The 57,671-nt window shown below is 72.8% G+C and carries 44 protein-coding genes; 11 read left to right on the forward strand and 33 right to left on the reverse strand.

Annotated elements, in window-relative coordinates:
* Positions 1 to 463: 463 nt before the first annotated feature.
* The 3 genes from IE207_RS26210 to thyX form a co-directional block, all read right to left on the reverse strand.
* Entirely contained in the window at positions 464 to 2,149 is a 1,686-nt protein-coding gene (locus IE207_RS26210; protein ID WP_190186788.1) for a ribonuclease J, read from the reverse strand.
* Positions 2,150 to 2,293: 144 nt separating this feature from the next.
* The gene (dapA, locus tag IE207_RS26215; RefSeq protein ID WP_190186789.1) at positions 2,294 to 3,193 is read right to left on the reverse strand and encodes a 4-hydroxy-tetrahydrodipicolinate synthase; all 900 of its coding nucleotides are present in this window, start codon (positions 3,191 to 3,193) and stop codon (positions 2,294 to 2,296) included.
* 264 nt (positions 3,194 to 3,457) lie between these two features.
* Complete coding sequence (thyX, locus tag IE207_RS26220) at positions 3,458 to 4,216, reverse strand: FAD-dependent thymidylate synthase (RefSeq protein WP_373304772.1); 759 nt, start codon at positions 4,214 to 4,216, stop codon at positions 3,458 to 3,460.
* Between the two features lie 196 nt (positions 4,217 to 4,412).
* Between thyX and IE207_RS26225 the strand changes: the two genes are divergently transcribed.
* Together IE207_RS26225 and IE207_RS26230 are read left to right on the forward strand one after the other, a co-directional pair.
* Entirely contained in the window at positions 4,413 to 4,652 is a 240-nt protein-coding gene (locus IE207_RS26225) for a hypothetical protein (protein WP_190186791.1), read from the forward strand.
* Between the two features lie 48 nt (positions 4,653 to 4,700).
* Positions 4,701 to 5,261, forward strand: coding sequence for an SCO5741 family PH domain-containing membrane protein (locus IE207_RS26230; RefSeq protein ID WP_190186792.1), 561 nt, complete (start codon positions 4,701 to 4,703; stop codon positions 5,259 to 5,261).
* A 60-nt stretch (positions 5,262 to 5,321) separates the two neighbouring features.
* On the opposite strand, the gene IE207_RS26235 is transcribed toward IE207_RS26230, so the two are convergent.
* From IE207_RS26235 to eccD, 6 genes are all read right to left on the reverse strand, one after another.
* Positions 5,322 to 5,774 (reverse strand): hypothetical protein, encoded by a 453-nt coding sequence (locus IE207_RS26235; RefSeq protein WP_190186793.1) that lies wholly within the window; start codon positions 5,772 to 5,774, stop codon positions 5,322 to 5,324.
* A 19-nt stretch (positions 5,775 to 5,793) separates the two neighbouring features.
* Complete coding sequence (gene dapB / locus IE207_RS26240) at positions 5,794 to 6,546, reverse strand: 4-hydroxy-tetrahydrodipicolinate reductase (protein WP_190186794.1); 753 nt, start codon at positions 6,544 to 6,546, stop codon at positions 5,794 to 5,796.
* A 50-nt stretch (positions 6,547 to 6,596) separates the two neighbouring features.
* On the reverse strand, positions 6,597 to 7,976 hold the full coding sequence (locus IE207_RS26245; RefSeq protein WP_190186795.1) for a M16 family metallopeptidase: 1,380 nt from the start codon (positions 7,974 to 7,976) through the stop codon (positions 6,597 to 6,599).
* Entirely contained in the window at positions 7,973 to 10,192 is a 2,220-nt protein-coding gene (locus tag IE207_RS26250; protein ID WP_190186908.1) for a polyribonucleotide nucleotidyltransferase, read from the reverse strand. Before IE207_RS26250 ends, IE207_RS26245 begins: the two co-directional genes overlap by 4 nt.
* 283 nt (positions 10,193 to 10,475) lie before the next feature.
* Complete coding sequence (rpsO, locus tag IE207_RS26255) at positions 10,476 to 10,763, reverse strand: 30S ribosomal protein S15 (RefSeq protein WP_136213493.1); 288 nt, start codon at positions 10,761 to 10,763, stop codon at positions 10,476 to 10,478.
* Positions 10,764 to 10,936: 173 nt separating this feature from the next.
* Entirely contained in the window at positions 10,937 to 12,451 is a 1,515-nt protein-coding gene (eccD, locus tag IE207_RS26260; protein WP_190186796.1) for a type VII secretion integral membrane protein EccD, read from the reverse strand.
* A 192-nt stretch (positions 12,452 to 12,643) separates the two neighbouring features.
* Between eccD and eccCa the strand changes: the two genes are divergently transcribed.
* Positions 12,644 to 16,603, forward strand: coding sequence for a type VII secretion protein EccCa (gene eccCa / locus IE207_RS26265; RefSeq protein ID WP_190186797.1), 3,960 nt, complete (start codon positions 12,644 to 12,646; stop codon positions 16,601 to 16,603).
* A gap of 90 nt (positions 16,604 to 16,693) precedes the next feature.
* Positions 16,694 to 16,927, forward strand: a complete 234-nt coding sequence (locus IE207_RS26270) for a DUF397 domain-containing protein (protein WP_136213490.1) — start codon at positions 16,694 to 16,696, stop codon at positions 16,925 to 16,927.
* 76 nt (positions 16,928 to 17,003) lie between these two features.
* Here IE207_RS26270 and IE207_RS26275 read toward each other — a convergent pair whose 3' ends face one another.
* The 4 genes from IE207_RS26275 to eccB all read right to left on the reverse strand — a co-directional run bounded on the left by IE207_RS26275 (position 17,004) and on the right by eccB (position 20,719).
* Entirely contained in the window at positions 17,004 to 17,312 is a 309-nt protein-coding gene (locus tag IE207_RS26275) for a WXG100 family type VII secretion target (RefSeq protein ID WP_190186798.1), read from the reverse strand.
* 45 nt (positions 17,313 to 17,357) lie between these two features.
* Complete coding sequence (locus IE207_RS26280; protein ID WP_190186799.1) at positions 17,358 to 17,678, reverse strand: WXG100 family type VII secretion target; 321 nt, start codon at positions 17,676 to 17,678, stop codon at positions 17,358 to 17,360.
* A 213-nt stretch (positions 17,679 to 17,891) separates the two neighbouring features.
* Positions 17,892 to 19,130 (reverse strand): type VII secretion-associated serine protease mycosin, encoded by a 1,239-nt coding sequence (mycP, locus tag IE207_RS26285; protein WP_190186800.1) that lies wholly within the window; start codon positions 19,128 to 19,130, stop codon positions 17,892 to 17,894.
* Positions 19,131 to 19,141: 11 nt separating this feature from the next.
* The gene (gene eccB / locus IE207_RS26290; RefSeq protein WP_190186801.1) at positions 19,142 to 20,719 is read right to left on the reverse strand and encodes a type VII secretion protein EccB; all 1,578 of its coding nucleotides are present in this window, start codon (positions 20,717 to 20,719) and stop codon (positions 19,142 to 19,144) included.
* A gap of 254 nt (positions 20,720 to 20,973) precedes the next feature.
* Here eccB and eccE point away from each other — a divergent pair, with 254 nt between their 5' ends.
* The 3 genes from eccE (at position 20,974) to IE207_RS26305 (ending at position 25,415) form a co-directional block, all read left to right on the forward strand.
* Positions 20,974 to 22,260 (forward strand): type VII secretion protein EccE, encoded by a 1,287-nt coding sequence (eccE, locus tag IE207_RS26295; protein ID WP_190186802.1) that lies wholly within the window; start codon positions 20,974 to 20,976, stop codon positions 22,258 to 22,260.
* On the forward strand, positions 22,257 to 22,955 hold the full coding sequence (locus tag IE207_RS26300) for a hypothetical protein (protein ID WP_190186803.1): 699 nt from the start codon (positions 22,257 to 22,259) through the stop codon (positions 22,953 to 22,955). Before eccE ends, IE207_RS26300 begins: the two co-directional genes overlap by 4 nt.
* Before the next feature lie 135 nt (positions 22,956 to 23,090).
* The gene (locus IE207_RS26305) at positions 23,091 to 25,415 is read left to right on the forward strand and encodes an SCO5717 family growth-regulating ATPase (protein WP_190186804.1); all 2,325 of its coding nucleotides are present in this window, start codon (positions 23,091 to 23,093) and stop codon (positions 25,413 to 25,415) included.
* Between the two features lie 84 nt (positions 25,416 to 25,499).
* On the opposite strand, the gene IE207_RS26310 is transcribed toward IE207_RS26305, so the two are convergent.
* The 9 genes from IE207_RS26310 to rimP form a co-directional block, all read right to left on the reverse strand.
* The gene (locus IE207_RS26310) at positions 25,500 to 26,456 is read right to left on the reverse strand and encodes a bifunctional riboflavin kinase/FAD synthetase (protein WP_190186805.1); all 957 of its coding nucleotides are present in this window, start codon (positions 26,454 to 26,456) and stop codon (positions 25,500 to 25,502) included.
* A gap of 121 nt (positions 26,457 to 26,577) precedes the next feature.
* Positions 26,578 to 30,150 (reverse strand): S1 family serine peptidase, encoded by a 3,573-nt coding sequence (locus IE207_RS26315; RefSeq protein ID WP_229874020.1) that lies wholly within the window; start codon positions 30,148 to 30,150, stop codon positions 26,578 to 26,580.
* A 291-nt stretch (positions 30,151 to 30,441) separates the two neighbouring features.
* Positions 30,442 to 31,350 carry a tRNA pseudouridine(55) synthase TruB gene (gene truB / locus IE207_RS26320; protein WP_190186807.1) on the reverse strand — a complete coding sequence of 303 codons (909 nt, stop codon included), beginning with the start codon at positions 31,348 to 31,350 and terminating at the stop codon, positions 30,442 to 30,444.
* Complete coding sequence (rbfA, locus tag IE207_RS26325; RefSeq protein ID WP_190186808.1) at positions 31,347 to 31,796, reverse strand: 30S ribosome-binding factor RbfA; 450 nt, start codon at positions 31,794 to 31,796, stop codon at positions 31,347 to 31,349. The genes truB and rbfA overlap by 4 nt, the downstream gene beginning before the upstream one ends.
* Positions 31,797 to 31,830: 34 nt before the next feature.
* Positions 31,831 to 32,124, reverse strand: coding sequence for a DUF503 domain-containing protein (locus IE207_RS26330; RefSeq protein WP_136213480.1), 294 nt, complete (start codon positions 32,122 to 32,124; stop codon positions 31,831 to 31,833).
* 184 nt (positions 32,125 to 32,308) lie between these two features.
* Entirely contained in the window at positions 32,309 to 35,458 is a 3,150-nt protein-coding gene (gene infB / locus IE207_RS26335; protein WP_190186809.1) for a translation initiation factor IF-2, read from the reverse strand.
* A gap of 151 nt (positions 35,459 to 35,609) precedes the next feature.
* Positions 35,610 to 35,897 carry a YlxR family protein gene (locus IE207_RS26340; RefSeq protein ID WP_190186810.1) on the reverse strand — a complete coding sequence of 96 codons (288 nt, stop codon included), beginning with the start codon at positions 35,895 to 35,897 and terminating at the stop codon, positions 35,610 to 35,612.
* Positions 35,898 to 36,066: 169 nt separating this feature from the next.
* Positions 36,067 to 37,128 carry a transcription termination factor NusA gene (nusA, locus tag IE207_RS26345; RefSeq protein ID WP_190186811.1) on the reverse strand — a complete coding sequence of 354 codons (1,062 nt, stop codon included), beginning with the start codon at positions 37,126 to 37,128 and terminating at the stop codon, positions 36,067 to 36,069.
* A gap of 2 nt (positions 37,129 to 37,130) precedes the next feature.
* A complete protein-coding gene (gene rimP, locus IE207_RS26350) occupies positions 37,131 to 37,628 on the reverse strand; it encodes a ribosome maturation factor RimP (protein WP_190186812.1) in 498 nt (165 codons plus the stop codon).
* Positions 37,629 to 37,808: 180 nt separating this feature from the next.
* On the opposite strand from rimP, the gene IE207_RS26355 reads away from it, so the two are divergent.
* Genes IE207_RS26355 through IE207_RS26370 form a run of 4 tightly spaced genes read left to right on the forward strand, consistent with a single transcriptional unit; the run spans position 37,809 to position 40,763 of the window.
* The gene (locus IE207_RS26355) at positions 37,809 to 38,366 is read left to right on the forward strand and encodes a hypothetical protein (RefSeq protein WP_229874021.1); all 558 of its coding nucleotides are present in this window, start codon (positions 37,809 to 37,811) and stop codon (positions 38,364 to 38,366) included.
* On the forward strand, positions 38,363 to 38,821 hold the full coding sequence (locus IE207_RS26360; protein ID WP_229874022.1) for a ferritin-like domain-containing protein: 459 nt from the start codon (positions 38,363 to 38,365) through the stop codon (positions 38,819 to 38,821). Before IE207_RS26355 ends, IE207_RS26360 begins: the two co-directional genes overlap by 4 nt.
* A 16-nt stretch (positions 38,822 to 38,837) precedes the next feature.
* Complete coding sequence (locus tag IE207_RS26365; protein WP_190186814.1) at positions 38,838 to 39,740, forward strand: aminoglycoside phosphotransferase family protein; 903 nt, start codon at positions 38,838 to 38,840, stop codon at positions 39,738 to 39,740.
* 42 nt (positions 39,741 to 39,782) lie between these two features.
* Positions 39,783 to 40,763 (forward strand): slipin family protein, encoded by a 981-nt coding sequence (locus tag IE207_RS26370; RefSeq protein WP_190186815.1) that lies wholly within the window; start codon positions 39,783 to 39,785, stop codon positions 40,761 to 40,763.
* A 232-nt stretch (positions 40,764 to 40,995) separates the two neighbouring features.
* On the opposite strand, the gene IE207_RS26375 is transcribed toward IE207_RS26370, so the two are convergent.
* The 11 genes from IE207_RS26375 to IE207_RS26425 form a co-directional block, all read right to left on the reverse strand.
* Positions 40,996 to 42,690, reverse strand: coding sequence for a proline--tRNA ligase (locus IE207_RS26375; RefSeq protein ID WP_190186816.1), 1,695 nt, complete (start codon positions 42,688 to 42,690; stop codon positions 40,996 to 40,998).
* 33 nt (positions 42,691 to 42,723) lie between these two features.
* Positions 42,724 to 43,305 (reverse strand): GNAT family N-acetyltransferase, encoded by a 582-nt coding sequence (locus tag IE207_RS26380; protein WP_190186817.1) that lies wholly within the window; start codon positions 43,303 to 43,305, stop codon positions 42,724 to 42,726.
* A gap of 118 nt (positions 43,306 to 43,423) precedes the next feature.
* Entirely contained in the window at positions 43,424 to 44,266 is an 843-nt protein-coding gene (locus IE207_RS26385; RefSeq protein ID WP_190186910.1) for a GNAT family N-acetyltransferase, read from the reverse strand.
* Positions 44,267 to 44,427: 161 nt separating this feature from the next.
* Positions 44,428 to 45,585: a flavodoxin-dependent (E)-4-hydroxy-3-methylbut-2-enyl-diphosphate synthase gene (ispG, locus tag IE207_RS26390; RefSeq protein WP_190186818.1), complete on the reverse strand. Its 1,158-nt coding sequence runs from the start codon at positions 45,583 to 45,585 to the stop codon at positions 44,428 to 44,430.
* A 176-nt stretch (positions 45,586 to 45,761) separates the two neighbouring features.
* The gene (locus IE207_RS26395; protein ID WP_190186819.1) at positions 45,762 to 47,063 is read right to left on the reverse strand and encodes a M50 family metallopeptidase; all 1,302 of its coding nucleotides are present in this window, start codon (positions 47,061 to 47,063) and stop codon (positions 45,762 to 45,764) included.
* Positions 47,060 to 48,313 (reverse strand): 1-deoxy-D-xylulose-5-phosphate reductoisomerase, encoded by a 1,254-nt coding sequence (gene dxr, locus IE207_RS26400; protein ID WP_190186820.1) that lies wholly within the window; start codon positions 48,311 to 48,313, stop codon positions 47,060 to 47,062. The genes IE207_RS26395 and dxr overlap by 4 nt, the downstream gene beginning before the upstream one ends.
* A gap of 20 nt (positions 48,314 to 48,333) precedes the next feature.
* A complete protein-coding gene (locus tag IE207_RS26405; RefSeq protein ID WP_190186821.1) occupies positions 48,334 to 49,686 on the reverse strand; it encodes a hypothetical protein in 1,353 nt (450 codons plus the stop codon).
* A 91-nt stretch (positions 49,687 to 49,777) separates the two neighbouring features.
* A complete protein-coding gene (locus IE207_RS26410) occupies positions 49,778 to 51,721 on the reverse strand; it encodes an acyl-CoA dehydrogenase family protein (protein WP_190186822.1) in 1,944 nt (647 codons plus the stop codon).
* A gap of 194 nt (positions 51,722 to 51,915) precedes the next feature.
* Complete coding sequence (locus tag IE207_RS26415; RefSeq protein WP_190186823.1) at positions 51,916 to 53,361, reverse strand: aldehyde dehydrogenase family protein; 1,446 nt, start codon at positions 53,359 to 53,361, stop codon at positions 51,916 to 51,918.
* Between the two features lie 183 nt (positions 53,362 to 53,544).
* On the reverse strand, positions 53,545 to 55,125 hold the full coding sequence (locus IE207_RS26420; protein ID WP_190186824.1) for a PucR family transcriptional regulator: 1,581 nt from the start codon (positions 55,123 to 55,125) through the stop codon (positions 53,545 to 53,547).
* Positions 55,126 to 55,247: 122 nt separating this feature from the next.
* Positions 55,248 to 57,587, reverse strand: coding sequence for an ATP/GTP-binding protein (locus IE207_RS26425; RefSeq protein ID WP_190186825.1), 2,340 nt, complete (start codon positions 57,585 to 57,587; stop codon positions 55,248 to 55,250).
* Positions 57,588 to 57,671 lie beyond the last annotated feature (84 nt).

The following is a 57,671-nucleotide window of genomic DNA, read 5'->3' on the forward strand; positions in this document are numbered from 1 at the left end:
CGTTGATTTTTGGCACGCTGTTGAGTTCTCAAGGAACGGACGCTTCCTTCGTACTCACCCTCGCGGGCTTTCCTCCGGGCGCTTCCTTTGTTCTTCGTTTTGTTCTTGCGTTTCCGACTCTATCAGACTCTCTCGTGTCCGATTCCCGGTCGAAGCGGGGTTCGCTTTCCAGTTCTCCGCTTTCGCGTTTCCCTTTCCGGCGATTCCAACCTTACCAGACCATTTCCGCGTCGTTTCCGACTCAGGATTTGAATTCTGTGGCCGTTGGAGGCCTTTCCCTTTCGGGTGGATCCAGACTTTATCAGGTCTCCCCGGGTCTGGTTCCCACCCTCCCCGCGGGCGCCGTCCGGGCACACGTGTGTGTCCGGGGGCCGTGCGAGGTGGAGACGTAAACGTACTGGAGCGGGCCCCCTCGGTGCAAATCGAGGGGAGCCCGCTCCAGTTCGGGTCGCTACCGCGAGGATCAGACCTCGACGACGACCGGGAGGATCATCGGGCGGCGGCGGTAGCCGTCCGAGACCCACTTGCCCATCGTGCGGCGGATGAGCTGCTGGATCTGGTGCGGTTCGGCGACGCCGTCGGCGGCGGCGCGCGCGATGGCTTCCTCGATCTTGAGGGTGACCGAGCCGAACGCACCGTCGTCGATGCCCGAGCCGCGGGCCTGGATGTTCGGGCCGCTCACGACCTTGCCCGTGGTGCTGTCGACCACCACGTAGACCGAGATGATGCCCTCGTCACCGAGGATCCGGCGGTCCTTGAGGGACGCCTCCGTGACATCGCCGACCGACAGGCCGTCGACGTACACGTAACCGGCCTGGACCTTGCCGGAGATCCGCGCCTTGCCGTCGATCAGGTCGACGACCACGCCGTCCTCGGCGATCACGATGCGGTCCTTCGGTACACCCGTGAGGGCGCCCAGCTCGGCGTTGGCGCGCAGGTGGCGCCACTCGCCGTGGACCGGCATCAGGTTCCGCGGCTTGCAGATGTTGTAGAAGTACAGCAGCTCGCCCGCGGAGGCGTGGCCGGAGACGTGCACCTTGGCGTTGCCCTTGTGCACGACGTTGGCGCCCCACCGGGTCAGGCCGTTGATCACGCGGTAGACGGCGTTCTCGTTGCCCGGGATCAGGGACGACGCCAGGATCACGGTGTCGCCGGGGACGATCCGGATCTGGTGGTCGCGGTTGGCCATCCGGGACAGGGCCGCCATCGGCTCGCCCTGGGAGCCGGTGCAGACCAGGACGACCTCGTGGGCCGGCAGGTCGTCGAGGGTCTTCACGTCCACGACGAGGCCGGCCGGGACCCGCAGGTAGCCCAGGTCACGGGCGATGCCCATGTTGCGGACCATCGAGCGGCCGACGAAGGCGACTCGGCGGCCGTATTCGTGGGCGGCGTCGAGGATCTGCTGGATGCGGTGCACGTGGCTGGCGAAGCTGGCCACGATGATCCGGCTGTGGGCGTTCGCGAAGACCGTGCGCAGGACGTTGGAGATCTCCCGCTCGGGCGGCACGAAGCCCGGGACCTCGGCGTTCGTCGAGTCGGAGAGCAGGAGGTCGATGCCTTCCTCGCTCAGCCGCGCGAAGGCGTGGAGGTCGGTGAGGCGGCTGTCCAGCGGGAGCTGGTCCATCTTGAAGTCGCCGGTGGCCACGACCAGGCCGGCGGGGGTCCGGATGGCCACGGCCAGGGCGTCCGGGATGGAGTGGTTGACCGCGATGAACTCGCAGTCGAAGGGGCCGAGGGCCTCCCGTTCGCCTTCCTTCACCTCGAGGGTGTAGGGGCGGATCCGGTGCTCCTGGAGCTTCGCCTCGATGAGGGCCAGCGTCAGCTTGGAGCCGATCAGCGGGATGTCCGGCTTCTCCCGGAGGAGGTAGGGGACGGCGCCGATGTGGTCCTCGTGGCCGTGCGTGAGGACGATGCCCTCGATGTCGTCGAGCCGGTCCCTGATGGACGAGAAGTCCGGAAGGATCAGGTCGATGCCGGGCTGTTCCTCTTCGGGGAACAGGACGCCGCAGTCGACGATCAGGAGGCGGCCGTCGAACTCGAAGACGGTCATGTTGCGGCCGATCTCACCGAGACCGCCCAGGGGGGTGACCCGGAGGCCGCCCTTGGGAAGCTTCGGGGGCGGGCCGAGTTCAGGATGCGGATGGCTCAAAAGTCTCTCCTCACCACGCACGCCACGTACCTCGAAGGCACGTGGCGCGCATGTCATTCGTGCACTTGCTTTTGTCAGTTGTGATCTTGCTTGTTCAGTTGTGCCGGTCGTGCCGGTCGTACTTGTTCAGTTGTGAAGTCTGTGTCAGAGCTGTACCCCGCCGGCGGCAAGATCGATCTTGAGCTGTGCCGTCTCTTCGGCGGTCAGCTCGACCAGCGGGAGCCGCAGCGGCCCCGCGGGCAGGCCCTGGAGGTTCAGCGCGCCCTTGGTGGTGATCACACCCTGGGTGCGGAACATGCCGGTGAACACGGGGAGCAGCTTCTGGTGGATCTCGGCCGCCTTCTGGACGTCGCCGCCCAGGTGGGCTTCGAGCAGCGCGCGCAGCTCGGGGGTCACCACGTGGCCGACCACGGAGACGAAGCCGACCGCGCCGACCGACAGGAGCGGCAGGTTCAGCATGTCGTCACCGGAGTACCAGGCCAGGCCGCTCTGCGCGATGGCCCAGCTGGCGCGGCCGAGGTCGCCCTTGGCGTCCTTGTTGGCCACGATACGGGGGTGCTCGGCCAGCCGTACGAGGGTTTCGGTGTTGATCGGGACGCCGCTGCGGCCGGGGATGTCGTAGAGCATGACCGGCAGCTCGGTGGCGTCCGCGATCGCCGTGAAGTGCCGGTAGAGGCCTTCCTGGGGCGGCTTGCTGTAGTACGGGGTGACCGCGAGCAGGCCGTGCGCGCCGGTGCGCTCGGCCTGGCGGGCCAGCTCCAGGGTGTGGCGGGTGTCGTTGGTGCCGATGCCGGCGACCACGTGGGCGCGGTCCCCGACCGCTTCGAGTACGGCTCGTACGAGGTCGTTTTTCTCCGCGTCGGTGGTGGTCGGCGACTCACCGGTGGTGCCGTTGATGACCAGGCCGTCGTTGCCTGCGTCCACCAGGTGGACGGCGAGTCGCTGCGCGCCGTCGAGGTCGAGTGCGCCATCCGCCGTGAACGGCGTGATCATGGCGGTGAGGACCCGCCCGAAGGGGGTCTGCGGAGTCGAGATCGGAGCCATGGGTAACACGCTACTCGCTGCCACGCTCATGGTGTCCCCTCGGGGGACGTCAACGGCGCGCGGGTCCCCCATATGACTGCGGAGTGTGACTGCCGAGTGCGGCCGGCGGTGCGGCCGGGGTTGTTGGAGCCCGGCACTGCCTGCTCGGGGGTTCAAGCAGTGCCGGGTCCGTTTGATCAGCCTAGATGAACTTTCCGAAACGCCGCAATACGGACACTTGGGACTTGCCTTCGGACATCCGTGCGCGACGCGGCGCCACCTGCCCTACGGGGCGACGCGACCGTTCGCGTTGTAGGCGGCGTAGGTGAGCGGCATGAGCCCCGCCCAGTGCTGCTCCATCTTCTCGCCGACCATCTCGATCTCCCGCTGCGGGAAGGACGGGGTGGTCGCCAGCTCGTGCTGCGTGCGCAGGCCGAGGAAGTGCATGAGCGAACGCGCGTTGCAGGTGGCGTACATCGAGGAGAAAAGACCGACCGGCAGGACCGAACGGGCAACCTCGCGGGCCACGCCCGCCACGAGCATCTCCTGGTACGCCTCGTAGGCCCGCAGGTAGGAGTCCTCCATGACGCGGGCGGTCAGCTCCTGCTGCGCCCCGGTGCCCTCGACGAACACGTACTTGCCGGGGCGGCCCTGCTGGACGAGCTTGCGCTCTGCTCCGGGGACGTAGAAGACCGGCTGGAGCTCCCTGTAGCGGCCCGATTCCTCGTTGTACGACCAGCCGACGCGGTGGCGCATGAACTCGCGGAACACGAAGATCGGCGCGCTGATGAAGAACGTCATCGAGTTGTGCTCGAAGGGGCTGCCGTGGCGGTCGCGCATCAGGTAGTTGATCAGACCCTTCGAGCGCTCCGGGTCCTTCTGCAGCTCCTCCAGCGACTGCTCTCCGGCCGTGGAGACACGGGCGGCCCACAGGACGTCCGAGTCGGCGGCGGAGTGCTTCACCAGCTCCACCGTCACATCACTGCGGAAGCTGGGTTTCAGGTCTGAGGCGGCCGTATCGCTCACTGGGGTCCTTCCAAACATGTGCACCTGGGGCGCGCCCACTCTACGGCGCCCGGCGAGGGTCCCCTCGCAGGCCCGGGGGCGGACGGACCGCCCGCGCAGACCTGACGGGCCGCCAAGGAATCGGCCGGATCTCGCGGAATCCGGCACCTATCGGCGCGTTCACGCGTCCTACTGGGAGAAGGCCCAGCCCCCGACCGACAGGAGAGTCGCTTTCATGTTCCTCCGGCGCGAACCCGTCCCGTTCACCTTCGTCGCCGAGGCAGACCGATTCCGCAGTAACGTCACTCCGCCGCCGCGCGAGAGTCTGAGCAAGACTCAGCTCGCCGCCCGTACCCTGGTCGGACTGACCGTGGTGGCCGGGCTCGTCGGCTCGCTGCTCTTCGGCATGCCGGCTCTGCAGCCGCACAAGGCGCCCGAGAAGTCACAGCAGTCGCAGGCCTCCGAGGGGCGGTAGCCTCACGGGCACAGCCCAACCGAACGTGCATGTGAGTGAGGTACAGCCGTGCCCCTGCCCTTCTTGACGGCCGACGGCGTGACCGACGCCGACGAGCACGAGGACGAAGCCCTCCCCCACGAAGACCACGACCGATGGCGCCGGCCCTACCGGCCCGGTCCCTGGCGGGTGGCGATCGCCGCGGTGCTGCTCCTGCTGACCGCCTTCATGCTGCTGGCCACCATGATCATCGCCTTCGCCGGTGCGTGGGGCGGAGCGGTCGGGTGCCTGGCCGCGGCCCTCGCGGTGCTGGGCTCGACGCTGCGCCTCCTGCTGACGGGCGTTTGGGTGAGCCGTACGGGCCTGCGTCACGTGGCGTTCTTCCGGACGCGGTCGATCCCGTGGAGCGCCGTCGGCCGGATCCGTACCGTGCAGCAGCCGGTGCGCTGGCTGGGGCTGCCGAGGACCGTGCAGGGGCAGGCGCTGACCGCCTCCGGTCAGGACGGCACCCGGCTGCCGGTGCTGCTGACCGACCACAACGCCGACTTCCTGACGCGCGCGGAGGCCTTCGAGCGCGCCGCCGACGTGGTCGGGGCCTGGGCCGACGAATACCGGGCCGTACCGGCCTGAGGTGACACGGCGGGGCCGCCTTGTACGGGGCGGCCCCGCCGGAGTCCGTACGGGAGCGGTTCAGGCGGCTACGTGCTCCGCGTCGTGAAGGGCGATCGCCCGCTGCATGGCCTTGCGGGCCCGCGGGGTGTCGCGGGCGTCGTGGTAGGCGACGGCGAGGCGGAACCAGCTGCGCCAGTCGCCCGGCGCGTCCTCGGTCTCGGCCTTGCGGCGCGCGAAGACCTCGTCGGCGGAGTCCCGCAGGATCCTGCCGTACTCGTCCCGCTCCAGCTCGTCCACGGGCAGCGCCCCCTCGGCCTCCAGCTCGGCGGCGAGCCGGTTGGCCCTGGTGACGAACCGCGTGTTCATCCAGAGGAACCAGATCCCGATGACAGGCAGGACCAGGACGGCCACCCCGAAGGTGACGGTCAGCCAGGTGCCCTGCCCGATCAGCATCAGGCCCCGGCTGCCGACCAGGACGAAGTAGACGACCAGGACGGCGGCCGTGAGGAAGTACGTGATCTTCGCGCGCATGGGTACTACTGCCTGCTCATCAGCCGAGGTCGAGGAAGTGTTCCAGGCCGAAGGTGAGGCCCGGGGTCTGCGTCACGCGGCGCGCGCCGAGCAGGATGCCCGGCATGAAGCTGCGGTGGTGCAGGGAGTCGTGACGGATGGTCAGGGTCTCGCCCTCCCCGCCGAGCAGCACCTCCTGGTGGGCCAGCAGGCCGCGCAGGCGGATGGCGTGCACCGGGACGCCGTCCACGTCGGCGCCGCGGGCCCCGTCGAGGCCGGTGGCGGTGGCGTCGGGCTGGGCGCCGAGGCCCGCCTCGGCGCGGGCGGCCGCGATGAGCTGCGCCGTGCGGGTCGCGGTCCCGGAGGGGGCGTCGACCTTGTTCGGATGGTGCAGCTCGACCACCTCGACGGACTCGAAGTAGCGGGCGGCCTGGGCGGCGAACTTCATGGTGAGGACGGCGCCGATGGAGAAGTTCGGGGCGATGAGCACCCCGGTCTGCGGGGAGGCGGCCAGCCAGGTGTCGAGCCGGGCGAGGCGGTCCTCGTTCCAGCCGGTGGTGCCGACCACCGCGTGGATGCCGTGGCCGACGAGGAAGTCGAGGTTTCCCATCACCGAGTCCGGGGTGGTCAGCTCGACGGCGACCTGGGCGCCGGCGTCGACCAGCGTCTCCAGCTCGTCTCCGCGGCCGAGGGCGGCGACCAGCTCCATGTCGTCGGCGGCCTCGACGGCCTTGGCCGCCTCGGAGCCGATGCGGCCCCGGGCGCCGAGGACCGCCACGCGCAGCTTGCTCATGTTCGCTTCCTTAGGTGCGTACGTGCGCACGTCGTGACGTGCGCACGGGACTAGGCGACCGCTTCGTCGAGGCGGGCGGCCTGCTTCTCCTTGAGCGGCCCGATCACCGCGAGGGACGGCCGCTGGGCCAGTACGTCACGGGCGACCTCGCGGACCTCGTCGGGGGTGACGGCGGCGATGCGGCCCAGCATCTCGTCTACCGACATCTGGTCGCCCCAGCACAGCTCGCTCTTGCCGATGCGGTTCATGATCGCGCCGGTGTCCTCCAGGCCGAGGACGGTGGAGCCCGAGAGCTGGCCGACCGCCCGCCTGATCTCCTCGTCCGTGAGCCCGTCCGAGGCGACCTTGTCGAGCTCGTCACGGCAGATGCGCAGCACGTCGTGGACCTGGCTGGGCCGGCAGCCCGCGTAGACGCCGAAGAGGCCGGTGTCGGCGAAGCCGGAGGTGTACGAGTACACGCTGTAGGCCAGGCCCCGCTTCTCGCGGACCTCCTGGAAGAGCCGGGAGGACATGCCGCCGCCGAGGGCGGTGTTCAGCACGCCGAGCGCCCAGCGGCGGTCGTCGGTGCGGGCCAGGCCGGGCATGCCGAGGACCACGTGGGCCTGCTCGGTCTTGCGGCTGACCATGTCGACGCGGCCGGCGGTGCGGATGTGCTTGCTGCCGCCGCGCGGGCCTACCGGTTCGGCGTCGGTGCGGGTGAGCGCCCCGGCCTTCTCGAAGGCCGCGCGGACCTGGCGTACGACCTTGTTGTGGTCGACGTTGCCGGCGGCGGCCACGACCAGGCGGGTCGGGTCGTAGTGCTTCTTGTAGAAGCGGCGGATCCGGTCGGCGCCCAGGGCGTTGATGGTGTCCACGGTGCCGAGGACCGGCCGGCCGAGGGGGGTGTCGCCGTACATGGTGTGCGCGAACAGGTCGTGGACGCAGTCGCCGGGGTCGTCCTCGGTCATCGCGATCTCTTCGAGGATGACGCCGCGCTCGGCGTCGACGTCCTCCTCGCGGATGAGCGAGCCCGTGAGCATGTCGCAGACCACGTCGATGGCCAGGGGCAGGTCGGTGTCGAGCACCCGTGCGTAGTAGCAGGTGTACTCCTTCGCCGTGAAGGCGTTCATCTCGCCGCCGACCGCGTCGATCGCGGAGGAGATGTCGAGGGCGCTGCGCTTGCCGGTGCCCTTGAAGAGGAGGTGCTCCAGGTAGTGCGTGGTGCCGCCCAGTGTGGGCGTCTCGTCACGGGAGCCCACGTTCGCCCAGATGCCGAAGGTGGCCGAGCGGACGGAGGGCAGGGTCTCGGTGACGATGCGCAGGCCACCGGGCAGGACGGTGCGGCGGACGGTGCCGATGCCGTTCTGCCCCTTGAGCAGGGTTTGGGTACGGGCGACGGCCCGCCCCTCGGAAGAGGGGCGGGCCGTCACACGCGAACTACGCGACGTCACTTGTCGGAGTCGTCCTTCTCGGCGTCGGCGGCCTCTTCGCCCTCGACCACGGGGACGAGGGAGAGCTTGCCGCGGGAGTCGATCTCGGCGATCTCGACCTGCACCTTGGTGCCGACCGCGAGCACGTCCTCGACGTTCTCCACGCGCTTGCCACCGGCCAGCTTGCGGATCTGCGAGATGTGCAGCAGGCCGTCCTTGCCGGGCATGAGGGAGACGAAGGCACCGAAGGTGGTGGTCTTGACGACCGTACCCAGGTAGCGCTCGCCGACCTCCGGCATGGTCGGGTTGGCGATCTGGTTGATCGTGGCGCGGGCGGCCTCGGCGGCCGGGCCGTCGGCGGCACCGATGTAGATGGTGCCGTCGTCCTCGATCGTGATCTCGGCGCCGGTGTCCTCCTGGATCTGGTTGATCATCTTGCCCTTGGGGCCGATGACCTCACCGATCTTGTCCACGGGGATCTTGACCGTGATGATCCGCGGGGCGTTGGGGGACATCTCGTCCGGCGTGTCGATCGCTTCCATCATCACGTCGAGGATGTGGAGGCGGGCGTCGCGGGCCTGCTTGAGGGCGGCGGCCAGGACGGAGGCCGGGATGCCGTCGAGCTTGGTGTCCAGCTGGAGCGCGGTGACGAACTCCTTGGTGCCGGCGACCTTGAAGTCCATGTCGCCGAAGGCGTCCTCCGCACCGAGGATGTCGGTGAGGGCGACGTAGTGGGTCTTGCCGTCGATCTCCTGGGAGATCAGGCCCATGGCGATACCGGCGACGGGGGCCTTGAGCGGCACACCGGCGTTCAGCAGCGACATGGTGGAGGCGCAGACCGAGCCCATGGACGTCGAACCGTTGGAGCCGAGGGCCTCGGACACCTGGCGGATCGCGTAGGGGAACTCCTCGCGCGTCGGCAGGACCGGCACGATCGCGCGCTCGGCGAGCGCGCCGTGGCCGATCTCGCGGCGCTTGGGCGAACCCACGCGGCCGGTCTCGCCGACGGAGTACGGCGGGAAGTTGTAGTTGTGCATGTAGCGCTTGCGGGTCACCGGGGAGAGGGTGTCCAGCTGCTGCTCCATGCGGAGCATGTTCAGGGTGGTGACGCCCAGGATCTGGGTCTCGCCACGCTCGAACAGCGCCGAGCCGTGCACGCGCGGGATGGCCTCGACCTCGGCGGCGAGGGTACGGATGTCCGTGATCCCGCGGCCGTCGATGCGGACCTTGTCCTTGATGACGCGCTCGCGCACCAGGGCCTTGGTCAGGCTGCGGTAGGCGGCGGAGATCTCCTTCTCGCGGCCCTCGAAGGCCGGGAGGAGCTTCTCGGCGGCGATGTCCTTGACGCGGTCCAGCTCGGCCTCGCGGTCCTGCTTGCCCGCGATGGTCAGCGCCTGGGAGAGGTCACCCTTGACGGCGGCCGCGAGGGCCTCGTACACGTCGTCCTGGTAGTCCAGGAAGACCGGGAACTCGCCCTCGGGCTTGGCGGCCTTCGCGGCGAGGTCGGCCTGCGCCTTGCACAGGACCTTGATGAACGGCTTCGCGGCGTCCAGACCGGCGGCGACGACCTCCTCGGTCGGCGCCTCGGCGCCGCCCTTGACGAGGGCGATGGTCTTCTCGGTGGCCTCGGCCTCGACCATCATGATCGCGACGTCGCCGTCCTCGAGGGTGCGACCGGCGACGACCATGTCGAAGACGGCGTCCTCGAGCTCGGTGTGCGTCGGGAACGCCACCCACTGGCCGCGGATCAGCGCGACGCGGACGCCGCCGATCGGGCCGGAGAAGGGCAGACCGGCCAGCTGGGTGGACGCGGAGGCGGCGTTGATCGCCACGACGTCGTACAGGTGGTCGGGGTTGAGCGCCATGATCGTGGCGACGACCTGGATCTCGTTGCGCAGGCCCTTCTTGAAGGACGGGCGCAGCGGGCGGTCGATCAGGCGGCAGGTGAGGATCGCGTCCTCGGAGGGGCGGCCCTCGCGGCGGAAGAAGGAGCCGGGGATCTTGCCGGCGGCGTACTGGCGCTCCTCGACGTCCACCGTCAGGGGGAAGAAGTCGAGCTGGTCCTTGGGCTTCTTCGACGCGGTGGTCGCGGAAAGCACCATCGTGTCGTCGTCCAGGTAGGCAACGGCGGAGCCGGCGGCCTGGCGGGCCAGACGGCCCGTTTCGAAGCGGATGGTGCGGGTGCCGAAGGAACCGTTGTCAATGACGGCCTCGGCGTAGTGGGTCTCGTTCTCCACTAGCGTTTTCTCCATTTTCGTCGTCTCCGTCCGCCACCCGTGTGGTGGTGGACGGTTGCGGAGAAGCGCTCCTGGCGTGCGGGCCGGTCTTCGATCGAAGCACCCGGTTCGTAGCCCTCCGGGGCTTTCCGGATGCCACTACCGAGGACCGGCGGCGTAGGGAGGGCGCTCCTCCTCTTCAGTTGTGCACCTGCGACCAGACTACAAAGCGTCCGGTACGTCTCGCACGTACAGCAAAGGGAGCGGCCCCCTCAGTGTGGGAACCGCTCCCTTCACAGCGTCTTTACTTGGCGCCGGCCGCACCGCGGCGGATGCCGAGGCGCTCGACCAGCGTACGGAAGCGCTGGATGTCCTTCTTGGCCAGGTACTGCAGCAGGCGGCGACGCTGGCCGACCAGGATCAGCAGACCACGACGGGAGTGGTGGTCGTGCTTGTGGGTCTTGAGGTGCTCGGTCAGGTCCGAGATGCGCTTCGAGAGCATCGCGACCTGGACCTCGGGGGAGCCGGTGTCGCCCTCCTTGGCACCAAACTCTGCGATGATCTGCTTCTTCGTAGCGGCGTCAAGCGGCACGCGTACTCCTCGTTTAGGTCTTCGTAGCCACCGAGTGCCCCAGGTCGAATTCTCTGGGGATCTTCCGTAACTCGGGAGGCGGGGTCCGCTGAGCGCAGCCTCCAGAGGGTCTCCGGGGGCGCGTACACAAACGGCCGTCACACAGCGTACCAGGCTGCCGGGCCGGGCCCGTCTCAGCTGGTGAGGGCGCGGGCGCGGGAGTAGACGTCCAGCACGGCCAGGGTCAGCGGGACCAGGCTGAGCAGTACCGCCGCCTCGGTGAGGTCGAGCAGCCGTCCCCAGAAGGGTGACAGGCCCTTGCGGGGGATGACAAGCGCAATTCCGGCGAGGAGGGCCGCGCCGGCGGCGACGGCGGCGGAGAGCCAGATGGTGCGCAGGTCCAGGCCGCCGCGGTCGTGGTACTTGACGAGCTCCGCGAGCAGGTCGGCCGGCGGGTGCAGGGCGAGGCCGAGGACCAGCAGGGCGATCGCGCCGAACCCGGCCACCAGGGCGCACGCCACCTGGGAGGTGTAGCGGAAGAGCCGGGCGCGCAGCAGCATCGCGAGGCCGGTGGCCAGGGCCAGCAGTCGGCCCCAGGTGTCGTCGGAGAAACCGAGGACGGCGGCGGAGGCCACGACAACCGCGGCGCAACCGCCGGCCAGGCCCAGGAGCATCTCGTGGCCGCGCCGGGCCTGGGCGGCGATGGCCTGCGCGTCGAGGGAGGCGCCCGGGTCGGGCCGGCCGTCGCCGGCCGGGTCCGCGGGGTCACCGTACGGAGCGGTGTCGGGACCGTCGGGCAGCTCGTAGTCGCTGGTCGAGCTCTGCGGGGCGGCGTAGCCGATGGGCAGCCGGGCGAAGCGGGCGGAGAGGCCGGGGAGGAACGCGACGAGGCCTATCGCGACGGGTGCGCAGACGGCGGCGGTGGCGGTCGCGGAGGCTCCGGTGGCGATGGCCGTGAAGGTGGCCAGGGTGCCGGTGGCGGCGAGGAAGGTGGCCGCGACGAAGGGGGCGTCGCCGTGCGGGGTGAGGGCGACCAGCGCGACGGAGGCGACGAGGGCGCAGACGCAGCCGAGCAGGAACTGCAGGCGGCCGGGTCCGTGGCCTGCGGCGGGGGCGATGATCCCGGAGCCGGCGATCAGCAGGTGCGGGAGTGCGGCGAGGCCGAGGGCGATGGCGGAGCCGCCGTCGCGGTAGACGCGGGCGCGGACCCCGGCCGCGGCGGTGAGCAGGACGCCGACGGCCGCGGCGATGACGCCCGGCAGGCTGTGGGTGTCGTGGCGGACCGGGTCGGCGTACCAGAGGACGAAGCCGAGCAGGACGAGCAGGACGGCGGCGCCGGCCAGGCCCGCGCCGCGCAGCATGTCGTCGCTCCAGCGGTGCCGGTCGCGTACGACGGCGGACGCGACGGCGTCGGAGACGTCGTCGAAGACGGCGGGCGGCAGGGATTCGGCGAAGGGGCGCAGGCTGAGCACCTCGCCGTCGAGCACCTGCTGGGCGGCGAGGGTGCGGGCGCCGTCGAGGACGGTGCCGGAGCGGCGTACGAGGTGGAAGCCGGTGGGTGCGCCGACGGGCTGGGTCTGGCCGGTGAGGCGCAGGAGTTCCGGGTAGACGTCCGCGACGGCTATGTCCTCGGGGAGGGCTACGTCGATACGGCTGTCCGGTGCCACGACGGTGACCCTGCAGAAGCCGGTCGCCTCGGCCGTACTCACCTGTGTGACCCCCTGGTTGCTGTTCCGGCGCCGTGGGGCGCGGGGACGGATCCGTGGATGCGCGGACCGCGCGGGCCACCCTACCGGGCTTATGACGGACTGTAGGCAAGTAGGATCACCTCCCCCGGCCAGGCCCGGGAGTTGAGGGCGCCGGTCGTGACGTCCATCCGTTTTCGAGGGATTGATGCTCCGGTGAGCCAGATCGTCGTGAAACGCCCGCCCAGGTCGCTGCCGCCGGAGGTGCCGACGGACGAGGTGAGGCTGGAGGCTCCGCCCGAACTCCCGCGGGGACAGCAGGAGGGCATGCTGATGCAGCTCCTGCCGATGCTCGGCATGGGCTCCTCCGTCGTCTTCTTCTTCATGCCGGGTGCGGCGCCCTTCATGCGCATCATGGGTGTGCTGATGCTGGTGTCCACGGTGGGCATGGTGATCGCCCAGCTGGTGCGCTACCGGCGCGGTACGCAGGGGCAGATGGCCGACGTGCGCCGGGACTACCTCAAGTACCTGGCGCAGACCCGGCGTCAGGTGCGCCGGACCGCGCGGGCACAGCGTGACGCGCAGCTCTACTTGCACCCGGCTCCGGACCAGTTGTGGTCGGTGGTGGCGGAGGGTTCGCGGCTGTGGGAGCGGCGCGTCGGCGACGAGGACTTCGGGCAGGCCCGGCTGGGGCTGGGCGCGCAGCGCCTGGCGACTCCCCTGGTGGCTCCGGACACGGCGCCCGTCGAGGAGCTGGAGCCGTTGACGGCCGGGGCGATGCAGCGCTTCCTCAAGGTGCATTCCTCGCTGGAGGGGCTGCCGGTGGCGGTGTCGCTCCGGGCGTTCTACCACGTGACGGTGTCCGGGGAGGCGGAGTCGGCGCGCTCCACGGCGCGGGCGCTGGTGGCTCAGCTGGCGACGCTGCACTCCCCCGAGGACCTGATGGTCGCGGTGGTGGCGGCGCCGGGTGCGGTGCCCTCGTGGGACTGGACGAAGTGGCTGCCGCACACGCAGCTGCCGGGGCAGGTCGACGGGGCTGGCACCAAGCGGCTGTTCGGGGACGACCTGGGCGAGCTGGAGGGGCTGCTGGGGTCCCGGCTGGAGGGGCGTCCGCGGTTCAGCCGGGACGTTTCGCCGGTGCTGGACCAGCCGCACCTGGTGGTCGTGCTCGACGGCGGGATGGTGCCGCCGGACTCGGTGTTCGCGGCCGTCGAGGGCTTGCAGGGCGTGACGGTCGTGGAGGTGGTGGCGGGCGAGCTGGACGAGCCGCGCGGCGGGCTCTCGGTCGTGGTGCGGCCGGGCCGGCTGCGGCTGGAGTCGGGCTCGGGCGTGGCGTACGAGGGGGTCCCGGACACGCTGTCGCTCCCCGCGGCGGAGGCCCTGGCTCGGCAGCTGGCGCCGTTGCGGACCGGTGGCGGTGACGACGACGAGCCGCTGCTGGCCAACTTGGACTTCACGGACCTGCTGAACCTGGGCGACGCGGCTCAGGTCGACGTGTCCCGCACCTGGCGGCCGCGGTCGGCCGGTGAGCGGTTGCGCGTGCCGATCGGCGTCGGCGAGGACGGCGCTCCGGTGATGCTGGACCTCAAGGAGGCGGCGCAGGAGGGCATGGGGCCGCACGGCCTGTGCGTGGGCGCGACGGGTTCGGGCAAGTCGGAGCTGCTGCGCACGCTGGTGCTGGGGCTGGCGGTCACGCACACGTCGGAGACGCTGAACTTCGTCCTCGCGGACTTCAAGGGCGGTGCGACGTTCACGGGCATGGGGCAGCTGCCGCACGTGGCGGCCGTGATCACCAACCTGGCGGACGACCTGACGCTCGTGGACCGCATGGGCGACTCGATCCGCGGCGAGTTGCAGCGCCGCCAGGAGCTGCTGCGGTCGGCGGGCAACTACGCGAACATCCACGACTACGAGAAGGCGCGCGCGGCGGGTGCCCCGCTGGAGCCGCTGGCCTCACTGGTGCTGGTCATCGACGAGTTCTCGGAGCTGCTGACGGCGAAGCCCGACTTCATCGACATGTTCATCCAGATCGGCCGGATCGGCCGCTCGCTGGGCGTGCACCTGCTGCTGGCCTCGCAGCGGCTGGAAGAGGGCAAGCTGCGCGGCCTGGACACGTACCTGTCGTACCGGATCGGCCTGCGGACGTTCTCGGCGGCGGAGTCCCGGACGGCGATCGGCGTGCCGGACGCGTACCACCTGCCCTCGGTCCCGGGTTCCGGGTACTTGAAGTTCGGCACCGACGAGATGACCCGCTTCAAGGCGGCGTACGTCTCGGGCACCTACCGCTCGGGCGGCCCGGACCTGGCGGTGGGGCCGTTCCCGGTGGAGCGGCGGCCCGCGCTGTTCACGGCGGCGCCGGTGCCGGTGGTGTACGCGGCGCCCGACCCGGCGTACCTCGCGGCGCAGGCGCCCCGGGGGGACGACGCGCTCGCGGACACGGTGCTGGACGTGATCGTGGGCCGGCTGGAGGGGCAGGGCGTGCCGGCGCACCAGGTGTGGCTGCCGCCGCTCGACCAGGCTCCGCCGCTGGACCAGTTGCTGCCGGCGCTGGCGCCGAGCGGGACGCGGGGCCTGCACGCGCAGGGGTACACGCGGCCCGGCGGGCTCGTCGTACCGCTCGGCCTCATCGACAAGCCGTTCGAGCAGCGGCGCGAGGTGCTGTACCGGGACTTCTCGGGTGCGGCGGGCCACATGATGGTGGTCGGCGGCCCGCAGTCGGGCAAGTCGACGCTGATGCGGACGCTGATCTCCTCGTTCGCGCTGACGCACACCCCGAGCGAGGTGCAGTTCTACGGGCTGGACTTCGGCGGCGGCTCCCTCTCGTCGGTCGCCGGCCTGCCGCACGTGGGCGGGATCGCCTCGCGGCTGGACCCGGAGCGGGTGCGGCGCACGGTCGCGGAGGTGGCGGGGGTGCTCAACCGCCGCGAGGAGTTCTTCCGAGCCAACGGCATCGACTCGATCGGCACCTACCGGCGGCGGCGTGCGGCCGGGGAGCTGCCCGGCGAGGCGTGGGGCGACGTGTTCCTCGTCGTCGACGGCTGGGGTGGTTTCCGCGGCGAGTACGAGGGCCTGGAGCAGGTCGTCACGGACATCGCGTCCCGGGGTCTGGGATACGGCATCCACGTGGTGGTCACGGCTGCGCGGTACATGGAGGTCCGGGCCGCGCTCAAGGACCAGATCCTGAGCCGGCTGGAGCTGCGGCTCGGTGACGTCATGGACTCCGAGTTCGACCGCAGGGTCGCCGCGAACGTCCCGACGGGGATGCCGGGCCGCGGGCAGGTGCCGGAGAAGCTGCACTTCCTGGGCGCGTTGCCGCGCATCGACGGGTCGCACAGCGCGGACGACCTCTCGGAGGGCACGGCCGCGTTCGTGGCGGCCGTCAAGGAGAACTGGTCGGGGCCCTCGGCTCCGGGGGTGCGGCTGCTGCCGCGGCTGCTGCACGCGGACCAGTTGCCCAAGGGCGGCGAGTTCCCCGGTCAGGGGATCTCGATCGGTGTCGACGAGACGGACCTGGAGCCGGTGTTCATCGACTTCGAGACGGACCCGTTCTTCCTGGTCTTCGGTGAGAGCGAGTCGGGCAAGACGAACCTGCTGCGCCTGATCGCGCAGCGGATCGCCGAGCGGTACAGCCCCGACCAGGCCAAGCTGGTCGTCGGCGACTACCGGCGCAGTCTGCTCGGGGCGCTGCCGGAGGAGCACCTGCTGGAGTACGCGCCGATGGCGAATTCCCTCCAGATGCACATGGAGGCGCTGGGCGGGGTGTTCTCCCGCAGGCAGCCGCCGGACGACGTCACACCGCAGCAGCTGCGGGACCGCAGCTGGTGGACGGGCCCGGACGTCTTCATCATCATCGACGACTACGACCTCGTGGCCACCAGCCAGGGCAATCCGCTCACGCAGCTGGTGGAGTTCCTGCCCTTCGCCCGGGACACGGGGGTCCGCTTCATCATCGCGCGCAACTCCGCCGGTGCCTCGCGGGCCCTGTACGAGCCGTTCATGCAGCGGATCAAGGAGCTGGGGGCGCAGGGCGTGGTGCTCTCCGGCGACCCGTCGGAAGGCGACCTGCTGGGCAACGTCAGGCCGCGCCCGCTGCCGCCGGGGCGGGGCTACTCCGTCTCGCGCAGACGCGGTACGTCGCTGGTCCAGATCGGGCGGCTGCCGGTCCCGGGGGCATGAGGAGCGCGAAACGTTGCCCACGACGGCGCCCGGACACCGATAATCGGGGCGGAACGCTGCACCGCAGTCGCACGAAGGGAAGGCCGCGCCATGGGGTCCCAGCAGGAGAAGGACGAGCTGTACGCGCTCGACATCAGCGGCGTCGAGTGGGAGGGCCCGCCCGGGACCAGCCCGGACGAGGAGCGCGTGGAGATCGCGAAGCTGCCCGACGGGGCGGTGGCCATGCGCTCCTCGCTGGACCGGGACACCGTGCTGCGGTACACGGCGGCCGAGTGGGAGGCCTTCGTGCTCGGCGCCCGGGACGGCGAGTTCGACCTGCGCTGATCCGGTCCGGACGGCTTGGAACGCGCGAAGGGGCGCGCCCGGTGCGGGCGCGCCCCTTCGGGGTGTGGCGGGGGACTCAGTAGGCCTCGGTGAACAGGCGCGAGGCCTTGATGTCCGTGGCGTGGTAGTCGCCCTTGCCGCGCTCGATGAGCTGGGCGACCGTCTCCAGCTGCTTGTGCATGTGGTCGGCGGCGGCCTTGTACTTCTTCTGGAGGGCGACGTACTCGCGGTGTGCCTCACCGTCCCAGGTGTCCGTCACCACCTTGACGGCGGTGTCCATCTCGTCCAGGTCCTTGAGGATGTTCTGCGACACCACGCGGATGCGGTCCGCCATCTGCTGGACGGTTTCGTACCTGACCTTGGTGTGGCCGTCGTTACCGGACATGGTCTTCTCCTTCGCGCTGGGGCGTTGTGGGCAACGGGCCCTTGATCAGAGGCTGTTGAGGCCGGATTTATTGGCGGCGGCGAAGGCCTGACGCACGTCCTCGTCCTGGGCGTTGCTCAGGTTCTTGGTCTCCGACACCGCGTGGTGCAGGACGCCGAGCAGCCGGCGGATCTTGTCGTGGTCGGTGTTGATGTCCTCCTGCGCCTTGACGAACCCTCCGGCGCCCACGCCGGTCCAGCCCGCGCTCACCGTGGCGATGATGTCGGCCAGTTCACGGGACTGCCGCGACACGGCCTCGGCCGTCTCGGAGATCCTGTTGGCCGCCTTGACGACCGGATCGTCCGCAAGTCCGAAATTGCTCGTCATCCGAAGCTCCTCACTTCTCAATTCGCCGGCCGAACCGGCGGACTGCGTGGCGGAGCAGGTGCTCCCGGCGCGGAATCGAGCACACGCCGCCGGAATTCCCCCTCCGCTCCACGCCATCCCCCGATCACAGTCGTGAAGCCTGCCGTCACTCTAGCCAGTTCACCTAGGTGGCCCAACACCGGTACGGGGCAGCGGGGGTGAGCCGGTGCGCGGTCACGGCGTACGGCGTCGGCGCGCGCGGGCGTCGCGCACGACGGTGGCGGTACCCGCGATGACGGCGATGAGCACGACGGCGGTTCCCAGGGCGTACGTACCGAACCGCTCCTCCCGCTCCTGCACGGTCTCGGTGAGGTGCAGCTCCGCGGCCCGGGGTGCGGCCGCCGGCGGCGGGCCCGGGTCCGGGACGGGGGCCTTGGGGGGTTCGCGGTCCTGGGTCAGGGCCCGTACCGGGTCGACGACGCCCCAGCCGACGTAGTCGTCGTGGCCGTTCACGGAGCGTTCGGCGGTGTTCTCGATCTGCCAGACGATCTGCTGCACGCTCCAGTCCGGGTGCGCGGCGCGCAGCAGGGCGGCGACTCCGGCGACGTAGGGGGCGGAGAAGCTCGTGCCGTTGTCGAGGCACTGGCCGAAGCCCGGGACGGTGGAGACCATGTCGACCCCGGGGGCCGCGACGCCGATGAAGTCGCCCGGCTGGGAGAAGGCGGCCCGCTCGTTGTTGCGGTCGGAGGCGGCGACGGCGAGGACGCCGTGGAAGGCCGCCGGGTAGGTCTTGCGCTTCTGCCCGGTGAGGCCGTCGTTGCCGGCCGAGGCGACGACCACGGCCTTCGCGTCGATGGCCCGCTGGACGGCCTTGGCAAGCTCGGAGTCCGCGCTCAGCGGGACGTCGGTGTCCTGGGAGATGTTGATGACCTGCGCGCCCTTGGACACCGCGTGGTCGATCGCCTGGGCCAGGGTGGCGGCGTTGCCGTTGCCCTGCCCGTCGTTCTGCCGGATCGGGATGACGGTGGCCTCCGGGGCGAGACCGACGAAGCCGGTGCCGGCCTGGGGCCGGGCGGCGATGAGGCCGGCGACCCTGGTGCCGTGACCGACGGTGTCGTTGGTGCCGTCACCGCCCTTGGGGTCGACGAAGTCCTTGCCCGCGCCGGTGTCGAGGGCGCCGCCGAGCTGCGGGTTGACGCGGTCCACGCCGGTGTCGATGACGGCGACGCGGACGCCCTTGCCACGGGTCCGGGCCCACAGGGCGTCCAGGAGCAGCCGTTGCAGCGCCCAGGGCCGGTCGGCGATCTGCTGCTTCATCGGGAAGGTGCACTCGCCCGCGCCGGCGAGCGTGAGGGCGGCCGCCGGCCTCGGCGCGGCGGGGCCCGTACCGCAGGCCGCGACGAGGGTGAGGACGGCGCTCAGGAGCAGGCCCCGGACAGCAGCGGCGCGGCGTCCGGACGGTTGCTGGGGCATCGGCGGCATCCTCACGACCCCTGGGGCTGACGGGCGGAGTTGGTGTCCAGGCGCGGCCCCTTGGAGAGGAACTCCGACCAGGCGATGGGCACCATGGCCGGGGTGACGGCGCCGTAGCCGAGCCGGATCTGCGCCTGGCTCGCCTCGGGACGGCCGTCGCCCGTGCCCGGCTGCTTGGGGCCGCCCGCGCCGATCCCGGACTGTTCGGCGTCGCTGTCGCCGTTGGCCTGGACGGCGTACCGCAGGCCCGTGTCGGTGACCAGGAACGTGGAGCCGCCCGCGGTGGTCTGCCGGCCCTGGACCTGGGTGTAGAGCAGTCCCGAGCCCGGGGTGACGTACGCGCCGGTGCCGCTCGCGGCGATGTCGACGGGGAAGCCGGTACCGGCCCAGGTGCTCAACGTCGGGTTGCCCTGGCCGTCGACGGAGCGCAGCACCGCGCAGACCGTGTCGCGCAGCGCTGCGCCCGCCGCCGAGCCGGGGGCCGCGGTGACCCGGTTGACCTGGGCCGCCTTGCGCTGGGGCCACTTGGCGTCGCTCTTGAACGGGGTGGCGTCCGGGTTGAGGGACTGCAGGTCGACCTCGTGGGCCCTGCCGTGCATGTCGAGGCCGTCGGCGGCGGGCGCCGAGATCAGCAGCCAGGCCGTGAACTCCGAGACGGGCGCGACCCGGTCGGGCAGGACGACGTAGTACTGGGTGCCGGAGCCGGTCTGGGCGGTCAGCACCATGCCGACCTTGCCGTCGGCGGTGCCGAGGCCCTGCACGGCGGCCTTCTCGCCCGCCTTGCCGGGCAGTTGCGGGAAGGCCAGGTCGTCGCCGGGGGTGAGGGTGGCCAGCCACTGTTCGGTGACCGGCTGGGGGGTGGCGCCGGTACCGACCAGGGCCGTGGTGATCGTCGCCGCGTCGGCGGTGCCCTCGGGGAACCGGTACTTGGTACCGGCCGCGTCGACCAGGTAACGCTCCTTGGCGCCGCCGGTGTTCTGCACGTACAGCACCTGCGTGTCGGTGGTCTTGCGGCCGTCGTCCATCAGCCGCGCCTCCCGGTCGGCCAGGACGAACGCGGCGGTCTGCACGGCCTTGCCGTTGCCGCCGGGTTGCTGGCAGACGGCCCAGCGCTTGGCCTTGCCGGCGTCGGCCGGGGCGGGCAGCCGGTCGGGGGCGTAGGGGATGCCTATGATCGGGCCGCGCGGCGGCTTGCCCGCGTCCAGGATCTTGTCGTCGATCTGCACGACCTTGAACTTCGCGGGATCCAGCAGCAGTCGCGCGGACGCCAGATTCAGCACGGGGTGCAGCCTGGTCTGGTCCTTGCCGTTGACCTTGGTGGTCAGGACCACGTACCGGGTGGTCGACTGCTTGCCCACGATGACCTGCGTACCGGGCTCGTCCCAGCCCTTGGGCGCCTGCGGTTTGAACATGCCCCAGGCGCCGAAACCCGCGACCACGAGAGCGCCGACCACCAGGCCGGGGACCACGGCTCGCAGCGGGCGGGGCGCGCCTTCCTCGGTGCCGGTGGCGGAGGGCTGGAGGAACGCCGCCACCGTGCGCCGCTTCGCGAAGGTGTACGCGTTGAGTTCATCACGCCGTGATGCCATGACCGCCTGCTTCTCGCCGCACGGCCCGGTAGCGGACTCCCGTGCCCCGGGCCTCGATGATCGGACCGGGGACCTACTATGCCTCTTGACGGACGGTATGCACGGGCCGGGTAGGCTCAGGCGGCCGCCGGGCGGCCTGCGGACCGGCGCGGCCGGGGCCCGTCGGGGCGGATTCCGGCAGACTTCGAGAGTGCGGCGGCGATCCGCCGGACCGCAGCGTACGGGGCCCGCCCCCGGGATGGGGAGGTGCGCGAGTGACGGCCACCGCGACGCAGCCACGGACGGCCCCGGCAAGCCCGGCGACGCCGGCGCGCGGCGGGGTGACACCCCATCCACGGTCCAGCCCGGGCCGGTTCGGGCCGTTCCGGCTGCAACAGCTGGTGCTCCTCCAACTCGCGGCCGCCGCCCTGCTGGTGGCCTGGGTCGTGGAACCGCTGCTGCTGGTGCCCGCCGGTGTGCTGGCCCTGGTCCTGGTGCCGCTCGCGCTCGTACGCCGTCACCAGCGCTCCCTGCCCGAGTGGATCGGCGGCGCGCTCGCGCTGCGCGCCCGGCGCCGCCGCGCCGCGGGGCGTCCCGTACCGGCCGGCGTCGAGCCGGGGCTGGCCCCGCTGGTCGAGGCCGAACGCGCCCTGCGGACACTGACGTTCAGCGACCGCGACCGGCGGCCGGTCGGCATGGTCGGCGACGGCACGTTCTTGACGGCCGTCGTCCAGGTGGACATGGACGCCACCGCCCTGCGGCCCGACCGCGGGACGCGCCCGCTTCCGCTGGGGCTCGTACGGGACGTCCTCGAAGTGGACGGCATCCGGCTGGAGTCCGCCCAGTTGGTGCAGCACACGCAGCCCGCGCCCGCACCGCACCTGCCGGCCCAGGCGATGGCCACCCGCAACTACGCCCCGCTCCAGGCCAGTACGGGCACGCCGGCGGTGCGGCTGACGTGGATCGCGCTCAAGCTGGACCCGGAACTGTGCCCGGAGGCGGTCACCGCGCGCGGTGGCGGGCTGGGCGGCGCCCAGCGGTGCCTGGTGCGGATCGCGGACCAGCTGGCGAGCCGGCTGACCGGCGCCGGGTTCCGCGCCGTGGTGCTGACCGAGCAGGAGCTGACGGGCGCGCTGGCCACCTCCTCCTGCGCGAACCCGATGGCCATCACCCAGGCCGGCCGGTCCTCGGGCACCGGCCGCCGCACGGAGGAGACGGCGCGCACGTGGCGCTGCGACGACCGACGGCACACGACGTACTGGATAGGCCGCTGGCCGCAGTTGGGCGGCCCGGGCGCGGCGGCGCTGCCGCAGTTCGTGGCGCTGCTCACCTCACTGCCCGCGCTCGCGACGAACTTCAGCCTGACGATCGCCCCCGCCGAACGGCAGGGCGTGACGCTGACCGGGCACGTACGGGTGACGGGCCGCAGCGACGAGGAACTGGTGGCCGCCCGCCGCGAGCTGGAGCGGACGGCGCGGGGCGTGAAGACCGGACTCGTCCGGCTGGACCGCGAACAGGTACCGGGGCTGCTGGCCTCGCTGCCGCTGGGAGGAGCGCGATGAGGGGCGGTTTCGGGCTGATCGGGCCGCGCCGCGAACGGCACGTGGTCCCGGCGGCCGACCTGGACGTGCTGGCTCTGCCCGTCGCCGACGACGGCGTGGTCATCGGCGTCGACGCCGAGGGCCGTCCGGCGGTGCTGGGCGTCAACCGGCCCACGCCGTACGAGGTCACGCTGATCGGTGGGCTGTGGACGGCGCAGGTACTGGCGCTGCGCGCGGCGGCCACGGGAGCCCGGGTCGCGGTGGAGACCGGGCGCGGGCAGGTGTGGTCGGGGCTGGCCCAGGCCGCGGGCGGCGGCCAGCAGTGCGTGACCCTGCACGACGTGGGGCGGGTGCCGCCCCAGGGCGCGTCGGCCGGCAGCCCGGTGCTGGTGGTCCGGGACTGCGGGATGCGGCCGCCGCGCGGGCGGGTCGTGGCCGGGCCGTGGCAGTCGGTGCTGACCCTGCTGCCGTACCTGAGCCCGGCGGCGCCGCGGCTGATGCGCAACGCTTCGCTGGTGGGGGTGCAGCGGGTGTCCCCCGACGAGGCGGCACAGATCGGCGGCCTGATGCACCTTCCCCGGGCGGCGGTGGAGTCGCTGCCGACGCTGGGGGACGGGGTGACGCTGTGGTGCACGCCGCGGGACCGGAAGTTCGTCATGACGCAGGGCACGGACACCGAGACGGGCCTGCTGGGCGCGGCGCGGCGGATCGACTGACGGGCCGGCGGCGGGGCCGTGGGGGCGTGAGCCCGGACACGGGGTCGGGCGGGGCGGCGCGGCGCGATTAGGCTGAGCGTGGGCGCGGCGTCGAGGTGGGCGCCTGACCGGTGTTCGACAGATCAGGAGGACTCAGTGAGCGGCGATCGGAACGAGAGGCGCGGCGGGACGTGGGACGTCCCGACGGACGATCAGTCCGACGCGGAGCCCGAGGTGACGGGCGAGTTCACCATCGACTACACCCCTCCGGCCTGGTACACGCAGGGCGCGGCGCAGGCTCCTGCCGCGTCCGTGCCGGGGCTGCCGGAGGGCAGCGGCTTCGAACCGCACCGCCCGTCGGACGTGACCTCGCCGCCGACGATGCGGATCGCTCCGTCGGCGCCGCGTACGCCGTCGGCCGACGCCGTGGTCCCGCCGCAGGTGTTCACGACCGCTCCCCCGGCGACCCCGGCCCCGGTCGGGCCCGCGCCGGTCGCCGCCCCGGAGCCGGACCCCGCGCCCGTGCCCGTTCCGGCGCCCTTGACCGCTCCGGACCCGGCCCCGCCCGTGACCGCTCCGGCGCCGGCGCCCGTGCCGGAGCCGGGCCCCGCACCCGTGACCGTGCCGGAGCCGGGTCCGGTGGTCGCTCCGGCGCCCGTCGCCGCCGCAGACCGGGAGCCCGCCCCGCACACGCCCCCGGCCGACGCCGTGGTCCCGCCGCAGGCGTTCACCACCGCTCCCCCGGCAACCCCGGCACCGGCCGACGCGGCTCCGGGCCCGGCCTTCACCACCGCTCCCGCTCCGGCTCCGGCACCGGCCGACGCGGCGCCGGCGTTCCCGACCGCTCCCCCGGTGCCCCCGGCCGACGCGGCTCCGGCGCCCGTCGCCGCCGCGGACCGGGAGCCCGCCCCGCACACGCCCCCGGCCGACGCCGAGGTCCCGCCGCAGGCGTTCACCACCGCTCCCCCGGCAACCCCGGCACCGGCCGACGGGACTCCGGGCCCGGCGTTCACCACGGCTCCCGCTCCGGTGGAGGCTCCGCCGCAGGTGGCGGCCTCCGCTCCGGCCGATGCCGTGCCGCCCGTACAGCCGTACCGGACCGCCACGCCGCCCGAGGGCACGCCCGTACCCCCCGCCGCCTACGCCCCGGCCCCGCCCGGGCCCTACGCCGCGCCCCCCGTCACCCCCGCGGAGTCGGCCGCACCCGCCGCTGAGCTGCCCGCGCTGCCGCCCACGTACCAGGCCCCGGACGGCTACGGGTTCCCGCCGCCTGCCCCCGCCCCGGCGCAGCCCGCGCCCCCGCACGACCCCCGCTCCGGCGGCCAGTGGCCCCAGCCCCCGTACCAGGCCGGCCCGGCCACCGGCGGCGCGCCGCTCGGCTACACCGCCGCCGTCGAGCTGTCCTCCGACCGCCTGCTGCGCGCCAAGCAGAAGCCCAAGCCCACCCGCTCCGGCTTCCGCTTCGGCGGCAAGGCCGCCGAGGCCGAGCGCCTGCGCAAGCTCGAACTCATCCGTACCCCCGTCATGTCCTGCTACCGCATCGCCGTGATCAGCCTCAAGGGCGGCGTCGGCAAGACCACCACGACCACCGCGCTCGGCGCGACCCTCGCCAGCGAGCGCCAGGACAAGATCCTGGCCATCGACGCCAACCCCGACGCCGGAACCCTCGGCCGCCGGGTCCGCCGCGAGACCGGTGCCACCATCCGCGACCTCGTCCAGGCGATCCCGTACCTCAACTCGTACATGGACATCCGGCGGTTCACCTCGCAGGCGCCCTCGGGCCTGGAGATCATCGCCAACGACGTGGACCCGGCCGTCTCGACCACGTTCAACGACGAGGACTACCGCCGCGCCATCGAGACCCTGGGCCGCCAGTACCCGATCATCCTCACCGACTCCGGCACGGGTCTGCTCTACTCCGCCATGCGCGGCGTCCTGGACCTGGCCGATCAGCTGATCATCATCTCGACCCCCTCCGTGGACGGTGCGAGCAGCGCCAGCACCACCCTCGACTGGCTGTCCGCGCACGGGTACGGCGACCTCGTCTCCCGGTCCCTCACCGTCATCTCGGGGGTCCGCGAGACCAGCAAGATGATCAAGATCGAGGACATCGTGCAGCACTTCGAGACCCGCTGCCGCGGTGTCGTCGTGGTGCCGTTCGACGAGCACCTCGCGGCGGGCGCCGAAGTGGACCTCGACCTGATGCGGCCCAAGACCCGCGAGGCGTACTTCAACCTCTCCGCGCTGGTCGCCGAGGACTTCATCCGCGCCCAGCAGCAGGCTCCGCAGGGCCACTGGGGAGCGCCCCAGCCCGCGGCCCAGCCACAGCAACCGCAGCACGCGCAGTCCTCCTACCAGCAGCCGCAGGCGCCCCAGCCCTACGGCCAGCAGTACCCGCCGCCCGGCCAGCCCTGGCAGCAGCCGCAGCAACAGCAGCCGCAGCAGCCCGGTCAGCCGCCGCGCGACCCCCGGCTCGGCTGACCGCCCCGCCAGCGCCCACGACGCGGAAGGGCCCGCACCTCCCGAGAGGGGGGTGCGGGCCCTTCCGCGTCGTCCGGCCGCCGCTCAGCGCTGCGCGTCGTAGCCTTCGGTCAGCACCCGAGCGCGCTTCACGTCGTCCGCGATGGCCTCCAGCAGGCCGTCCAGCGACTCGAACTTCGCCATCCCCCGCACGTAGGCGAGGAAGTCGACGGCCACGTGCATCCCGTACAGGTCGAGCCCGACGCGGTCGATCGCGTACGCCTCCACGGTCCGCTCGGTGGCGTCGAACTGCACGTTCGTACCGACCGAGATGGCCGCGGGCATCCGCTCGCCGTCCGCCGTCAGCCAGCCCGCGTACACCCCGTCAGCCGGGATCGCGGTGTGCGGCTGCGTCTCGACGTTGGCCGTCGGGTAGCCGAGCTCTCGGCCGCGCTGCGCCCCGCGCACCACGACGCCTTCGACCCGGTGCGGGCGGCCGAGGACCTCGGCGACGCCCTCCATGTCGCCTTCGGCGACGAGCCTGCGCGCGAGCGTCGACGAGAACGGCACCCCGCCGCCCGCCTCGCCCCGCACCACCAGGTCCACGACCTCGACCTCGTAGTCGTACGTGGCGCCCAGCTCGCGAAGGAAGTCGACGTTCCCGGCGGCCTTGTGGCCGAAGCGGAAGTTCGGGCCTTCGATGACGGCGCGCGCGTGCAGCTTGTCGACCAGCACCTTCACGATGAAGTCGGCCGGGGACAGCTGCGAGAACTCCGCCGTGAACGGCAGGATCAGCAGCGCGTCGACGCCCAGGTCCGCCATCAGCTCGGCCCGGCGCTCGTAGGTGGCCAGGATCGGCGGGTGGCTGCCGGGGCGCACGACCTCGCTCGGGTGCGGGCTGAACGTCACGACGACCGACGGCACGCCGAGTTCGCGAGCCCGGGCCACGGCCCGTCCGATGATCAGCTGATGGCCGCGGTGCACTCCGTCGTAGGATCCGATGGTGACGACGCTGCGTCCCCAGTCATCGGGGATGTCCTCCAAGCCACGCCAGCGCTGCACTGTGACCGCTCCTCGCCCGAACCCGTGGGTAGACCCTGTACTGATTGCCGATTGCAGGTCTAAGACTGCCATGCCGCCCGCCGCGGCCCCGCATCGGCGTCGGACTGGGCGCCTTCCCGGCTCAGGTGATGTCCGGGGCGCCCCGGCCCAGCGTCTCGACGGTGCGCCGGGCGCCGGGCCCGAGCAGTGCGGCGGCCTCCGCCGTCGCCTCCCCGAGCCAGCGTGCGGTCACCGCGCCGAACGCCGGGTCGGTCCGTGACAGCTCCACGGTCCGCTGCTCGAACAGCGCGGGTCCGCCGGGGAGACGGAGCAGCTGCCGGCCGGTTCGTCTGAGCAGGTCCCGGGTGCGCTGGTGCGGACGGCCGCCGGCCCCGGCCGCGACGGCGCCCAGGAACGCGTCGAGGACCGCCGGATCGCTCTCCTCGCGCAGCAGTACGTCGGCCAGCTCGCCACGCAGGGGGTACGAGGGCTCCCCGCCGGGCGCGGCCAGCACCGCGGCCAGCGCGGCCCGGACCGACGTCGGCGCGGACCGCAACAGCTCCATGACGAGGGGGCGCAGGACGGGGGCGGCCGCCGGGCCCTGCTCCAGGCGCCGGTCCACGAAGGCGGCGGCGTGCGGGGCGTCCGCCGGGCACCGCGCCAGGTGGTCCCGTACGAGGTCACCGGCTCGCCGGGCCAGTCCCGGAGTGGTGAGCGCGGCCAGGGCGCGCAGCACCTCCCCGTCGGCCCGGGCGCGCAGGGCTGCGAACACCGCGTCCGGCTCGGGCAGTACCGGCAGGGCGGCCACCAGGGCCTCGGCGGGGAGCCGGGCGCCGCACTCCGGGCTCCGGAAGCAGGCCAGGGCCTCGGGCAGGTATCGGGCGCGCACCTGGGGGTCGCGGAGCAGCGTGGCGAGGGCGCCGCCGTGCAGGGTGGAGTCGCCGGGGCGCGCGAGCAGCGCCTGGGCGGCCTGGCGCAGCAGCTCCCGGTCGGCCGGGGTGCGCACGTGCGGGGCGGTGACCGGGCCGTAGGCGGCGGCCGCGACCCGGCGGCCGGGCCGCTCGTCGTGGGCCCAGCGGTGGACGGCCCGGCACAGGGCGGAGGGCTCGTCTTCGGCGAGTACGGCGAGCAGTTCGTCGGCGCGGGGGTGCGCGGCGGCGACGAGGGCCTCGGCGAGGTCGTCCACGGCGAGGCCGCGGTGGGTGTGCAGCAGGGCCTGGGCGGCGGTGGCCACGGTCGCGCCGGGACGGCCGCGCAGCCGGCGTTCGTCACCGAACCAGGCGCAGAGCAGGGGTTGTACGTGGCGGGGGTCGCGGGCCAGGCGGCGGGCCGCGGCTTCGAGGTGGCGGTGGTCCGAGGGCAGCAGGCGGCGCAGCAGGTCCAGCCGGTCGGGCTCGGGGAGCCGGAGCCGGTTCCAGAACCGGCCGTCGAAGTCGCCGGGGCCGCCGGGGTCGCGGGGGTCGCCGGGGTCCGGCGTGTCGTGCGCCCGGCCGGACAGGTGCTCGGCGAGGGCGTGCAAAACCGGCAGGTGCGGCGTGGCGTCGGGGGACCGCACCAGGGTCCCGTGCAGCAGCCGGGCAGCCCACCAGGCCCGGTCGGCCCCCGGCGCCCCCTGGGCCTCCACGAGCCCGGTCAGCACCTTGCGCGCCTGGTCGGGCGGGAGCCGCCGCAGGGCCTCCAGGACGGGGCCGATGCGGTGGCGGGGCACGGGCGGCCCGGTGGTGGCCGGCCCCCGGTGCACGAGGGAGTCCAGGGCGGTCGGCACGTCGAGGTGGCCGGCCTGGAGCCAGTCGGACAGCTCCTCGTGGGCGAAGCGGTAGCCGGGCCCGGCGGGCACCAGCAGCCCCTCGGTCAGCACGGCCGACGCCCAGCCGGTGCGCCAGGGGAACAGCTCCTCGAAGGCGGCCCGCTCCAGCCGGCCCTGCCCCGGGCCCAGACACCGCCGGGCCGCCTCGTGCACCCGCCCGGCGACGCGGGCGGCGAGCCGTCGCACCCCTGGCGCGTGCACCCCGGCGTCCCGGATGCCGGCGGCCGAGGCGGCGATGCGCACCGCCACCCGCAGGGCGAGGAGGTCCAGGTGGGCGGCGAACACCTCGTCCCGGCCCGGACGGCCCTCGATGACCCCGGCGGCGCGTACGTCGGCCAGCAGGCGCAGGGTCAGCGGGTGCCGGGCGTCGGCCTCCCGGACGGCGTCGTCCGGGATTCCGAGGCGGCCCCGCAGCGCGGCGGCCTCGGCCGGGGTCAGGTCGCCGACCGGCAGCGCGGGCGGCAGGCCCGGGGCGGGCCGGGCCGGGCTGTGCAGCACGTCGGGCGGGTAGAGGGTGCCGGCCCGCTCCCAGAACTCGGGCCGGGCGGCGACGATCAGCCGGGCTCCGGCCCCGCCGAGCCACCGGGCGGTGGCCGCGGTCCACGGCCCGAGATCCTGTGCGAGCCCGGGCGGCATCTCCTCGGGCGCGTCCAGCACCACCACCAGCCCCCGCCCGGCGGCAGCGGCCAACAACGCCACCCCCTCCCCGACGGGGTCGGCCCCGGGTCCCACCGCCCCCACCGAGCCAGCCGCAGCCGCACCAAGCCCCCCGCCCCACACCCCGGCAGCACCGGCCCACCCCGTCCCGGGACCAGCGGCGACCCCGGGCTCGGCTCCCACGCCAAACCCCCCGACCGTCCGCCCCGCCCCCGGGACACCAGCGCACGCGAAGCCCCCGGCCCCAGCGGGACCCCCTCCCCCGAAAGCCCCCGCGGGGCCGGCCGCATCCGCATCCGCATCCGCATCCGCGCCCGCCGACACGATCCGCCCCGCCGCGGCCAGCGCACGCGACACCGCGTCGGCCAGCGAGCCGTCGCCGTCCCTGAGCTCCGCCCCCCGCAGCCACAGCGTCGGCGCCGGGCGCTCCCCGCGCGCCCGGGCGGCGGCCAGGACGGCGAGCGCGGTGGTGCGGCCGGTGCCGGGGTCGCCGACCACCCCCAGCACGAGCCGGTCCCCTGCGGTGAAGGCGTCGAGTTCGGCGGCGATCCGGGGGCGCGCGACGGGACCCGGCTCACCCGGTACGAGCCCCCCGCACGGCACCGGCCCGAGCGTCGTCCCGGTGAGTGCCAGCGCGCCCGCGAGGTTCAGTTCCGCCCCGTAGCCCGGCACGGTGGCGGCGTTGCGCTCCAGCACCTCGCGCAGCGGGCCCCCGCCCTGCGCCCCCGCGGCCGCGCGGAGCGGCACCGCGAAGGTCCCCGCCGTGCCCACGACCGCGAGCACCGCTCCGGTCACGGCGTCCACTACCGGGGCTCCGCACGCTTCGCCGCCGCCCCGCAGGGCGTCCCGCCCGTCCGTTCCGATGGCCAGCTCCACCACGGCCGGCAGCCCGTGGCACCGCTCCCCCGACCGGCGCACGACCTCCGCTCCGGCCGCGAGCACCCGCGCCTGGCGCCAGCCCCGCGCGGGCAGCCGTACGTACGTGCCGGGCTCGACCACCTCGCGCCGGGCCACCGGCAGCGGGCGGACCCCGAGCCCGTCGGTCCGTACGAGGGCCAGCGCGAGCCCCGGCATGGCGGTCACATCGGCTGTCCCGGCGAGCCAGGTCCGGCCCCCGGGTCCGTGCAGGACCAGCCGGTCCGCTCCGTCGACGGCCTCGTGGCCGGTGATCACCGTCCCGCGGTCGTCGGCGACGAAGCCGCTGCCCCGCACCCGCCCGGCGAGATCGCAGATCCTGACGAGCTCCGCCATTGCCGCACCACTCCCCGCCGCTTTCGTGCTCATGACGGTAGGCAGGTGAAGATCAGCGGCAAAAGCACACGAGGCGAAAGCGCCCCCTTGTGCTCCCTCCATTCACTCCGAGCGCCTGCTCGGACGGGTGAATAGAGGGCCTCGGGTGGATAAACACCTACCCGAGGGGGGTCGTGGAGCGGTGAGCAGCGGTCCCTGTGCGCTCACCGCTCCACGTCAACACCGGCGCCAGCCGGCAACGGGCGCCAGCTGAAGACCGGCCCCAAGACCGGCGCCAGCCGGAGACCGGCGTCAGACGAAGACCGCGAGCGACTTCGCCTTCCCGCCCTTGTTCTCGGCCAGTCCGAGCAGCTGCCCCTGCGGGCCGAACACCGCGACCGTGCGGCCCTCGCCGTACTCGTCCGGCATGTCGATCCGTACGCCGTTGACGAGCAGCGAGGCCCGCCGCGCGTCCAGGTCCCAGCGCGGGAACGCCGCCGCGGCCGCCTCGCCGATCGGCATGACGCTCAGCTCCTCCTGGAGCTGGTCGAGCGTCCGCGCCCGGTCGAGCTTGTACGGGCCCACGCGGGTGCGCCGCAGCGCGGTGAGGTGTCCGCCGACGCCGAGGTCGGCCCCCAGGTCACGGGCGAGGGCGCGGATGTACGTACCGCTGGAGCAGACGACGGAGACGACGAGGTCGACGACCTTGGTGCCGTCCTCGGCCTCCGCGTCGCGCATGTCGTACACCTGGAACGACGAGACGGTCACCGGCCGGGCCGGGATCTCGAAGTCCTCGCCGTCCCGCGCGCGCTTGTACGAGCGCACGCCCTTGATCTTGATGGCGCTGACCTTCGACGGGACCTGCATGATCTGGCCGGTCAGCTTGGCGATGCCCTTGTCGACCGCGTCACGGGTCACCGCGGAGGCGTCCGTCGAGGAGGTGATCTCGCCCTCGGCGTCGTCCGTCAGCGAGTTCTGGCCGAGGCGGATCGTGCCGAGGTACTCCTTCTCCGTCAGCGCGAGGTGGCCGAGGAGCTTGGTGGCCTTCTCGACGCCCAGGACGAGGACGCCCGTCGCCATCGGGTCCAGCGTGCCGGCGTGGCCGACGCGGCGGGTCTTGGCGATCCCGCGCATCTTGGCGACCACGTCGTGCGAAGTGAAACCGGACGGCTTGTCGACAACGATCAGGCCGTCCGGAGTCTTCCCTGCATTGGTGCTCATTCCGCCGCTGCGTCCTCGTCGTCCTCGCCCGGCTTCTTGTACGGGTCGGCGTCACCGGCGTAGCTGGCGCCGGAGGAGGCCTCGCGCACCTCGGCGTCGGAGGCGCGCACCTTGTCGAGGAGGTCCTCGATGGTCTTGGCGTTCTCCGGGAGGGCGTCCGCGACGAAGGTCAGGGTGGGCGTGAACTTGGTTCCCGCCGCCCGGCCGACCGCGGAGCGCAGTACGCCCTTGGCGCTCTCCAGGCCCGCTGCCGCGCTGGCCCGGTCCTCGTCGTCGCCGTAGACCGTGTAGAAGACCGTGGCCTCCCGCAGGTCGCCGGTGACGCGGGTGTCCGTGATGGTCACGTGCGTACCCAGGCGCGGGTCCTTGACACCGCGCTGCAGCTTCTCGGCCACCACCTCCCGGATGAGGTCCGCCAGCTTCTTCGCCCGCGCATTGTCGGCCACTGGTCCGTCTCCTTCTTTTCTTGCAGACAAGCAATCAGTCTTCATCACCGTGCAGCCGCCGTCTCGCCGACAGCAGCTCCACTTCCGGACGCGCTGCGACCAGCCGCTCGCAGCGGTCCAGTACGTCCGACACGAACCCCGCGTCCCCACTCACCAGCGCGACCCCGATACGGGCCCTGCGGTGCAGGTCCTGGTCTCCCACTTCGGCCGCGCTCACGGAGAACTTGCGCTGGAGCTCGGCGACGATGGGCCGGACGACGGAGCGTTTCTCCTTGAGCGAGTGGACGTCGCCGAGGAGCAGATCGAAGGACAGAGTCCCCACGTACATGCAGTTCCGGATATCCCGCCGGTGCGGGTTCGGTGGCCTGCCGGCCAGACGCTCGGCAGGGTCACCAGAACCGTACACGCAACGGCCGGGGCCGATCGACGGATATTCCGCCGACCGGCCCCGGTGGTGCCCGTACGGCCAACGGCCGTACGAGCCTTACGACACGGTGCGAACCGCCTCGCGCTTACGCGCGGGGCTTCTCGCGCATCTCGTACGTCGCGATGACGTCGTCGATCTTGATGTCGTTGAAGGAGCCGAGGTTGATACCGCCCTCGAAGCCTTCGCGGATCTCGGTGACGTCGTCCTTGAAGCGGCGCAGACCGGAGATGGTGAGGTTCTCGGCGATGACCTTGCCATCGCGCAGGAGCCGCGCCTTGGTGTTGCGCTTGACCTCGCCGGAGCGGATGAGGACACCGGCGATGTTGCCCAGCTTGGACGAGCGGAAGATCTCGCGGACCTCCGCCGTACCGAGCTCGACCTCTTCGTACTCCGGCTTGAGGAGACCCTTGAGGGCCGCCTCGATCTCCTCGATGGCCTGGTAGATCACCGAGTAGTAGCGGACGTCGACGCCCTCGCGGTCCGCCATCTGCGCGGCACGGCCGGCCGCACGGACGTTGTAACCGATGACGATGGCGTCGGAGCCCATCGCCAGGGCGATGTCGGACTCGGTGACCGCACCCACACCGCGGTGCAGGACGCGGATGTCGACCTCTTCACCGACGTCGAGCTGGAGCAGCGAGGACTCGAGGGCCTCGACCGCACCGGACGCGTCGCCCTTGATGATGAGGTTGAGTTCCTGGACCAGACCGGCCTTGAGGACCGAGTCGAGGTCTTCCAGGGACACCCGGCGGACGCGCTTGGCGAAGTTGGCGTTGCGCTCTCGCGCAGCACGCTTCTCGGCGATCTGACGGGCCGTGCGGTCCTCGTCCACGACGAGGAAGTTGTCGCCGGCGCCGGGGACGTTGGTGAGACCCAGGACCAGGACGGGGGTCGAGGGACCCGCTTCCTCGACGTTGTTGCCCTTGTCGTCGAGCATGGCGCGCACTCGGCCGTAGGCGTCGCCCACGACCATCGTGTCGCCGACGCGGAGGGTACCGCGCTGGACGAGGACGGTGGCGACGGCACCGCGGCCGCGGTCGAGGTGGGACTCGATCGCAATACCCTGAGCGTCCTGCTCCGGGTTGGCACGCAGGTCGAGCGAGGCGTCGGCGGTGAGGACGACGGCCTCCAGCAGGGAGTCGATGTGCAGACCCTGCTTGGCGGAGATGTCGACGAACATCGTGTCGCCGCCGTACTCCTCGGCGACCAGACCGAACTCGGTGAGCTGACCGCGCACCTTGACCGGGTCCGCACCCTCGACGTCGATCTTGTTGACCGCGACGACGATCGGGACGCCGGCGGCCTTGGCGTGGTTCAGCGCCTCGATCGTCTGCGGCATGACGCCGTCGTTGGCCGCGACCACGAGGATCGCGATGTCGGTCGACTTGGCACCACGGGCACGCATGGCGGTGAACGCCTCGTGACCGGGGGTGTCGATGAAGGTGATCTTGCGCTCTTCACCGTTGACCTCGGTACCGACCTGGTAGGCACCGATGTGCTGGGTGATGCCGCCGGCCTCGCCCGCAACGACGTTCGTCTTGCGGATGGCGTCGAGCAGTCGGGTCTTACCGTGGTCGACGTGACCCATGACGGTGACGACCGGGGGACGCGGCATGAGGAATTCCTCGCCGCCCTCGTCCTCGCCGAACTCGATGTCGAAGCCTTCGAGGAGCTCGCGGTCCTCTTCCTCCGGGCTGACGATCTGAACCTGGTAGTTCATCTCGCCGGCCAGCATCTCGAGCGTCTCGTCGGAGACGGACTGCGTGGCAGTGACCATCTCGCCGAGGTTCATCATCACGGCGACGAGCGACGCCGGGTTGGCGTTGATCTTCTCCGCGAAGTCGGTGAGCGAAGCACCGCGCGACAGGCGAACGGTCTCGCCGTTGCCGCGGGGCAGCATCACGCCGCCGACGGACGGGGCCTGCATGGCCTCGTACTCCTGGCGCCTCTGACGCTTGGACTTGCGACCACGACGGGCCGGACCGCCGGGACGGCCGAAGGCACCCTGCGTGCCACCACGGGCACCGGGACCACCGGGACGCCCGCCGAAGCCGGGACGACCGCCGCCACCGGCACCGGCCGGACCGCCGCCGAAGCCGCCGCCACCGGGACGGGGGCCGCCGAAGCCGCCGCCACCCGCGGGACGCGAGCCGGGACCGGCCGGACGGCCGGCGAAGCCGCCGCCGCCACCGGGACGACCGGCGCCACCGGGACGCGGGCCACCCGCACCGGGACCACGGCCACCGGGGCCGCCGCCGGGACGGGGACCGGGACCACCGGCAGCGGGACGCTGCGGCATCATGCCCGGGTTGGGACGGTTACCGCCGGGGGCACCACCGGGACGCGGGGCGCCGCCCTGCGGACGGGGCATGCCACCGGGGGTGGGACGGGCGCCGCCGGGACCCTGCGGGCGCGGAGCGCCGGCCGGGCCGCCCTGCGGACGGGGAGCACCCTGGCCGCCGCCGGCGCCGGGGGCACCGGGACGGGGAGCGCCGGCCGGACGGGGCGCCTGCGGGCGCGCCATGCCGGTGGAGCCACCAGAGGTGAAGGGGTTGTTGCCCGGACGGGGACCCGCCGGACGGGCGCCCTGCGGACGCGGGGCCTGGCCACCGGGGCCGGCGGGACGCTGTCCCTGGCCGCCGGGGGCGGTGCCGGCCGGGCGCGGTGCGCCGGGACGGGCGCCGGCCTGGCCACCCTGGGCCGCCGGACGCTCGGGGCGCTGCTGCGCCGGACGCGGGCCGGGGGTCGCGCCGGGACCGGCGGGACGCTCGGTGCGCGCCGGAGTGGCGGCGGGGGCCGCCGGGGGCGCGGAGAACTCGGTCGCCACGGGAGCCGCCGGAGCGGGCTTCGGGGCGGACGGGGCCTTCGGGCCGGGACGCGGGCCGCCGGCGGCCGGGGTCACCGGTGCGGGCGCTGCGGCGGCCGGAGCCTCCGCGACGACCGGCTTGGGGGCCGGGGCGCCGGGCTTCGGCGCCGCGGGACGTGCAGCGGCACCCGGGGTGGGAGCCCCGGGCTTGGCGGGGGCGGCCTTGCGGGGCGCACCCGGCTTTGCAGCGGACTTGCCGGCGTTGCCGCCGGGCCCCTGCAGTGCATCGGTCAACTTGCGTACAACCGGCGCCTCGATCGTCGAGGACGCCGAACGGACGAACTCACCGAGTTCCTGGAGCTTGGCCATGACGACCTTGCTCTCAACTCCGAACTCCTTGGCGAGTTCGTATACCCGGACCTTAGCCACTTCGCTCCTTTTAGGTCCGGGTTACGCCGGACCGTCGCTACTTCATGGGCGTACTCATCGCGTACTCATCGAGTGCTCATCGCAATCTCGACCTACTTCCAACTCGCGAGGTACCTGACCGCACGGGGTATCCGTGCCGTACTACTTCTTCTTACGGTGTCGCCCCGGCCTCACCGGCCAGGGCTTTGCGCAGTTCCTCCGTGTCGAGCGCCCCTGCGGCCCTGAGGGCCCGGGGGAACGCCCGGCGGCGGACCGCCTGGTCGAGACAGACCACGGCGGGGTGCAGGTAGGCACCCCGGCCGGGCAGCGTACCGCGTGGATCGGGGACGCATTCGTCCTCGATCGCCACGATGCGCAGCAGATCGCTCTTGGCCGCTCGCTCCCGGCACCCCACACAGGTGCGTTCGGGGCATGCGCGGGCTTGCGTCCGGCCAGACACGCCTAAGTCTACCTCCCCGTACCGACCTCACCCCTTCAGGCGAAAAATCGAACGGACGTTGTCGTGATCCATTCGGAAACCTCCGGGCGGGCCCGGAGCGGTTCCCGCGTGCCGGGGACCCGGGTCCGGGTCCCTGTCTACCGGCCGGTGAACACCGGCCGGTAATGGTTTATTCCCCGCGCCGGTCCGTGTGCTCGCCTTCGCGGCCGCCGCGGCCCTCACGGTCGGCGTCCCGGCCCGCCTCCCGGTCCGAGGGCTCCTCGGTGTCGGGGCGGATGTCGATGCGCCAGCCGGTGAGGCGCGCGGCGAGGCGGGCGTTCTGGCCCTCCTTGCCGATCGCGAGCGACAACTGGTAGTCGGGCACGGTCACCCGGGCGGAGCGGGAGTCCCAGTCGACGACGTCGACCGCACTCACCCGGGCGGGTGACAGGGCGTTCGCGACCATCTCGGCCGGGTCGTCCGACCAGTCCACGATGTCGATCTTCTCGCCGTGCAGCTCCGCCATCACGTTGCGCACGCGGCTGCCCATCGGGCCGATGCAGGCGCCCTTCGGGTTCAGGCCCGAGCGGGTGGAGCGGACGGCGATCTTGGTGCGGTGACCGGCCTCGCGGGCGATCGCCGAGATCTCGACGCTGCCGTCGGCGATCTCCGGGACCTCCAGCGCGAACAGCTTCTTCACGAGGTTCGGGTGGGTGCGCGACAGCGTCACCGACGGGCCGCGTACACCCTTCGCCACGCGGACGACGTACGCCTTGAGGCGCAGGCCGTGCGTGTACTCCTCGCCCGGGACCTGCTCCTGCACCGGCAGGATGGCCTCCAGCTTGCCGATGTCCACGAGGACGTTCTTGGGGTCCTTGCCCTGCTGCACCACGCCGGTGATGACGTCACCCTCACGGCCGGCGAACTCGCCGAACGTCAGGTCGTCCTCGGCGTCGCGCAGACGCTGGAGGATCACCTGCTTGGCGGTCGTCGCGGCGATCCGGCCGAAGTCCGACGGGGTGTCGTCGAACTCCTTGGGCTCCTGGCCCTCTTCGAGATCCCTCGGGTCTTCCGTCGCCCACACGACCACGTGACCGTTGCTGCGGTCGAGCACGACGCGGGCACGGCGGTAGCTGCCCTCGGTGCGGTGGTACGCGATGAGGAGGGCCGACTCGATCGCCTCGACGAGCAGGTCGAAGGAGATCTCCTTCTCCCGGACCAGACCCCGCAGGGCACTCATGTCGATGTCCACGGCTACGCCTCCTCTTCCTTCTTGTCCTTGCGGTTGAACTCGATCTCGACACGCGCCTTGGCGATGTCGGTGAATGCGATGCGGCGGGCGGTCGCCTTGCGGCCCTTCACGCCCGGAACTTCCAGGTCGATGCCCTCGTCGTCCACGTCGAGGATGCGGGCGACCAGTTCGCCGCCCTCCGCCAACTGGAACTTCACGAGGCGTCCGGTCGCCCGGACGTAGTGACGGTGCTCGGTCAACGGACGGTCGGCGCCCGGAGAGCTCACTTCGAGGACGTACTCGTCCTCGCCCATCACGTCGGATTCGTCGAGCAGATCGGAGACCTCACGGCTCAGCTCGGCACAGGCATCCAGTTCCACGCCCTCGTCGGAATCGACGATGACCCTCAGCATCCGTCGCTTGCCCGCCTTCGACAGCTCGATGTCCTCGAGGTCCAGGCCCTTGGCGGCGACGAGCGGCTCCAGCAGTCCGCGCAGCCTGTCGCTCTGGGTGGTGCTCATCCGGGTGACTCCTCGGCCGCGTCTGCTGTTGTGGTTTTCCGTCGCGTGTCAGGTCAAAGGGTATCCGGTCGCGGAGGGTGTTGCCGTCCGCGCGCCCGGCGGGGGCCCCGGGTACGGTGATCACACCCTGCCCCGCCAGCACCTCCGGAGGTCGTCGCCGTGCCCTGGACCATGCCTTCGATGCCCGCAGTGCCTCGCGGGCCCTCACGACGGAGCGTGCTCGCCGGAGCCGCCGGGGCGGCCGGCGCCGTGCTGCTCACCGGCTGCACGGGCGAGAGCGGCGCGAACCCCGGGGACAACGGGATCGCACTCGAACGGCGGATGCGCGAGGGCGCCGTACGGGACACCGAGCGGCTGCTGGAACGTTACGACGCCACCACCGCCGCCCACCCGGACCTGGCCGGGCGGCTCGCACCGCTGCGCGCGGCCGTCGCGGCGCACAGCGCGGCGCTGGCAGGCCCCGCGGCCGCCCAGCCGCCCGGGGCCGCCGGCCCCTCCGCCTCGTCGTCGGGCTCCGCCCCCGCGGCCGGGACGCCCGCGCCGCGCTCCGCGCCCGTACCGGCGACCGCGGCCGAGGCGCTGACCGAGCTCGCGGACACCGAGCGGAGCCTGTCCGAGGCGCGAACCATCACCCTGGCCGGCGCGCCCGGGGAGCTGGCCCGCCTGCTGGCCTCGGTGGCGGCCTGCGGAGCCGTCCACGCGTACCTGCTGACCGCGACCCCCGGAGCCGCCCCGTGAAGCCCTCGCCCTCCCCCGCGAGCCGCCCGCTGGAGGCCGCGCAGTCGGCTCTGGCCGCCGAGCACGCCGCCGCGTACGGCTACGGGGTGATCGGCGCGCGCACCTCGCCGGAGCGGGCGGCGGAAGCCCGCGAGGCGTACGGGAACCACCTCGCGCGGCGCGACTCCCTGACCCGGACGGTGCGGGAGATGGGCGGATCTCCCCGGGCGGCGGAGGCCGCGTACGCCCTGCCGTACGAGGTGCGCGGCCCGGCCGACGCCGAGCGGCTGGCCGCCGAGATCGAGGAGCGCGTCGCGGGCGCGTACTCCGACCTGGTCCGGGCCGCGGAAGGCCCGCTGCGCCGTGAGGCGGCCGACGCACTGAGCGCCGCCGCGGTGCGGGCGGCACGGTGGCGCGGCGGCGGCGTAGCCTTCCCTGGGCTCGCCGAACGCGCGGACCGCGCCCAGACCGGCTGAAAGGGACTACGCACGCATGGCTTTCGAACCGCCGCAGCGGCTCGTACGGGCGCTCGGCGAGACGCCGGATCCGGCGCGGGACGCCGACTGGCTGGAGCGGCTGCCCCGGCTCGCCGAGGAGGCGCTGGCCCGGCGTGAGGTGCTGGCCCAGCGGGTGCAGGCGCCCGGCGGGCGCAGCAGCCTCGTGGTCCTCGTGCGGTACTCCGACGGGACCCCGGCCGCTTTGAAACTGGCCCCGCCCGCCGCCCGGCCGGACCTGGAACTGGCGGCGCTCGCGCACTGGGGCGGCTTCGGGGCGGTACGGGTCCTCGACTCCCGCCACCACGAGGAGGACGGGGGGCTGCTCCTGGAGCGGCTGCACCCGGAGGTGTCGCTGCGCTCGCTCCCGGAGGCGAAGGCGCTGCTGGAGGCCTGTGGCACCCTGCGCCGGCTGTGGGTGGCGCCGGGCGCCGGCCACGGCTGGGAGACGGTGGCGCAGCGCACGGCCCGCCAGGCGGAGGCGCTGCGCAAGGCCCCGCAGGAGGCGGAGGCGCTGGCGGCGCAGGCCCTGGCGATCCAGGAGGAGCTGACGGGCGCCCCGGCCGAGGAACTGCTGCTGCACGGCAACTTCCGGCAGGGCAAGGTGCTGGCGGGCGAGCGCGCGCCGTGGCTGACGGTGGGCCCGGATCCGCTGGTCGGGGAGCGGGCGTACGACCTGGCCCGACTGGTCCGGGACCGGCTGGAGGACCAGGTCGCCACCTCGGCGGGGGCCTCGGGTGCCCGGCGCCGGGTGAACAAGCTGGCGGACGCGCTGGACGTGGACCGGGACCGGCTGCGGGGCTGGACGGTGTTCCGGGCGGTGGAGTCCGGGAACCGGGCGCTGGCGGCCGGACGGCGGCGCGAAGCCGAGCTGTTGCTGGAATTCGCGGCCTGGTTGTAGGGCATACCGTAGGTATCAGGATGTGTCCGCAGGGAGGCCGCCATGGTCCAGGAACTGCTGACAGCGATCATCGCGGCGGGCGTGGGCGCGTGCGCGGTCTCGGCCGCCGCCGCGCGGGTGGTGAGGCAGTACGAACGGGGCGTGGTGTTCCGCTTCGGCCGGCTGCGTGAGGGCGTCCGCGGCCCCGGCTTCACCATGATCGTCCCGGGTGTCGACCGGCTGCGCAAGGTGAACATGCAGATCGTGACGATGCCGGTTCCCGCGCAGGAGGGCATCACGCGGGACAACGTCACGGTGCGGGTGGACGCGGTCGTGTACTTCAAGGTCGTGGACGCGGCCAGCGCGATCATCGAGGTCGAGGACTACCGCTTCGCGGTCTCGCAGATGGCCCAGACCTCTTTGCGGTCGATCATCGGCAAGTCGGACCTGGACGATCTGCTGTCGAACCGGGAGCAGCTCAACCAGGGCCTGGAGCTGATGATCGACAGCCCGGCGGTCGGGTGGGGCGTGCAGATCGACCGCGTGGAGATCAAGGACGTCTCCCTGCCGGAGACCATGAAGCGGTCGATGGCGCGCCAGGCGGAGGCGGACCGGGAGCGCCGGGCGCGGGTCATCAACGCGGACGCGGAGCTGCAGGCGTCGAAGAAGCTGGCCGAGGCGGCCGAGGTGATGTCGGAGCAGCCCGCGGCGCTGCAGCTGCGCCTGCTCCAGACGGTGGTGGCGGTGGCGGCGGAGAAGAACTCCACCCTGGTGCTGCCCTTCCCGGTGGAGCTGCTGCGCTTCCTCGAACGGGCCGCTCCGGCGCCACCGGACGCCACGGCTGCGCCCCCGCCGCCGACGGTGCGACACCCGGCTCCGCCGGACCCCACCCGCCCCGACGCCCCGCCGCCCCCGCCGGAGGCACCGGCTGCCGGGCCCGGCTCCGGCCGTGTGGACGGGTCAGGGGACCCGGACCTGAACCCGGTCCTGCCTCCCGGCAACCCCGTGCCCCCGCCGTCGACACCGGACGAACCCGACACCTGACGGGACGGGACGCGCACGGTCGCCCCCGCCCGCCCGCGGAAGGCACACAGCCGACGGCGCCCGCCGGGCAACGCGCAGACCCGCAGGAGCCCCCGGCGGCCACCCCCGGGCCGCTCGCCGGGTCCGCTGAGGGCACCGGCTGCCGCGGCCGACGTCGGCCGGATCCGGGCCCGGTGCTGCCTCCCGGCAGGCCGGGCCCGCGCCGGGCGGCGCCGCGGGGCCGACGGGACGGTCAGACCACGCGGGTCAGGGCTTCGGCGAGGGGGAGTTCCTCGCGGGTGCCGGTGGCGCGGTGCTGGAGTTCGACCACGCCGTCGGCGGAGCGGCGTCCCGCGACCAGGATCCACGGCACGCCGATCAGCTCCGCGTCCGTGAGCTTGACGCCGGGCGACAGGCCGGGCCGGTCGTCCAGCAGGACGCGGTGGCCGGCCTCCGCCAGGGCCGTGGCCGCCGATTCGGCCAGCGCCAGCGGCACGGCCTTGCCCGCCGCCACCACGTGGACGTCGGCGGGGGCCGCCGAAGCGGGCCAGCACAGGCCCCGCTCGTCGGCCGTCTGCTCGGCCAGCGCGGCCACCACGCGCGAGACGCCGATCCCGTAGGAGCCCATCGTCACCCGGACCGGCTTGCCCTCACGGCCGAGCACGTCGAGCCCGAAGGCGTCGGCGTACTTGCGGCCCAGCTGGAAGATGTGCCCGATCTCGATCGCCCGGTCCAGGGCGAGTCCGCTGCCGCAGGCCGGGCAGGGGTCACCCGGCTCGACCACCACGACGTCGAGGTACCGGTCGACCTCGAAGTCCCGGCCGCAGACCACGTTCCGGGCGTGCGTGTCCGGCTTGTTGGCGCCCGTCACCCAGGAAGTCCCCGGCGCGACACGGGGGTCGGCCAGGTAGCGCACCTTCTCCAGGCCCTGCGGGCCCACGTAGCCGCGTACCAGGTCGGGGCGGTCCGCGAAGTCCTCCGCCGTCACCAACTCCACCACCGCCGGGGCGAGATGCTCGCCCAGCTTGCCCAGGTCCACCTCCCGGTCGCCCGGCACACCGACGGCGACGATCTCACCGTCCACCTTGACGAGGAGGTTCTTGAGCGTGGCCGAGGCGGGCACCCCCAGGTGCGCCGCCAGCGTCTCGATGGTCGGCGTGTCGGGGGTGGGGATCTCCTCCAGCGGGCCGTGTTCCGCCTCCACCGGCGTCAGGGCGAAGGTCACCGCCTCGGTGTTGGCCGCGTAGTCGCAGGACGGGCAGTCCGCGAAGGTGTCCTCGCCCGCGCGGGCCGGCGCGAGGAACTCCTCGGACGCCGAGCCGCCCATCGCGCCGGAGACCGCCGAGACGATCCGGTGGTCCAGGCCGAGCCGCTCGAAGATCCGCTGGTAGGCGGCGCGGTGGAGGGCGTACGAGTGCGCGAGCCCCTCGTCGCTGACGTCGAAGGAGTACGAGTCCTTCATCTGGAACTCGCGGCCCCGCAGCACGCCGGAGCGCGGCCGGGCCTCGTCGCGGTACTTGGTCTGGATCTGGTAGAGCATGACCGGCAGGTCCTTGTAGGACGTGCACTGGTCCTTCACGAGCAGGGTGAAGATCTCCTCGTGGGTGGGCCCGAGCAGGTAGTCCGCGCCCTTGCGGTCCTTGAGCCGGAAGAGCAGGTCCCCGTACTCCGACCAGCGCCCGCTGACCTCGTACGGCTCCCTCGGCAGCAGCGCCGGCAGCAGCACCTCCTGGGCGCCGATCGCGTCCATCTCCTCGCGGACGATGCGGGAGACGTTCTCCAGGACCCGCTTGCCGAGCGGCAGCCAGGTCCACACCCCGGCGGAGCTCCGCCGGACGTACCCCGCGCGGACGAGGAGGCGGTGGCTCAGGGTCTCGGCGTCGGCCGGGTCCTCGCGGAGGGTCTTGGCCAGGAGGCGGGACATGCGCTGCACGTGTTGCGTTGACATGGAGCGAGCCTACCGAGGCACCCTCCGGGTCCGTCATCGAATTCCGGGCCTGCGCAGCGGCAGCGGGGCGCCCATCACGGCGTACGGGAGGCTCGCGCTCGGGAAGTACACGCGGCGGGCCAGGTCGGTGTAGCCGAGCGCGCGGTACAGGGCGCGGGCCGGACTGTCGGTGTCGATGGCGGACAGGATGGAGCGGGGCTCGGCGGCGGCGTCGGTGATCCGGGTGATCAGCTCCCGGCCGACGCCGTGGCCCTGGAACCCGGGGTGGACGTGCAGTTCGGTGATGACGAAGGAGCCGTCGAGCCAGCCCTCGTTGTCGCCGGCGCGCAGGTACGGCTCGACGACGGTGGACCACCAGTGGTCGCGGTCGTTCGGCATGCCGTAGACGAACCCGGCGAGCGCGCCGTCGTCGGTGTACGCGCCGAGCGCGCGGGCGCCCCGGCACGTCATGTGGCGCTGGACGATGTAGCGCCGGATGCCGACTTCCTCGTCGCTGAGCCCGAAGGCGACGGCCTGCACGCGCAGGGCCTCGTCCACACGGCCGGCGAGGTCGAGGGGGCCGATGCGGAGTCCGGCGGGGTGGTCGGGGCCGTCGCCTTCGGGGGTGGGCAGCATGCGGTGACCTTACTCGGCGGTATCGGCGAGGGGTACGGGTCCGCCGCCGGGTCTTGTGGTCCCGCCCCCTTCGCGGAGCACCCTCCCGGCCCCTTCGCGGAGCACGCTCCCCGACGGGTCAGAAGAGCACGCTCATGAAGGCGCCGACCTCGCGGAAGCCCACGCGCCGGTAGGCCGCCCGCGCGGCGGTGTTGAAGTCGTTGACGTAGAGGCTGACCACGGGGGCCACGTCGCGCAGCGCGTACTCCACGACGGCGGCCATCCCCGCCTCCGAGTGCCCGCGCCCGCGGAACTCGGGGTCGACCCACACGCCCTGGATCTGGCAGGCGCGCGGGGTGGCCGCGCCGATCTCGGCCTTGAAGACGATCCTGCCGTTCTCGACGCGGGCGAAGGAGCGGCCGGTGCCGACGAGCTCGGCGACGCGGGCCTGGTAGAGCAGCCCGCCGTCCCCGGCCAGCGGGGAGATGCCGACCTCCTCGGTGAACATGGCCACGCAGGCGGGCATGATCAGGTCCATCTCGTCCTTGCGGACCCGGCGGACCAGGGGATCGGGCCGGACCTCGGCGGACGACTGTTCGGTGATCATCAGGGGCTGGTGGGAGCGGACGTCGCGGGCGGGTCCCCAGCTGGGTTCCAGCAGGCGCCACAGCAGCCGGGTGGCTTCGGCGGGCCCGACGATGGAGGAGCAGCGCCGGCCGGTGCGGCGGGCGCGGTCGGCGAAGGCCCGTACGGCGTCGGGGCCGGCGCAGACGGGGACGAGGTTGGCGCCCGCGTAGCACAGGGAGCGCAGGTCGCCGTCGCGGTACCAGCCCCACATCTCGCCGCCCAGGCGCCAGGGGTCGAGACCGGCGACCTGGACCCGGGAGGTGACGAAGGCGTTCTCGACCGGCTCGCGCCCGAGGACTTCGAGCGCGGAGTCGAGATCACTGGGTTCAAGGACCCGGGTGGTGGTCTGCGTCAACACTGGGGGCCTCACCGTGCAAGTCTGCTGATCTCCGCACTGTACCCGGCGCCGCAGGGGGATGCCCGGTCCCACAGGTCACGAAAAAGCGCCGTCCCCGCCCCCGGAACGCGGGGGCGGGGACGGGCACGCCGGGAAACCGGGAGGTGCCCCGGGCTGCCTCAGACGCCGATGGCGACGGTGGGCTCGCCGGAGGGGATGCCGTCCTTCTCCATCTGCTCGGCGATCTTCATGGCCTCTTCGATGAGGGTCTCCACGATCTTCGACTCGGGGACGGTCTTGATGACCTCGCCCTTGACGAAGATCTGGCCCTTGCCGTTGCCGGAGGCGACACCAAGGTCGGCCTCGCGGGCCTCGCCGGGGCCGTTCACGACGCAGCCCATGACCGCGACGCGCAGCGGGACCTCCATGCCCTCCAGGCCCGCGGTGACCTCCTCGGCCAGCTTGTACACGTCGACCTGGGCGCGGCCGCAAGAGGGGCAGGAGACGATCTCCAGGCGGCGGGGCTTGAGGTTGAGCGACTCCAGGATCTGGATCCCGACCTTGACCTCCTCGACCGGCGGCGCGGAGAGCGAGACTCGGATGGTGTCGCCGATGCCCTCGGAGAGCAGTGCACCGAAGGCGACGGCGGACTTGATGGTGCCCTGGAAGGCGGGGCCGGCCTCGGTGACGCCGAGGTGCAGCGGGTAGTCACAGGCCGCGGCCAGCTGGCGGTAGGCGTTGACCATGACGACCGGGTCGTTGTGCTTGACGGAGATCTTGATGTCGCTGAAGCCGTGCTCCTCGAAGAGGGAGGCCTCCCACAGTGCGGACTCGACCAGCGCCTCGGGGGTGGCCTTGCCGTACTTCTTGAGCAGCCGGGCGTCGAGCGAGCCCGCGTTGACGCCGATCCGGATCGGGGTGCGGGTCTCGTTCGCGGCCCGCGCGATCTCCTTGACCTTGTCGTCGAACTGCTTGATGTTGCCGGGGTTGACGCGGACGGCCGCGCAGCCGGCGTCGATGGCCGCGAACACGTACTTCGGCTGGAAGTGGATGTCGGCGATGACCGGGATCTGGGACTTCTTGGCGATCGTCGCGAGCGCGTCGGCGTCGTCCTGCGTGGGGCAGGCGACGCGGACGATGTTGCAGCCGGAGGCGGTCAGCTCGGCGATCTGCTGGAGCGTGGCGCCGATGTCGGAGGTGCGGGTCGTGGTCATGGACTGCACCGAGATGGGTGCGTCGCCGCCGACGGCCACGGAGCCGACCTGGATCTTGCGGCTGACCCTGCGGTCGGCAAGCTTCGTCGGCACGGACGGCATTCCGAGAGAGATGGCAGTCATCTGCTGTGCAACCCCAAGGTGTGGTTCAAGGTCCCGAGATCGGCGGGCTCCAGGCTTCGAGATTACGCCAAGGCGCGGGTGACCCACGCATCGCAGGGGTCCGCGCCACCCGAACGTAGGGAGCCGGGCACGATGCGTGCCCGGCTCCGTCCGTGTGCCCGCGCGACGGGCGCGAGCTAGCTGATCTTGATCGGGTTGACCACGTCGGCCACGAGCACCAGCAGTGTGAAGCAGACGAAGAGTCCGGCGACGACGTACGCGGCCGGCATCAGCTTCGCCACGTCGAACGGGCCGGGGTCGGCGCGCCGGAAGACCCGGGCGACGCCCCGCCGCACCGACTCCCACAGGGCGCCGGCGATGTGGCCGCCGTCCAGCGGCAGCAGCGGCAGCATGTTGAACAGGAACAGCGAGAGGTTGAACATCCCGAGGACGCTCAGCATCGTGGCGAGGCGCTGCTCGCCGGGGATGTCGAGGGTGGCGATCTCACCGCTGATGCGGGCGGCGCCGACGATGCCCATCGGGGAGTCGGGCTGCCGTTCGGCGCCGTTGAAGGCCGCGTCCCACAGGGCGGGGATCTTCTCGGGGAGCCGCAGGAGGCCCTGCACACTGCTCTGCGCGACATCGCCCATGTGGTCCACGGACTCGCCGAAGGTGAGCGGCGCGATGACTTCCTTGGGGCCGAAGCCGAGCCAGCCGGCCGTCACGTACTGGCCCTTGACGTACCCGCCGTGGCCGTCGGTCTTGGCGACCTTGTTCTCGATGAGCGTCGCCCGCAGGGTCAGCTCGTGCCCGTCCCGCACGACGGTGACGGTGGCCGGGCCGACGGTGTCGCGGATCTTCTTCTGGAGCACGGACCAGTCGGTCACCCGCTTGCCGTCGAAGGCCACGATCTTGTCGCCCGCCTGGAGGCCCGCCTTCTTGGCGGGGGCGACCGGGTCCCCGTCCTTGCAGATCTCGCGCTTCTCGCTCTGCTGGATGACGCAAGGGGAGACGGACGCCACCTGGGTGGTGGTCTGGTTGACGCCGAAGGTCATCCACAGCCCGAAGAAGATCGCCAGCGCCAGGACCAGGTTCATGAACGGCCCGGCGAACATCACGATCACGCGCTTCCAGGGCTTGCGCGTGTAGAACAGCCGGCTTTCGTCCCCGGGCTGGAGTTCCTCGTACGCGGCCGAGCGCGCGTCCTCGATCATCGAGCGGAAGGGGGAGGTCGAGCGGGCGGTGACCTTGCCGTCCTCGCCGGGCGGGAACATCCCGATCATGCGGATGTAGCCGCCCATCGGGATGGCCTTGATGCCGTACTCCGTCTCGCCCTTCTTGCGCGACCAGACGGTCCGGCCGAAGCCGACCATGTACTGGGGCACGCGGATGCCGAAGAGCTTGGCCGTCGAGAGGTGGCCGAGCTCGTGCCAGGCGATGGAGAACAGCAGGCCGAGCACGAAGACGACCACACCGATCAAGGTCAGCAAGATCGTCATGCGCCCGCCTCCACGGCGGCCCGCGCCGCCATCTCCCGTGCCCGGGCCCTGGCCCAGGTCTCCGCTTCAAGGACGTCCTGGACGGTGAGGGAAGTTCCCGCGTCCGGTGTTCCGTGCTCATCGACCACGGCAGAGACCGTATCCATGATTGCTGTGAACGGCAGCCGACCGGCCAGGAAGGCGGCCACGCACTCCTCGTTCGCCGCATTGAACACGGCGGGCGCGGTGGAGCCGAGGGTACCGACGTGCCGGGCCAGGTCGACCGCCGGGAAGGCCTCGGTGTCCAGCGGGAAGAACTCCCAGCTCGACGCCTTGGTCCAGTCGAAGGCGGGGGCCGCGTCGGGGATCCGCTCGGGCCAGCCGAGACCGATCGCGATCGGACCGCGCATGTCGGGCGGGGTGGCCTGGGCCAGGGTCGAACCGTCGGTGAACTCCACCATCGAGTGGACGTACGACTGGGGGTGGACCACGACCTCGATCCGGTCGAAGGGGATGTCGTAGAGCAGGTGCGCCTCGATGACCTCCAGCCCCTTGTTGACGAGGGTCGCCGAGTTGACGGTGATCACCGGGCCCATCGCCCAGGTCGGGTGCGCGAGGGCGTCCTCGACGGTGACCTTCGCCAGATCGGCGCGGGTACGGCCGCGGAAGGGTCCGCCCGAGGCGGTGACGACCAGTTTGCGGACATCGGCCCTGGTCCCGGCGGCCAGCGCCTGGAAGAGGGCGGCGTGCTCGGAGTCCACCGGGATGATCTGGCCCGGCTTGGCGAGGGCCTTGACCAGCGGGCCGCCGACGATCAGCGACTCCTTGTTGGCCAGGGCCAGGGTCCGGCCCGCGCGCAGCGCGGCGAGGGTGGGTGCGAGCCCGATGGAACCGGTGATGCCGTTGAGGACGGTGTGGCACGGGGAGGCGGCGAGTGCGGCTGCCGCGTCCGGCCCGGCCAGGATCTCGGGCAGCGGCTCCGAGCCGCCGTACTGGGCGCTCAGCGCCTCTTTCAACGCGGGAACGGCGTCCTCGTCGGCCACCGCGACCGTCTGAACCCGCAGCCGCCGGGCCTGCTCGGCCAGCAGCGCGACGCGGCCGCCCGCGGCGGACAGCGCGGTGACCCGGAAGCGGTCAGGGTTGCGCAGGGCGAGGTCGATGGCCTGGGTGCCGATGGAGCCGGTGGAGCCGAGGATGACGATGTCCCGGCGGCCGACCGCGGGGTCGAAGAGGAGGTGCGGGTCGGCCAGGGGGGCTGGGCTGTCGGTCATGCCCCCATTGTTGCCGCAACTCAGGAGCGGTTGGACACGGAGTCCCCCTGAACGACACCGGCCAGCAACTCCGGGAGGGTTCCGGCGAAGTCGGGGAGCGTCAGGGCGGCCCGCCACCACGCTTCGGCGTCGGCGCCGAGGGCCGCCGTGAGCAGCCGGCCGGCCTCGGCGCGGGAGGCCAGCACGGCCGCCGGCCGGTCGTGCCGGTCGGGGTAGTCGTCGTCGCCGAGCCAGTGGTCCTCGTCCAGGGCCCAGGCGGCGGGGGCCTTGTGGCGCAGCACGTCGGCGCCCGTGAGCAGGCCCGCGTCCAGGCAGGCGCGGACCCAGCGGACGTCCTCGCGGAGGTCGCCCATCGCGTTGGGCACCCCGAGGCTGGCGAGGGCCAGCTCCCGGTCCACGCCCGGCTCGGGTTCCGGTACGGCACCGGGCGCGAGGGCGTCGACGGCTTCGGTGAGCCCCAGCGGCGCGGGCCCGGGGTGCGGCGGCGCGCTGCCGGCGGCCACGGCGGCCACCAGCTCCGGGAGGGTCCCGGCGAAACCGGGGGCGCTTCGGCGCAGTGCGTCCCACAGGCGCAGGTCGTCACCGAGCACCGGGTGCAGGACGCGCACCAGGGCGGCCCGCATCCCGGCCCACTCGGCGAGGTTCCAGGCGAAGCGCCCGATGGCGTGGGCCTGTCCGAGCAGCAGGGTCCGGTGGGCGGGCGCGACGGCCACCGCGAGTTCGTCGAAGGTCAGGGTGCCGGTGCGGACGGCCCGGACGGCGGGGCGGTGCCAGTGGGGCCCGTACGTGTCCTGCGCGCGCGTGTCGAGCAGTGCGAGGACGGTCTCCCGGTCGAGCCCGGCCACCAGCAGCAGTGCCTCGACCGAGCCGGGCGGCAGCGGGGCGCGGGAGTGCTCGCGCAGCAGGGTGTCCGGATCGAGCTCGTACGGCAGGGCCAGCACGTCGAGGGGTATCCGCGGCCTGCGGCTGCCGTGGCGGCGGAGCAGGGCGACGAGTTCCGTACTGCTCAGCGGCGGTCCCAGCTCCCCGGGCGCGCAGGGGGTGCGGCCCAGTTCGGCGCCGAGGGTGGCGAGCAGCTGCGGCGAGGGGCCGGGGCGGCGCCGGTAGCGGGCGGGTCCGGGCAGCCCGGGCAGGGGGCGGCCGAGCACGTGCGGGTTGCGGGCGACGTTGCGGCGGTCTTCGTCGGTGCCGTCGCGCAGCAGCAGGGTGACCGCCGGCGCGGGCAGGTGCTCGTCCCGGCAGAGGTAGCGGCGGGCGGCAGGGCCGAGGCGGCCGAGGAGAGCGGCCGCGACCGCATCCGGTGCGTGGCGCAGCAGCAGCGCCACGCACCAGGCCAGCCGTCGGCTGTAGCGGTCTTCCTCGGCCGTCGCCATCGCCTGTGCCGCCTCGTGCTCGTGCCGGTTCCCGGGGTCAGGACCCCGTGGATCCCGTACACCAGTCTGACTGCATGCCGATCATGGCAGGTCAGCGCAGTGGACGGTGCACGTTTTCCTTCTGTGAGGGGCCGGGAGTGGCGTCCGCGATCCAGGGGCCGTCGCCCGAGGGATCGAGGACGCCTTCCTCCAGCCAGGTGTAGGTGCCGGAGAGGACTCCCGCGACGACCTTGCGGTCCAGGTCGTCGGTGTTGGACCAGAGCCGGCCGAAGAGTTCCTCGACGCGGATCCGGGACTGGCGGCAGAACGCGTCGGCGAGCTGGTACGCCTCGCGGCCGTGTTCACCGGTGGCCCGCAAGTGCTCGGCACGGACGCAGGCCGCGCTCATCGCGAAGAGTTCCGCCCCGATGTCGACGATGCGGCCGAGGAAGCCCTGCTTTGTCTCCATGCGGCCCTGCCAGCGCGCCATCGCCATGAACGTCATCCGGGCGAGCCTGCGGGCGCTGCGCTCGACGTACCGCAGGTGGGTGGCGAGGTCGGGGTGGCCGGCCGGGTGGAACTCGCGGTAGGTGCCGGGGACCTGCCCGGCACCGGTGGCCAGCTTGGGCAGCCAGCGGGCGTAGAACCCGGCGGCGCGGGCTCCCGCCTTGGCCTTGTCGCCGAGGTCCTTCTCCGGGTCGATGAGGTCACCGGCGACCGAGAGGTGCGCGTCGACGGCCTCCCGGGCGATCAGCAGGTGCATGATCTCGGTCGAGCCCTCGAAGATGCGGTTGATGCGCAGGTCCCGCAGCAACTGTTCGGCGGGTACGGCCCGTTCGCCGCGCGCGGCGAGCGACTCGGCGGTCTCGAAGCCGCGACCGCCGCGGATCTGGACCAGTTCGTCGGCCATCAGGCAGGCCATTTCGGAGCCGTAGAGCTTGGCGAGGGCGGCTTCGATGCGGATGTCGTTGCGGTCCTCGTCGGCCATCTGGGAGGCGAGGTCGACCACGGCCTCCAGGGCGAAGGTGGTCGCCGCGATGAAGGAGATCTTCGCCCCGACCGCCTCGTGCCGTGCGACGGGCCGGCCCCACTGCTCGCGGACTCCCGACCACTCGCGGGCGATCTTGAGGCACCACTTGCCGGCGCCGACGCACATGGCGGGCAGTGACAGGCGTCCGGTGTTCAGCGTGGTGAGAGCGATCTTCAAGCCGGCGCCTTCGGCGCCGATCCGCTGCGCGGCGGGGACCCGCACGCGGTGGAAGCGGGTGACGCCGTTCTCCAGGCCGCGCAGGCCCATGAAGGCGTTGCGGTTCTCGACGGTGATGCCGGGCGAGTCGGCCTCCACGACGAAGGCGGTGATCCCGCCCCGGTGGTTCTCGCTCTTCGGGACCCTGGCCATCACCACGAGCAGGTCGGCGACGACTCCGTTGGTGGTCCAGAGCTTCACCCCGTCGAGGACGTACGCTTCCTCTCCGTCCTCCGTGACCGGGACGGCCGTGGTGGCCAGCCGGGCCGGGTCGGAGCCCACGTCGGGCTCGGTGAGGAGGAAGGCGCTGATGGCGCTGGTGGCGCAGCGCGGCAGGTAGGCGTCCTTCTGCTCCTGCGTCCCGAACATCTTGAGCGGCTGGGGCACGCCGATCGACTGGTGGGCCGACAGGAGCGCCCCGATGGCGGGGCTGACGGAACCGACGAGCGCGAGCGCCTTGTTGTAGTACACCTGGGTGAGGCCGAGCCCCCCGTACTTGGGGTCGATCTTCATCCCGAGGGCGCCGAGCTCCTTGAGTCCGCGCACGGTCTCGTCGGGGATCTTCGCCTCGCGCTCGATGCGCGGGCCGTCGATCTCGCGCTCGCAGAAGTCCCGCAGCCGGGCGAGGAAGGCCTCGCCGCGCCGGACGTCCTCGTCGGCGGGCTGCGGGTGGGGGTGGATCAGGTCGAGCCGGAACCGTCCCAGGAACAGTTCCTTGGCGAAACTGGGCTTGCGCCAGTCCTGCTGCCGGGCCGCTTCCGCGACCTGCCTCGCCTCGCGCTCGGTCACCTTGGGCTGTGTTGCGGACATGCGGGGACTCACCTCGCCGCCGAGTCGGATGACTTTCCGGAATACCGGTCGGTGCTACCTGTCAGTCGTACCCCCTCCGGGGCGCCCGGAAAAGCGGGGCGGGGCAGGGTGGGGGAACGGGCGGGGTAAAAGGGGGACGGCCGGAGCCCCCGCACAGTAGGCTCCGGCCGTCGGCTCTGGGCCGTACGAGTCGGTCAGATGTCCAGGCCGGTGAGGACCAGGACCCGCTCGTAGGTGTAGTCGTCCATCGCGTAGCGGACGCCCTCGCGGCCGACACCCGACTGCTTGACGCCGCCGTACGGCATCTGGTCGGCGCGGTAGGACGGCGCGTCGCCGACGATCACGCCGCCGACCTCCAGCTCCCGGTGGGCGCGGAACGCGGTCTGGATGTCGCGGGTGAAGACGCCGGTCTGCAGACCGAACTTCGAGTCGTTGACGGCGGCGAAGGCCTCGTCGGTGCTCTCGACCTTCTGCAGCGTGAGGACCGGCCCGAAGACCTCCTCGACGGCGAGCTTCACGCCGTCCGGCAGGTCGGCGACGACGGTGGGCTCGTACGAGGCACCCTCGCGCTTGCCGCCGGTCAGCAGCTTGGCGCCGGCCGAGACGGCCTCGTCGACCCAGGACTCGACGCGCTTGGCGGCGTCCTCGGAGACGAGGGGGCCGACGTCGGTGGCGGAGTCGGACGGGTCACCGGTGACCTGCGCCTGCACCTTGGCGACGACCTTCTCCACGAGGCGGTCGTACACGGAGGCGTCGGCGATCACGCGCTGCACGGAGATGCAGGACTGGCCGGCCTGGTAGTTCGAGAAGGTCGCGATGCGGGTCGCGGCCCAGTCGAGGTCGGCCTCGGAGGACCAGTCGGCGAGGACGACGGCCGCGGCGTTGCCGCCGAGCTCCAGCGTGCAGTGCTTGTGGGGCACCGACTGCTGGATGGCGTAGCCGACGGTGTCGGAGCCGGTGAAGGAGATGACGGGCAGGCGCTCGTCCTTCACCAGGGCCGGCATCTTGTCGTTGGCCACCGGCAGGACCGACCAGGAACCGGCCGGCAGGTCGGTCTCGGCGAGCAGCTCGCCCAGGATCAGACCCGAGAGCGGGGTCGCCGGGGCCGGCTTGAGGATGATCGGCGCGCCGACGGCGATGGCGGGGGCCACCTTGTGGGCGCACAGGTTCAGCGGGAAGTTGAACGGCGCGATGCCGAGGACCGGGCCCTTGACGAAACGGCGGGTCAGGGCGAGACGGCCGACGCCACCGGCGTCGGTGTCCAGGCGCTGGGCCTCCCCGCCGTTGAAGCGGCGGGCCTCTTCGGCGGCGAAACGGAACACGGACACCGCACGGCCGACCTCACCGCGGGCCCACTTGATGGGCTTGCCGTTCTCGGCGGAGATCAGCTGGGCGATCTCCTCGGTGCGCTCGACGAGCCGCTTCGAGACGTGGTCGAGGGCGGCGGCGCGGACGTGCGCGGGGGTCGCGGAGAACTCCGCCGTCACGGCGTACGCCGCGGCCACGGCCTCTTCGACCTGGGCGTCGGTGGGCACGCTGACCGTGCCGACCAGGCGTCCGTCCCACGGGGAGTGGACGTCGAAGCTGTCCTCGCCGGTGGCCTGGCGGCCGGCGAGCCAGAAGGCGTGGGTGGAAGTCATGCGAATCCCGGCCCTTCGGAGTTGTGCGGGTCCTTGTCCCCTCCACCGTAGGACTCCGTCCGGGATTCGGCGTTTAGCCGAGGTGGAGTACGCGAAGCCCGGCCCGCTCCGCTTTGTCACTGTCGTGAGCAGCCGGGTCGTGAGCAGCCGGGATCGTGAGCAGCCGGGCTCCGCCCGGGACGGCTACGTCGCGGGCGAGCTGGCTTTCAGGGCGAGCCACAGCTCCATGCGGACGTCCGGGTCGTCCAGGGAGCGGCCCAGGATCTCCTCCACCCTCCGCATCCGGTACCGCAGCGTGTGCCGGTGGACACCGAGGTCGACGGCCGCCGCGTCCCACTGGCCGTGGCGCGACAGCCACGCGTACAGGGAGGCGACCAGGTCGCCGCGCCCCTTCTCGTCGTGCTCGCGCAGCGCCCGCAGCGTGCCGTCCGCGAAGGCCCGCACCGCGTCGTCGGCCAGCAGCGGGAGCACCGAGCCCGCCGCGAGGTCCTCGTGCTCCACCATCGGCCGCCCGCGCCGCCGGGCCACGGCAAGGGCCTGGTCGGCCTGCTTGCAGGCGGCCGCCACCCCGGAGGGCCCCGCCGGGGCGGAGAGGCCGACCACCAGCTCGTCCGGTTCCGGCCCGGCCGCATCCCGCCCGCGCCGCCCCTCCACCACCTCCGCGTACTGCGCGCAGGCCTGCACCGCGGAGCCGGCCTCGGCGGCCAGGACCACCAGCCGCCCGTCCTCGGGGACCACCAGCAGCGCCTCCCCGGTCCGGGCCGCCGCCGATTCGACCGCGTCGGCCAGCTGCGCCAGCCCCTCCGGCTGGGCCGTCCCCGCCAGCGCCGGCTCGGCCACCACGATGCGGAACGGGGCGTCCAGCAGGGCCCCGTACAGGTCCCCCGCCACGGCCCGGGCGTGCTCCGCCTCGCCCGCCATCAGCATCCGCAGCACGGCCGCGCCCAGCCGGGACTCGGCGTCGTGCAGCGACCGCGACCGCTCGGTGGTGAGGGTGAGCAGGGCCACCGCGGAGTGCACCGCGTACCGTTCGGCGGTGCCCAGCGGCGCCCCCGTTCCCACGGCCAGCGCGCCCCGGGCCCGGCGCCCGGTCCCGAGCGACTGGAGCTCGACGCGGTCCTCCGTCCCGCCCACCACGGCGCTCGCGGGCGCGGGCCGCTCCCGCAGCCGCTCCACGTCCGGGGTCAGCCGGGCGGCCCGGCGGGCGGCCCAGTCCGGGGCGGCTGCGACGACCGCGCCGGAGGTGTCGTAGAGCGCGGCCCAGCCGTGCACGTGGGCGGCCAGCTTCGCCAGCAGCTCGGCGGGCCCGTCGGCGGACAGCGCGGCGCGGGTCAGCTCCCGCTGCGCCTCGAAGCCGGCCGTCACCGCCCGGTACTGGTCGGCCGCGAGCGCCGCCGAGACGGCCTTGCTGATGGCGAGGAACGGGGTCCGGCGCGGTACCTCCAGCAGCGGCAGGTCCTCCGCCCGCGCGGCCTCGACCAGTGCCTCGGGGACCGCCTCGTAGTTGACGCCGATCGCGAAGCCGATGCCCACGACGCCGGCCGCCGCGAGCCGCCGTACGTAGCGGCGCATCTCCTCGGGGTCCTCCGCGTCCAGCTTCATGGCGGTGATCAGCAGCAGTTCGCCGCCCTCCATGTAGGGGACGGGGTCGGCGAGCTCGCTGACGTGGGCCCAGCGCACGGGGGTGTCGAGGCGGCCCTCCCCCGCCCGGACGCTGAGCTTGAGGGCCGAGTGCTGGACGAGCGAGGCGAGGGTGAGCGGCATCGGGTACCAGGGGCCTTAGGGAGGGGTGGGCGGAGGCGAGGAGGCTAGGCCACGGGGGCCGGGGCATTTCGCCTTGCCGTATGAACGGCTCTCCTCGATTCTGCCACCTCGTACGGGTCCGCTCAGCTCGTTCCGGCCAGCCTGACCAGAAGCGGAGCCGCCCGTTCACCTCGGACGGAGGTCAGCGACAGCACCGCGTGTCCCGGCGGCACGGCGTGCGCGAGCTCCGACGCCGACCACCGCTCCCGCTCCACCTGGCGCACCGTCACCGCGTCCGTGGTGACGGACTTGCCGGTGATCAGCTTGCGGAAGGCGTGCACGGCCCGGGTCAGCGGCTGGTCCGCGAAGACCGTCCGGTGGGTCACGTCCCGCGTCTCGACCCACTCGGTGCCCCACGCCTCGGCGAACCGCTTGCCGTCCCAGGTGGTCACGCCCGAGAAGGCCATCCGGCAGCCGACCGCTCCGAGCAGCGGTGTCCGCAGCGCCTCCGGTACGTCATCCAGCGTGCGCAGCGCCAGCAGCACCCCGGCGTTGGCCGAGCGCAGCCGCTGGATGCCGCGCACGGTCTCGGGGGTCAGGGTGTGGGAGGCGTCGTCGAAGGCGAGGAAGGCGAAGAGCGAACGGTCGCCGCGGGCGGCGGCGGAGGCGGTGAACTGGGCCAGCAGCAGCCGGGCCAGGATCCGGGAGGCCTCTGCGTGCGCCCGTTCGGGCAGGTCGACGCGCACGCGCAGCGGGTGTTCCAGCGAGCGCAGGGAGAACGGCCGGCCCTGGCCGGTGGTGTCGAAGAAGCCGGCGAAGGCGGGCCGGTCGAGCAGCGCCACCCGGTCGGCGAGCACCGGTCCGGGGTCGCCGTGGGTGCCGTACTGGCGGGCGCGGGCGTCGAGCTCGCGGAGCATCAGGTGCCGGCCGCCGTCCTCCAGGGCGGTGCGCAGCGCGTCGAGCGCGGCGGGCACCTGGTCGAGGAGCTCGCGCAGCTCGGGCACGCCGGGGAAGCGGCCGTACGCGGCGTGGAAGGGGCCCAGCAACTGGGCGAGGGCGGTCGCGGCCCGGCGCACCTCCGTCCCGGGGACGTCCCCGGCGAAGGCCTCGGCGAGCAGGGAGGCGGCCTCGTCGGGGTCGGTGGTGCCGCCGTAGAGGTCGAGGTCGTAGACGGAGTCGGGGTCTCCGACGCGGACCACGACGTCGTAGGCGGTGTCGGGTCCCAGCGGGGTGCCGGCCGAGGCCACGACGATCACGGCGGCCTGTCCGGCCAGCGCCTGGAGGGCGAGCGTCTCCACGACGGGCCGGACCAGCCGCCGGGTCTTGCCCGAGCCGGAGGGGCCTACGGCGAGCAGGGAGGTGCCGAGCACGTCGGGGTCGAGCGCGAGGCCGGTCCCGCGGCGGGCCCAGGGGTTGCGTTCGCCGTCCTCGACGGTGCCGAGCAGCACCTGCCGGGCCAGCAGGTCGTGCCGCGCGGCCCGCGCCGGCAGGTCCCGCGCGCCGGACGGGTGCACGCACGCCGCCGCCCCCTTGTCCCGCACGGCCTGCGCGAAGGCCCCGGCCCGCCCCGGATCGGCCCGCACGCTCTCCCACGCCCGCCGGATCCGCGCGTAGTCCACATCGTTCATCCACCCGGCCCCGATCTCGCCGGCCAACCGGTCGGCGACCTCCGGGAGCCCGGCCGCGCGCAGCTCGTTCCAGGCGACGGGGTCTTCGGCAACGGGTACGGGGGCGGGGGCCGTCGGCCCGCGCCCCGCCCCGTCGGTCCGCCGGGCCAGCCGGACGAAGAACACCACGACGGGCAGCCCGGTCACCACGTAGACGAGGTAGGCGACGAGAGTCTGCGTGCCCGCGCTCATGTCCTCGTAGGGCAGGTGGTCACCGACGAGACCGAGCACCGTCAGCGTCTTCGTCCAGATCAGCAGCAGCACGAACAGCGCCCCGGCCGTCGCGCCCGCCACCCGCGCCACCGGGCCGCGCGCGACGACGAGCCGGTCGAAGGCGAGCCTCCAGGAGCCCAGGCGGCTGAACCACACCACGAGCACCCCCGTGATCAGCAGCGCGTACGCCTGGAGGGCGGCGACGCCCCGGCCGTCGACCGGGTCGTCGCCGAGCCTCCACCAGCTCTGCGGGGTGAGCGCCTTCACGGGCACGTCGACCTTCGGGATGTACCCGTTCGTCAGCAGGGACCAGACGAGCACGCAGGCCAGGAAGGAGATCACCGCGCCACTCAGCAGCGCCCGGTCCTGGGCGGGTTCCGCCTCGGCCCTCGCGGGCGGCCGGTGTCCGAACCGCCAGGTGCCCGGCTCCGCCTTCGGACGCGGGACGCGCAGCCACTCGGCGAACGCGGGACCGGCGCCCGGCGCGTACCCGGGCTTCGGCGGCGCGGCCGGGGGAACGCCGGGCATGGGCGGCGGGCCGGCGGGCCGCGGCACGCGCCCGCCCCCCACCCGCTGCTCCTGGTACGCGCCGTCGGTGTCCATGAACCCTGCCCCCTGCCCGTGCCTGCGCTGCGTCGCTCAATGTAGTTGCCCGGCGGCGGCCGCGGGGGGCTACCGGTGCAGCGG

The sequence above is a fragment of the Streptomyces cirratus genome (genome assembly GCF_014650775.1).
Lineage (GTDB): Bacteria > Actinomycetota > Actinomycetes > Streptomycetales > Streptomycetaceae > Streptomyces > Streptomyces cirratus.

Bases quoted from the DNA above. Each gene is read 5' to 3' on its own strand.
- IE207_RS26395 (WP_190186819.1), bottom strand. From the start codon at position 47,063: ATGACGATCTTGCTGACCTTGATCGGTGTGGTCGTCTTCGTGCTCGGC.
- IE207_RS26410 (WP_190186822.1), bottom strand. From the start codon at position 51,721: ATGTCCGCAACACAGCCCAAGGTGACCGAGCGCGAGGCGAGGCAGGTC.
- IE207_RS26370 (WP_190186815.1), top strand. From the start codon at position 39,783: ATGGTCCAGGAACTGCTGACAGCGATCATCGCGGCGGGCGTGGGCGCG.
- IE207_RS26300 (WP_190186803.1), top strand. From the start codon at position 22,257: ATGAGGGGCGGTTTCGGGCTGATCGGGCCGCGCCGCGAACGGCACGTG.
- IE207_RS26225 (WP_190186791.1), top strand. From the start codon at position 4,413: ATGTTCCTCCGGCGCGAACCCGTCCCGTTCACCTTCGTCGCCGAGGCA.
- IE207_RS26355 (WP_229874021.1), top strand. From the start codon at position 37,809: ATGCCCGCAGTGCCTCGCGGGCCCTCACGACGGAGCGTGCTCGCCGGA.
- IE207_RS26315 (WP_229874020.1), bottom strand. From the start codon at position 30,150: ATGGCGGAGCTCGTCAGGATCTGCGATCTCGCCGGGCGGGTGCGGGGC.
- IE207_RS26380 (WP_190186817.1), bottom strand. From the start codon at position 43,305: ATGCTGCCCACCCCCGAAGGCGACGGCCCCGACCACCCCGCCGGACTC.
- IE207_RS26415 (WP_190186823.1), bottom strand. From the start codon at position 53,361: ATGACTTCCACCCACGCCTTCTGGCTCGCCGGCCGCCAGGCCACCGGC.
- IE207_RS26365 (WP_190186814.1), top strand. From the start codon at position 38,838: ATGGCTTTCGAACCGCCGCAGCGGCTCGTACGGGCGCTCGGCGAGACG.
- IE207_RS26425 (WP_190186825.1), bottom strand. From the start codon at position 57,587: ATGGACACCGACGGCGCGTACCAGGAGCAGCGGGTGGGGGGCGGGCGC.
- eccB (WP_190186801.1), bottom strand. From the start codon at position 20,719: ATGGCATCACGGCGTGATGAACTCAACGCGTACACCTTCGCGAAGCGG.
- IE207_RS26420 (WP_190186824.1), bottom strand. From the start codon at position 55,125: ATGCCGCTCACCCTCGCCTCGCTCGTCCAGCACTCGGCCCTCAAGCTC.
- IE207_RS26330 (WP_136213480.1), bottom strand. From the start codon at position 32,124: ATGTACGTGGGGACTCTGTCCTTCGATCTGCTCCTCGGCGACGTCCAC.
- IE207_RS26235 (WP_190186793.1), bottom strand. From the start codon at position 5,774: ATGCGCGCGAAGATCACGTACTTCCTCACGGCCGCCGTCCTGGTCGTC.
- IE207_RS26270 (WP_136213490.1), top strand. From the start codon at position 16,694: ATGGGGTCCCAGCAGGAGAAGGACGAGCTGTACGCGCTCGACATCAGC.
- mycP (WP_190186800.1), bottom strand. From the start codon at position 19,130: ATGCCCCAGCAACCGTCCGGACGCCGCGCCGCTGCTGTCCGGGGCCTG.
- IE207_RS26375 (WP_190186816.1), bottom strand. From the start codon at position 42,690: ATGTCAACGCAACACGTGCAGCGCATGTCCCGCCTCCTGGCCAAGACC.
- truB (WP_190186807.1), bottom strand. From the start codon at position 31,350: ATGAGCACCAATGCAGGGAAGACTCCGGACGGCCTGATCGTTGTCGAC.
- IE207_RS26275 (WP_190186798.1), bottom strand. From the start codon at position 17,312: ATGTCCGGTAACGACGGCCACACCAAGGTCAGGTACGAAACCGTCCAG.
- rimP (WP_190186812.1), bottom strand. From the start codon at position 37,628: ATGAGCACCACCCAGAGCGACAGGCTGCGCGGACTGCTGGAGCCGCTC.
- dxr (WP_190186820.1), bottom strand. From the start codon at position 48,313: ATGACCGACAGCCCAGCCCCCCTGGCCGACCCGCACCTCCTCTTCGAC.
- IE207_RS26405 (WP_190186821.1), bottom strand. From the start codon at position 49,686: ATGGCGACGGCCGAGGAAGACCGCTACAGCCGACGGCTGGCCTGGTGC.
- dapB (WP_190186794.1), bottom strand. From the start codon at position 6,546: ATGAGCAAGCTGCGCGTGGCGGTCCTCGGCGCCCGGGGCCGCATCGGC.
- IE207_RS26280 (WP_190186799.1), bottom strand. From the start codon at position 17,678: ATGACGAGCAATTTCGGACTTGCGGACGATCCGGTCGTCAAGGCGGCC.
- thyX (WP_373304772.1), bottom strand. From the start codon at position 4,216: ATGTTTGGAAGGACCCCAGTGAGCGATACGGCCGCCTCAGACCTGAAA.
- dapA (WP_190186789.1), bottom strand. From the start codon at position 3,193: ATGGCTCCGATCTCGACTCCGCAGACCCCCTTCGGGCGGGTCCTCACC.
- ispG (WP_190186818.1), bottom strand. From the start codon at position 45,585: ATGACTGCCATCTCTCTCGGAATGCCGTCCGTGCCGACGAAGCTTGCC.